The following is a 48,823-nucleotide window of genomic DNA, read 5'->3' as shown; positions in this document are numbered from 1 at the left end:
TGTACCCACCCCCTTTCGGCTTTGTGCTGTCTCCCCCACCCCCCCCCCCGTCCCCCCACACTCCCCCGCCGCGGGAGACCCCTCCCCCCCCCCCGCCCCGGAGCCGCCGTCCGTACCGGTGGCGCGGCCCACCGCGAGGTGCCGGGCGGCGCCCTGCGCCGCGGGGCGACGTTCCAGTCGGGCGTGCCGCAGCGCCCTGATGCTGGGCGTGTAGGAGGAGGCGACCCGGTCGAGCACGGAACGGCGCTCCCCCAGGTCCGCCTTGCGCTGGTAGCCGGCGGCGTGCAGCGGCAGATGCGCCAGCGGGCCGGAGGCGGACCACCACAGCCGAGGGACAGCGTGTCTCGGCGTCCCGTCCGGGATCGGCTCGGTGAGGCCGGCCGCCCGCAGCACCGGTTCCGCGACCTTGTCCCACAGCCACTCAAGGGTCCGGAAGATGGTCTCGGCCGCCGCGGCGCGCACGTCCTTCGGGCTGTCCAGATCCACGGCGACCGCGGCAAGGAAGTCCCGGGCCGTGTGGGCCAGCAGTCCTTCGGTCACGTCGAGTGTCACGGTCCTGATGCCCCGGGACGTGACCACCAGCGCGTCACATCGCAGCCGGTCGATGTTGATCAGCACGATGGGCCCCTGTACCGCCTCCGCCTGCATCTGCATCGCGGTCGGCGGCAGCAGGAAGCTGCCGAAGCCGGGGTGGGACCGGATGTCACCGAGGAGCAGCCGCCACTGCTCGGCCGCCCGGTGCTGCGCCCGTGCGCCCGAGGTCTCGTCCCGCGACGCGATGTCATCGGCCTCCCGCATCCGCCCGGCGAGGTCGGTGAAGCGCGCGGCGAGCCGCGGATGAGCCTCTGCGAGGTCGGACACGTCGCCGCGCGCCTCCAGGTCCTGGCTCATGAGGACGGCACGGCCCTGTTCCAGCAGCGCGGCCGCCTGTTCGGTCCGGCCGGCTGCGAGCGCCACCGCGCACCCGGTTCGGGTCAGGCTGGTGCCCGTCGAACTGTCCGGGGACGGCCCTTGGAGGGCAGTGTGCACGGCGCGCTGGCGATCGTCGCGGTGCAGCGCCCGCGAGGTGAGCAGCGGCAGCATCTCCAGCGCGACGGCCGCGGCGTCCGCGGCCCGTGCCCAGTCCCCGAGCTCCACCCGGCGGCCGAGCGCGACGCGCGCGTTCTCGAATCTCACCGCTGGGGGCAGCTTGGCCTCTGCCTCAGGCTGCCACCGCACCTCGGCTTCCTCGACCCCGATCAGGTCTCCGCGGAGGTCGTGGTCGGCCATCACCACCAGGTCGGTGATCGTACGCAGCGTCGGCCGCAGGCGTTCACGCTGCTCCGCCATGCTGCCCCAGTGGCCGGGGGCGTCCGGGAGCGCCTCCAACGTGCGGGCCACCTTCCGCACCAGCCCGACCGCCTCCTTCGACATGTCCGGGTCGCGGCGGAGCATCGAGACCCCGGCAAGGGCCTTGGCGTAGAACATCGCGCAGGCGACCCACTGCGGTGACTCGGGGCGGACGTGGTCCACGGCCCACCGCAGGCCGTCGCAGGCCCGGAGCATCGTCGCGGCGTCGCCGCGGAGCGAACCGTACGCCTGCCGGTGCTCCTCGACCGCGCACAGCAGTTCGATATAGCGGGAGCTGGTGGCCGGGAGGGTGGCGAGTACGTCGTCGCCGGCCCGCACAGCCCGCTCCAGGTCCGCGGCGTCCCTACTGATGAGGTACTTCGCGGCCCACACCTGGAGCAGGGCCGCGGCCGTCCATCCCCGGCGGCCGGCACTGAGTCCTGGTTCGGCCAGCCTGGCGAGCAACTGCTTCTCGGCGAGCGCCAGTCGGCGCGGGTCCGACGGAGACGTGTCGACCCCGACGAGACTGCGGAGGACCGCTTCCGCGTCTGGTGGCAGACCCGTCAGGTCGGACTCCAGAGCAGGGTCGCAGACGAGGCCGGGCGCGGGCGCCGGGCAGGGCGGCCAGTGCGGTGAGGTGGAGGACGCGGGTCCCCCGTCGCCGCCCGGTGCGCGTTCGCGGTCCGGCCCGCGAGGAGTTCGCGCCTCCGGGTCCGGAGCACCGCCGAAGGAGGCCATCTCCTCCGGTCCTGCGCCCGGTGACCGGTAACCGGGGCTGCGTGGCGGTTCGTACAACCGGATCGGCGGCAGCGGGGGAAAGGTCAGGAGTGGACCCATCCACGGCCGCACGAGGCGGAGAAGACCTCCCGACTTGAACGGGAGCATTCCCATCAGCCGCACCATCTCGGCGGTCGCGGCGCGCTTCTGGGCGATATGCGGAAGCAGCGGGTCGCCCGGCCGCAGGTCCCGCTGCAACATCGCCCACAGCTCGTCCGACCTGGCGACGTCCCGCCGGGATCCGCTGAGGACGGCGCGCGCGGCCAGCAAGGACGCCATGTTGACCGCGTAGACGCCGCCGTCGTCCGGTGGGCCGTCGGCCCGGAACGCCTCCATGTGCGCGATGGCCTCGTCGGCCGTCTTGAGGTCGAGTTCGTAGGTCAGTACGGACATCAGGGCTATCGCCAGCAAGAGGTGCACCGGGGCGGCCTCGTGGGGCCGATAGTCCGTGCCGTGGACCCGCGCGTGCTCCACGCCCGCCAGCGCCAGTCGGCCGGCGGTGACCGCGAAGGCGGCCGAGGCGCGGTCCTTCGGGTCCGCACGGAATCTGACGACGGCGGCGTGTGCGGCCGTGCGCCCGACCAGTTCCGCCTCCAGGTGGTCGGGCGTGACGGCGTCGTGGGCGGCTCGGGCGAGCCGCCACATCTCGGGGAGCGCCGACTCGTCGCCGGACTCGTACCGGAAGCACGCGGACTGGGCGAGCCGTACCAACAGGCAGCAGCGTGCGATGTCGTCCCGCGGGAGCGAGTCCGCCAGCCGGGCCGCCGCCGACTCGATGGGCAGGACCGGCTGGAAGTGCCGGGGCAGCGGCAGTTCGGGGTAGGTGGCGGCGACCCTTACCGGGTCGTCGGCCGTACGCCCCTGCTTCTGCGCGCCGAGATGGTGCTGAACGTCGCGCGACAACCGGTAGTCGCCGAAGCGGAACGACAGGGTGCGCTCGGCCAGCCACAGGTGCAACACCCACGCAGGCCGCCCGGGATCGTCCCGCGCGCCGGTGTCCAGCGCGAACTCCAGCAGCGCCGCGGCGGCCACCGCCGCGTCGCGGCCGCCGCTCGACCAGGAGGACAGCAGCAGTCCGTCGGCGGCGGACAGCCAGCTCCGCGGGTCGGCGCGGACCGCGCCGACCCGGCGTTCGATGTCGGACGACCAGGACGCTTCACAGCGTCGCATCACGCGGTCCACGACTGCTCTCATATCCGGCATGTCGAGTCCTCTCTGAAGGGTGGGACGGTCGGGACTTGCGGGTCGGCCGCGCGGCACGTGGCGATCGGCGGGCCGCGGGGTGGGGCGGTCGGCTGCCGACGAGCGCGCGCCCGGACGGGCGGTCATGTCCGAGCGCGCGCCCGGACGGTTCAGCAGACGAGGTCCAGGACGACGGAGCGGTTGCGTTCGGCGGGGCCGGGCAGCAACCGGCCTTCGCTGTCGAGGTCTTGGACGTGGCCCGGCCACCGCGTGCCGACTCCCCGCAGCGTGATGTCGTGGGCGGCCACACCGAGCGAGACGAGGACGTCGCGGACCGCTGTTGCGCGGTCGAGGGACAGTCGCCTACGGCCATCGGCCGTTCCCGCGGACGCCGTCGTACCGATGAGCCGGATCTTCGCGTGGTGGGCCACGGCCCAGTCGGCGAGTTCCCTCAGGGCGGCGGCGGCAGCAGGCCGGTCGCGCAGTACCGACGTGTCGGGCAGGAATCCGACACTGCCGCTGTTCCGCAGCACGTGGTTCCCGCAGGAGGGCGGATACGTTTCCAGGGGACGCACCTTGACGACGGACACGGCGGGGGTGTGCGGTACGGCGGCACCCGTCGCCGGCACGGGGTCGGCCGCGACGCACTCGGCCCCCGCCTCGACGGCGATCGCCTTCCATATGGCGACGAGGTTCTTGTGCTCCGGGAGCGGCAGTCTGGCCTGCGGCGGCGCCGTGTCGCCGACGCCGCTGAAGAGGACGGAGATACCGGTGAGCTGCGGGAGCGAGCCCTGCCGCTTCAGGAAGTCGGCGACATCGGTGGCCTGGGCGTCCAGCACGCCGTCACGGCGGAAGTCCAGTGGCGCGACAGTCTGAAGCCCGGAGTCGGCCACCACGACCGTGCCGCCCGGACCGACGTTCCCCGCGGCCTCGGCCAGCGCCGCGAGCAGGTCGGCCTCGGGACGGCCGGCTTTCATGCGGTGGATCGTGTTCGTCAGCGACTTCACGAATGTGTCGTGGTCTTTGGCGCTGCGGGAACCGTTCTTGCCCGTGTCCTCGAAGGCCCCGCGGAATTCCACGTCGGGTGCGCCGTCCACTCCGACCACGGAGATCAGCTGACCCCCGTCGATCGCGGTATCCACCAGTGAGAGCGCGGCGGGTGTCAGCCGGGGCGCGGGTGTGTTGGCTCGGGCGCCGAGGACGAGGGCGACGCGGCCTCGGCCGGTGGCGCACGCGGCGGCCTGCTCCTGCTGCTCCGACGCGCTGTTCTTGGCCGGGTGACCGCAGCCGGATGCCGCAAGCGCCACGGCACCCAGCAGGCAGAGAGCGGTGAGCCCGCGGAGAAGGGATCGTAATCTCGGTGATGCCATGGTGTGTGCTCCAGGAGTTCGAATCGATCGACGGCGCGGGGCCAGGTTCAATGAGCCCGGCCGCCCGGAGGCGTCCGGGCGACCGGATGACGAGCGGGAAGTGGCGGGACGCTGCGCGGACGTCAGGGGCTGGTCCAGTGCCGGCCGCACGACGGGCAGCGCAGGCCCAGACGGCAGTTCGAGCAGTCCGGACACGGCAGCAGACGACGAGCGCAGTGGGGGCAGAACTCGGGCCGGGGAGCGGGCGGCCGCATCGGGAACGGGCGCGGCTGCGGGCTCACGCCGCCGCCCCTTGGCCGTTCTCCGCATCGGGCTCGTCGGACTCCCCCGGTCCGTCGGGCCGATCGGCGGCGCGCAGGTCGGGGCCCTTCCAACCGCCGGGGACGAGCCGGTCCCCTGAGTCGGTGAGTCCGTCGGTGGCCGCCGGGTCAGCGATGTGCACGGCCATCAGGAACCGGGCGTAGTGCTTCAGGTCGTCGGCCCAGCCGAGGCATTGCCCGGTAGCCACCTCCCAGCGCCGGTGGTCGCGCTCGCGCTCGGCCAGCTCCTGCTGGTGGCGGTGGACGGCACGGACATGGCGTGGCGTCAGCCGCTGCACCTCCTGCCGGGCGGCCGCACGGTGTGCCAGGGCCATTCGGTACGCCGTGGCCAGCGGATTGTGGGCGAGGTACGCCGTGACCGCCGCCAGCAGGCCGCCGGCCAGGTAGAGGCCGAGGAACAGCAGGGCCGTGCCGAGATTGGCGCTGCCGGTCAAGTCGTCGGCGGGCGCCCCCGCGGTGCTCGGGAGACCGAGGGTCTCGAGCCCGCTGCCCCCCGACGTGGCGGGCGTGTTGGTGGCGCGGACGAAGAAGCACACGGCGCCCATGAACAGCCAGACCATCGTCAGCACCACCGCGAGAGCACCCACGGCCGGCGTGGACCGCTCCACGAACCTGCGGGCGAGTACACCCACCTGGTGGCTCACAGCCAGCGCCAGGCCGGTGAACCCGAGGACAAGCGGAATGATCATCCACCCGGCCTCGTTCACCAACAGGCCGACGACTTGGTAGAAGGCGATCCCGTCTGCCCCCACCGCCAGCACCAGCGCGAGGTAGGGGTAGTAGTGCCTGGTTCTGCCGACGACCAGATCAGGGTCGGCGAACGGCATGTGACCGGGCGGGACGGTTCTGCTCATGGGGTCGGTCCTCCTTGCGGGGGCGGGGTGGGTTCAGCGGGCGACGCGGCCTCGGCAGGCCCGGCTGGCGACACGCTCACAGTGGCGGGCGGGGAGAGACGGGCACGGAACGCGCTCAGGTCGCTCTCGGCCCGGCTGAGGTCGTCCTTGGCGTGGTCGAGTGCCGTCTGCGCGTCCGAGAGCTCCTCGGCGGCCACGCCGATCAGGTGGTCGCAGACCGCCTCGCGGAGCTTGTGCTCGGATTCGAGCCGGGTGACCCACTGGACCGTCCAGGCGTCGATGAGGTTGTCCAGCGCGGTGCCCGTACCGGCGTCGATGGCGTTGGGAGCGAGTTCGCCGACGAGTTGGCGCACGGTCTCCTCGGCGGTGCCGAGATCGGCCGGTGGCGCCATCCGGTAGAGCGCCGGAATGGTCCAGCTCGGGTCGCCGTCGACCACGGTCGAAAACGTCGGCTCGGGCTGTTCGGGCGGGCGCTTGGTCTTACGGCGGAGAAAGGGAAGGTCCACGGAGGGTCCTCTCGGGGCGGGTGTTCACGGGTCCGTCGGTGGTTGGGCCGTATAGGGAACGGCCGTTCACGAGTCCGGCGGGATTCAGCCGAGTCCGGGACGGTGGCCCGCAACCCAGGCGGGCAGCTCGGGACCGCCGTACTTGGCCTCACCGTTGATCCGGGCACCGTCCGCGTGTCGCCGGACCAACTGCCGGTCGTAGGCCATGACACGGCGCATGGCCTGCTCGTGCAGGTAGACCGCGCGTGCCGCGGCGGCTTCCTGCCGCACCGCGATACGGGCCTCGACCGTGTGCAGTTCGACGGTCAGTGCGGCAGCACGCCCGGCGGCCTGTTCGGCGGCGGAGCGCAGGTCGGCGAGCCGGCGCGACCATTCGCGCGCCCGGCGGGCGCGCACCACCGCCTCGGCGGTCTTGTGCTCGCCGCCGCGCCGCCGGTTCTGCTCTTCCTCGCTCAGGGGGCCGGCCGACTCGGCGACGGCTGCTTCGGCCTCGGCGGCGAGCCGTTCGGCCTCCTGTACGCGGGCCCGGAGGACCAGCGCCCGGCCCCGGTCCTCGGCGGTCTCCCTGAGGCAGAGGATCCATTCGGCCTGCTGACCAGCGGCGGCTCCGCGACCGAGGAACTCGGGCGTCGGGGTGCCGCCGACGCCGCTCTCGCCGAGCGCGGGCAGTCCGGCCTTCGCGTCGCGGTTGGCATGGTGCCGGTCCACCAGGCGCAGGTGGATCGCATAGCGCCGGGGCTTGGGCAGGGGTGCGGGCTTGGTGCGGTCATTGAGGCGAGGGGACATCTGGGGCCTCCCGTGGGCTTGGCAGGCACCGCGAAGCGGTGCGACGGACGGGAGGGACGCCCTGTGCACCCTCGCAAGTCCATCGACATGAAGCGTCTCTTCTTGTCTAACCAGAGTCAACTCTGTTTGTGAATATTCTCTACTTCAGGAGCAAAAGTTATCTGGGGTTTACAGATCGCTACAAGCCAGTACTCTCGTGACGTGCACTGACCTGCGATTAGAGGAGAGACGGCCAGTGATCCTCAAAGCCCAGATCCCCCCCATCCCGGAGAGCCGGGGCCGGCAGATGCCGGCCCGGCTCGCCCGCAAGGTGGGACCGCTCTTCGGAGTCGCCTGGGACGGCGCCCCGGGCGGCATGCATTCCTGGTGCTGCGACTACGCGCAGGTGACGCTCGCCGAGATCATGCGCGGCGCCCCGCGCCCCGCGAAGCCGTCCGAACTGGGGGACCACACCGACCGCGGACTGCCGGACAGCGAGGTGACCAAGGCGGGGCACACTCCGATCGCCAACGCCACGGCGTCGCGCTACGGCCCCGACACCAAGGCCGCGTTCGTCCTCATCGGCACCAATGTGCTGCTGGCGCCGGTCACCGAAGCCCTCGGTCGGGCGCTCGACGAGATTCCCGTCGAGGACCCGCACCTGCTCATCGGCGCCTTCGCGTACAGCCTGCTCGAAGTCTTCCGCTCGGAGCCGATCCTGCTTGTCGCCGCGCTCCAGGCGCAGGGCGTGCAGCACGCGTTGGGCGCCCTGGACGCCCCGGTCCGGAGCGAGGGCGTGCGGAGCCTCGCCTCCCACGAGTACGGTCCGATCCGGGCGCGGTACGACGCCGATCACGCGCCGCTCGGTCTGGACCTCGTGGAGAAGTTGGCGACGGTCCTGTGCGCGCGCCTGCGCCCCAGGGAGTCGAACGAGGTCGGCATGAACGAGCCGCTGCCGGGCGGGAGCGCCCGCGACCGCTTGCGCCGCACCGTCGTGGGCATGGCGCAGGCCACGCTCTTCGACCTCTCCGCGGTCACGGACGACGCCGCGGTGCGCATCGTGGACAACAAGAAGGGCCGGAGGGCTGAGCTCCATCTGCACACCGAGGTACGGGTGCGGCGCTTCGCGCAGGCGGTGCTCCCCCACGTCGAGCTGCCACCACAGGAGACCCCCGCCCGGATGGCGGACAAGCTCAGCTTGCTCCAGTCCGTGATCGAGGAGACCCCGTCCGGTCCCGATCTCGACGTCAAGGCCGCCCTGACCGTGCGACAGGGCCTGGTGACGGCGACGCTGGCGCTCTTCGAGGACCGGGACGAGTCGACCCGGCACGTACGGGCCCGCATGCTGGAACAATTCGCCGACCGGGTCCGCGAACTGTTCGGCGCGGACTCCCCCGAGTTCCTGTTGGAGCGGCTGCACGCGCTGGCCGATCTCGTGCAGTTCCCCGCCGCGCAGGACGAGGACCCGTCACACCCGCAGATCGTCACCCGGCGGGCGGGGTGGCTGCGCGAGGGCGTCGCTCTGGCGAAGACGCTGATGGGCCGGGTCAGCGGGGGCAGCGTGGACGGCGGATACCTCGCCACCCGCCTCGACGACCTGCTGGTCGGCGTGAACCAGTTGCGCAAGGCGCAGTATGAGGCTCACGTCACCGGGCTTCCCGACGCGGAGCAGATCACGAGAGAGCTCATCCCGCTCTGGGACGACTGCATCGAACTGCTCACCTGCTTCTTCGAGAACGGCAGCCCGCGCTACTACGTGCGGCTGCACAACTACTGCGCCTTCCTCGTCGGGGCGGGCTCGAACGTCGAGATGCGCGAAGAGGGCCTGGAGCTGTACGACAACGAGGTGATCCCGGTCCGCCGCCGGATGAACGAGTTGGGCACCGCGTTCACCTCCCTGCGCAACGTCCTCCAGGTAGCGATGCGCGGGCACGTCTCGCTGGCCCGGGACCTTGACGACCCGCAGCGCTCGCGCGAGCACCTGGCGGCCGCCCGGACGTACGCCGCGGAGATCCGGGCCAACACCGACGAGGTGGACCGACTGCTGGAGTACGCGGGCGAGCGGGCGACCGGGTTCGTCATGGCGCTGAGCCTGGCGAACTGCTTCCTGACCTCGGCGGAGTACGCGCTACCGGACGATAGGGCGGACCGCGCCAGGTGGGCCGAGCAGGCCGCGGAGCTGATGGCCGTCGCGGCACCGTACGTCTCCGGCGGCCAGAGGAACCGCGCAGACCGCAGAAGGGAGTTCGAGAACCTCGGCAGCCGACTGCGCGCCCTCGACAGCGCCGCCGCGTGAGACACGCGCCGGGCATGAACCGCGCCGGCGAGGAGTACGGGGACCGGTCGCAGCCGGCCCCGTGACAAAGAGCACCGCGCACACGTCGACGACCGTCGATACCCCCGCCGCACGGGTCTGGCCCCCGCGATACGGTGCGCGTTTCCCGCCGCGGCCCGCTGAGTCAGCGGCGGCGGAGGGAGGGGTCGAGGAGGGCGGGCGGGGTGTCGAACTTCTCCTGGGGGGCGAGGTCGGTGCCGGGCGGGACGATGGCGTCGAGGGCGTCCAGGACGTCGGCGGTGAGCACGGTGTCGGCGGCGGCGAGCTGCGAGTGCAGGTGGTCCAGGGTGCGGGGGCCGATGATCGCGCTGGTCACGGCGGGGTGCGCGGTGACGAAGCCGAGCGCGAGCTGGATCATCGTCAGACCGGCGTCGTCGGCGACGCGGGCGATCCGCTCGACGGCGTCGAGCCTGGCCCGGTTGGACGGGACGGTCAGGTCGAAGCGCTCCGGGAGGTGGGCGGAGCGGTTGGTGGTGATGTCGCGGCCCTCGCGGACCGCGCCCGACAGCCAGCCGGAGGCCAGCGGGCTCCAGGCGAGCACGCCGAGCCCGTACTCCTCGGTCACCGGCAGGACATGGGTCTCGATGCCGCGCTGGAGGATCGAGTAACTGGGCTGCTCGGTGACGTAGCGGGCCAGGTGCTGCTCGCGGGCGGCCCACTGCGCCTGCACGATGCGGTACGCGGGGAAGGTCGAGGAGCCGAAGTAGCGGATCTTTCCCGCGCGTTGGAGGTCGGTGAGGGCCGACAGCGTCTCCTCGTCGCTGGTGCGCGGGTCCCAGCGGTGCATCTGGTAGAGGTCCACGTGGTCGACGCCGAGGCGGCGCAGGCTGTTGTCCAGTTCGGTGACCAGCCAACGGCGCGAGCTGCCCCGGTGGTTGCGCTCGTCGTCCATCGGCATGGTCGCCTTGGTGGCCAGCACGATGTCGTCGCGGCGCCCGGCGATGGCCTTGCCGACCATCTCCTCCGAGTCGCCGTGCCCGTACATGTCGGCGGTGTCGATGACGTTGATTCCGGCTTCGAGGGCGGCGTCCACGATGGCGGTCGCCTCGTCCTGCGTGGTGCGGCCGATCGCGCCGAAGTTCATCGCGCCCAGCGCGAGGGTGCTGACCTGCACGCCGGTGCGGCCCAAAGTGCGGTACTGCATGAGTGGATTCCTCCGTGCTCTGGCATCATGAGATAAACGGAACATTGTTCCGCCACAAACGACGATACGGAACGACGTTCCGGATAGCAAGCGCGACTGCCGGGGTCACGGGACGGAGGACGGTGCGGTGAACGACGGAGAAGGCGGCGCGGGCGCGGGAAGCGGTGCGGGCGTGCGGGGCGGCGCGGACGCGGGGGGCGGCGCGGACGTGCGCGGCGATGCGGACGGCAGGAGCGGCGCGGCAGGCGGCGCGGGCGCGGCCCCCCGGCCCAAGCGGGCGGACGCCCGGCGCAACAAGGAGGCCCTGCTCGACGCGGCGGCGGCCGTCTTCGTGACGTCAGGCGTCGAGGCGCCGGTACGGGACATCGCCGCCGAGGCGGGCGTCGGCACCGGCACGATCTACCGGCACTTCCCGACCCGCGCCGACCTCATCATCGCCGTCTACCGGCACCAGGTCGACGCCTGCGCCGAGGCCGGTCCCGCGCTGCTGGCGGCCGACCCGTCCCCGTACGCCGCCCTCGGGCAGTGGATCGACCTCTTCGTGGACTTCCTGGTCACCAAGCACGGGCTGGCGGGCGTGCTGCACTCCGACGAGGCCGGGTTCGACGCGCTGCACGCGTACTTCCTCGACCGGCTCGTGCCCGTGTGCACCCGGCTGCTCGACGCCGCCGTCGCCGCCGGCGAGATCCGCTCGGACGTCGAGGCGCGAGTGCTCATGCGGGGCGTCGGGAATCTCTGCATCGGGGCGGACAGCGATCCGGGGTACGACGCGCGGCGCCTGGCCGGTGTCCTCGTCGCCGGACTGCGGCTGCTGCCGTAACGGTTCCCGCCGCCGCTCTCAGCGCCCCAGACCGCCCGAAGCGTCACGCACGCCCCCGCCCGGAAGCCTCACGCCCTCCTCACGCCTCCTCCCGCAGCCTCACGCCCCGCCCGAAGCCTCACGCCCCCTTACGCCCCCGCCGGAAGGCGGCTGTCCAGCGCCCGGATGAACCCGGCGACGGTCGCGGTCATGGCGCGCCGCCCCTCGCGGAGATAGACGCGGGGGTCGGTGATGTCGTCCACGGCGAGGCGGGCGCGGACGGCGCCGGTCATGGCGATGTCGAGCCCGGTTCCGACGGTGACCTTGCTGATCCCCTCGGCGGCGGCGAGGCCGAGTTCACCGGCGGTGGCGCCCGCCGTGTCGCGCAGGACGAGGGGGACGTCGAGGGCGGTACGCAGCCGGGCCAGCAGTCGGCGGTCCGGGCGCGCGCCGAGCGGGACGGTCAGGGCGTCGACTCCCGTCGCGGCGACGAAGGCGCGGGCCGCGGCCGGGCCGCCGCCCGGCTCGGGACCGGTCGCCGCGCCCGCGGGGACGGCCGCCGCGTCGGCCTCGATCCACAGATTCTGCTCGTGCGCCCACTGCGCGGCGTCGCGCGTCACCGCGACGTTCTCCGCGTACGGCAGGCGCGCCGCGTCGTACATGATCGAGCTGAAGCCGCAGTGCGCGGCCTGGGCGAGGAGCGCCGTCCTGCGCACCCGGTCCAGATGCAGCGCGACCGGGACGGCGGCGGCCCGCGCGGTCTCCGCGGCGGCGCGGGCGAGCGGCAGCAGGCGCCCGTCGTAGTACTGCACCACGCTCTCGCTGACCTGGATGATCACCGGGGAGCCGACCGACTCCGCGCCTTCGACGACGGCTTGTACGTGTTCGAGGGTGATCGCGTCGAAGGCCGCGATGGCGCGGTGCTCGACCGCTGCGGCGGTGATCAGCGCGCGGGCGGCTGCAAGAGGCATGGGTTCTCCCGACGGTGCTTGCGCGAGGATGCTTGTATTTGCACCTTACTCCGCACAATCGAACACTTTCAAGCATTCCTGGTGCGCGCAGTCCGCACGGCCGTGGGGTCCGCGCGCGTGTGCCACGCTGGTGCGCGCACGATCACGCCGAACCGGTCGAGCCGCGCCCGATCAGCCGCGCACGGTCAAGCCGAACCGGCCAAACCACGCACGATCAAGCCGAGGACGATCACGTCACGGAGGAGAACGCCTGTGTCCAGGGACGCCCGGTGGACCGCACTGCTGGATCTGCTGGCCGAGCACGGCCGCGTGGAGGTGGAGGAGGTCGCGACCACGCTCGACGTCTCCACCGCCACCATCCGCCGCGACCTGGACCAGCTCGCCGAGCAGCAGATGCTCACCCGCACCCGCGGCGGGGCCGTCGCGCACGGCGTCTCGTACGAGCTGCCGCTGCGCTACAAGACGGCCAGGCACGCCTCCCAGAAGCAGCGCATCGGCAGGACGGCCGCCTCCCTCGTCGCCCTCGGCGACGTCGTCGGCCTCACCGGCGGCACGACCACCACCGAGGTCGCCCGCGCGCTGGCCCTGCGCGGCGACGTCACCGCGGACGGCACCCGCCAGCCCGCCCTCACCGTCGTCACCAACGCCCTCAACATCGCCAACGAGCTCGTCATCCGGCCCCAGATCAAGATCGTCGTCACCGGCGGCGTCGCCCGCCCCCAGTCCTACGAACTCACCGGCCCCCTCGCCCGCGGCGTCCTCCAGGAGATCATCCTCGACATCGCCGTCCTCGGCATCGACGCCCTCGACCCCGCCCAGGGCGTCTACGCCCATCACGAGGACGAGGCCAGCATCAACCGCCTCCTCGCCGAACGCGCCCAACGCGTCGTCATCGCCGCCGACTCCTCCAAAATCGGCCGCCGCGCCTTCGCCCGCGTCTGCGGCCTCGAAACCATCGACACCCTCATCACCGACGAGGCCATCCCCCCGGAAACCGCCGCCGCCTTCGAAGAAGCCGGCATCACCGTCACCATCGCCTGACCCGGACCCCGCCAGGCGGTGTTCGAGCCGGTGGACCCTCACGAGGGCGGCCAGACCGTCGGCGGCACGGGTGGCGGCCACGCCACCCCTCGCGCACCATCCGACGCCCCTGTCCGCCCGACCGGGCACCGGTCCGCCCGGACCGCGACCGCGGTCCTGGCGGTAGCACTGGGCGGGGGGACTGATCGGCGGTACGGGAAAGCGTCGTCGGGAACTACGCAGATTTAACCTCTCGGCTCCTTCTACGGCGGGGTCTACGCGCGTATCTTGAGCCGGATCGCTCATTCCGGCTCATGGTGATGTGCCGTCATGAGACGTGGAAACACGACGTATTCATCGCGTTCAACGCACCGCACGAAGGAGACCCTCACCGGTGTCGCACATCTCTGGGGCAGAGCCCCGCCCTGACAGACCCGGTACTGCCGGGAACCGCAAGCGGCTGGTCACGATCGGGATAGCCGGCGCTGTGGTGCTGGCCGCGGTCGGCGTGCACACCGCCTTCGCGACGCCGTCCGCCGATGTGATGGTGTCCGAGGTGTACGGCGGCGGCGGCAACTCCGGTGCCACGTATACGAACGACTTCATCGAGCTGGCCAACTCGGGCAGCGCTCCGCTGGACCTGAGCGGGTACAGCGTGCAGTACCTGCCGGGCGCGCCGACGCCGACGTCCAAGTGGCAGGTGACGCCGCTGACCGGGTCGCTCGGCGCGGGCGCGCGGTATCTGGTGCAGGAGGCCGCGGGCACCGGCGGGACGACGGCGCTGCCGTCGCCGAACGTGGTCGGCGCCATCAACATGTCCGGTACGACGGGAACGGTCGCCCTTGTGCACGGCACCGACCCGCTGACCTGCGTGACGAAGGCGGACTGCGCCGCCGACGGCACCATCCGCGACCTGGTCGGCTACGGCACGGCCGCGGTGTTCGAGGGCAACGGCCCGGCGGCCGGGGCGAGCAACACCGACTCGGTGGCGCGCCCCGCCCTGACGGACACCGACGACAACGCGGCGGACTTCACCGCGGGCGCGCCCACTCCGGGCGCCGCGGGCGACGGCGGCGGCCCGACGACGCCCCCCACCACCCCGCCGACCACGCCGCCCACCTCGCCCCCGACCGGCGTCGAGGCGAAGATCCACGACATCCAGGGCGACACCCGGCTCTCCCCGCTCGCGGGCAAGGCGGTCACCGGCGTGACCGGCATCGTCATCGGCGTCCGCTCCTTCGGCTCCTCGCAGGGCTACTGGGTGCAGGACCCGACGCCGGACGCCAACCCCCGTACCAGCGAGGGCATCTACGTCTTCACCGGCTCGGTCACCCCGACCGTCGCGGTCGGCGACAGCGTCTCGCTCGCGGGCACCGTCTCCGACTACTACCCGGGCGGCACCTCCGCCGGCGGCCAGCCGGTGACCGAGCTGACCAAGGCCGCCGCCACGGTGGTCTCGCACGGCAACGCGCTCCCCGCGCCCGTCGTCCTGGACAAGAAGAGCGTCCCCGACGCGTTCGTCCCGGCCGTCGGCGGCGGCACGATCGAGAACCTGCCGCTGCGTCCCGACGAGTACGCGCTCGACCTCTTCGCCTCGCTCGAGGGCATGAACGTGCAGATCGGTGACAGCCGCGTCGTCGGCGCCACCGACCCGTACTCCGAGCTGTGGGTGACGGTCAAGGCGGACCAGAACAAGACCAAGCGCGGCGGCACCCTCTACACGGGCTACGACCAGCCCAACTCCGGCCGCCTGATGGTGCAGTCGCTCATCCCGACCGCCACGCAGGCGTTCCCGGTGGCGAACGTCGGCGACACGCTGCGCGGTACGACGGCGGGTCCGCTGGACTACAACCAGTACGCGGGCACCTTCGCCGTCCAGGCGCGCACGATCGGCACGGTCAAGAGCGGTGGCCTCAAGCCCGAGGTGACCGACAAGGCCAAGTCGGACCAGGCGACGATCGCCACGTACAACGTGGAGAACCTGGCGCCCGGCAACCCGCAGTCGAAGTTCGACGCGCTCGCCAAGGGCCTGGTCACCAACCTCCGTTCGCCCGACATCGTGGCGCTGGAGGAGATCCAGGACAACAACGGCGCCACCGACGACGGCACGGTCGCCGCGGACAAGACGCTGACCAAGCTGACCGACGCCATCAAGGCGGCGGGCGGCCCGAGTTATCAGTGGCGCTCGATCGACCCGGTCAACGACAAGGACGGCGGGGAGCCCGGCGGCAACATCCGCTCGGTGTTCCTGTTCAACCCCGACCGTGTCAGCTTCGTCGACCGTCCCGGCGGCGACTCCACCACCGCGGTGGGCATCACCGGCACCGGCTCCAAGACCGCGCTGACCGTCTCCCCCGGCCGCATCGCGCCCGCCGACCCGGCGTGGAACAGCAGCCGCAAGCCGCTGGTGGGCGAATTCACCTTCCGCGGCGAGAAGTTGTTCGTGATCGCGAACCACTTCAACAGCAAGGGCGGCGACCAGGGCATCGACAGCCGCTTCCAGCCGCCGGTCCGCAGCTCGGAGGTGCAGCGCAACCGCCAGGCGATCCTGGAGCACGACTTCGTGCAGCAGCTCGAGAAGGCCGACCGCAACGCCAACGTCGTGGTCCTCGGCGACCTGAACGACTACCAGTTCTCGCCCGCCGCCCAGGCCCTCACCGGCAACGGCACGGTCCTCACCGACCTGGTCAACACCCTGCCCAAGGACGAGCGTTACTCCTACGTGTACGAGGGCAACTCCCAGGTCCTGGACCACATCCTGGTCAGCCCCAGCCTGAAGCACGTCGACTACGACGTGGTGCACATCAACTCGGAGTTCGCCAACCAGACGAGCGACCACGACCCGCAGGTCGTCAAGATCAAGCCGTAGCAGGTCGTCATTCGTACGGCGGCACGTCGTCGCAGGTCGTCGTACGGCTGAGTGACGCGTGAGGCACATGTGAGGGGCGGGCCCGGCGGGGTCCGCCCCTTCGCGCTGCCCGGCTTTCCTGCCCCACGCCTTGACGCGCGCATGGCGGAGTTATAGACCATTACCTGTTCGAGAGAGCGCTCTCACGAGCGTGCCCCACCCTGTACACGGCCCCCCACCCGGTCAGGAGTCCTCATGCACGCCACGCCGGAAGGCAGCGCGATGCCACACGGCAGCCTCTCGCAGTCAGCGCTCCCGCACGCGCCCTGAGCCGCCGGAAACGGTTACGCCGTACCGCGCGGTCCCGCCGCACCCAGCGGTCACGCCGCGCTCAACGGCCCCGGCGTACACGGCGGTCACGCCGTACGCGGCGGTCACGCCGTACTCCGCACACGGGCGCACCCCCCACAACGCTTCGTCGGGACAGGAGATCTCGCATGTCCACCGGACACGCACCAGAGCAGGACCACGGGCACGACCCTCAGGACCGGGCCGGTACGGCCGGCGCCGCGTCGCACCGCGGGCGCCGCTCCCGCACCCGGATCGGCCTCGCGGCACTGGCCGTCGGCGCGCTGGCCCTGGCCGGCCTGACGGCGGTGGCGAGCCCGGGCGGCGCGGCCACCCCCGCGGCGGCCCCGGCCGTCGCACCCGCCGCCGTACCCGCCCCTCCGGCCGGTTTCACCACCACCTGGAGCGACGACTTCAACGGCGCCTCGGGCACCGGGGTCGACGGCGGCAACTGGAAGTACGACACCGGCCCCGGCAGCAGCTTCGGCACCGGTGAGATCGAGACGATGACCAACAGCACGTCCAATGTCTTCCAGGACGGCAACGGCCATCTCGTGCTGCGCGCCCTCCACTCGGGCAGCGACCCGCGCGCGGGCTGGACCTCGGGCCGGATCGAGACGCAGTCGTCGTCCTTCGGGGCGCCTCCCGGCGGCGTCGTGATGATGCAGTCGTCGATCCAGCAGCCGAATCTGACGACCGCCAACGGCGCCGGCTACTGGCCCGCGTTCTGGATGCTCGGCTCGACGCTGCGCACCGGCACCACGTGGCCGACCTCCGGCGAGGTCGACATCATGGAGGACATCAACTCCCGCAGTTCGGTGTTCGGCACGCTGCACTGCGGCGTCAACCCCGGCGGTCCGTGCAACGAGTCCACCGGCATCGGCAGCGGTGAACGCGCCTGCTCCGGCTGCCAGACCGGCTACCACACCTACGCCGTGCAGATCGACCGCTCGGTCTCGCCCGAGCAGATCCGCTGGTACCTGGACGGCGCCAACTACTTCACCGTCAACGCCAATCAGGTCGACGCCACGACCTGGGCCAACGCGGTGGACCACCCGTTCTTCATCATCTACGACCTCGCGATGGGCGGCGGCTTCCCCGACGCCTTCGGCGGCGGCCCCAACGCGGCGACCGTCAGCGGCGGCCAGATGAACATCGACTACGTGGCCGTCTACAACAAGGGCCCGGGCAGCACCACTCCGCCGTCCAACGGCACCAACCTGGCGCTGAACAAGCCCGCGACGGCCTCCTCCACGGAGAACGCGGGCACCCCCGCCTCGGCCGCCGTCGACAACAGCACCACCACCCGCTGGTCCAGCGCCTTCAGCGACCCGCAGTGGCTGCGCGTCGACCTCGGCGCCTCGCACGCCGTCAACCAGGTCAAGCTCAACTGGGAGGCCGCCTACGCCAAGGCGTTCCAGATCCAGGTCTCCAACGACGGCACCAACTGGACCAGTTGCTACAGCACCACGGCGGGCACCGGCGGCCTCCAGACCCTCAACGTCAACTGCACCGGCCGCTACATCCGCGTGTACGGCACCCAACGCGCCACGGCCTACGGCTACTCCCTCTGGGACTTCCAGGTCTTCGGAAGCTGACACCGCCCGAAGCCCGCACCTCCAGGAGAGTTGAACGCCTCCCCCGCGTACCAGGGCGGGCGGACCCCCTGCCGGGCCCGCCCGCCCTCGCCGCGTACCGCCGCGTGTCCTACGCCGTCGCGAAGCGGAAGGTGCTCGTCACCGCGTCGAAGATGTCGTGGAACGCTTCGGCGAGGTCGAGGACGGGGCTGGCGCCGGAGACGAGGACGATCTCGGCGGGGCGGCCGGGAACGGGGATGTAGGTCTGGGTGAGCGCCATCCGGACCGTGCGGGTGTCGCCCTGCTCGACGGGGACGTCCTCGACGCCCACCGTGCGGGCGCACAGGCCGACTTCGGGGATCTCGACGGTGGTGACCCGCCGCCAGGCGTCGCCTTCGCGGCGGGGCGTGATCGTCCTGAGCGTGTCGGCGATGACGCGCGGGTCGGTGCTCAGCGTGGAGCCCTGGGAGCCGGTGGCGCTCACGACGGTGACGGTGACCATCGCGGTCAGCGGGACGCCCTCGAAGTTCTCGGCCATGCAGCCGCAGTAGAGCGCCCCCGCGTCATGGGCGTCACGGGCCATCCGGCGCAGCAGCGCGACCAGGTCCTTGCGGTACGGGGCCAGTTCGGGGACGGCCCGGACGCGCGCGTCGATCAGCGCGCGGACGGTCTCCTCGCGGCCCTCGGGCCGTACGTCGAACTCCCACCACGACTCGGGTACGGACAGGGAGACGCCGACCGGCGGGGCGGCGGGGGCTTCCGGCGTGCTCTCGTTCATGACCGGCTATTCCTTCGTGCCGTGCGGGGCGGGCCCCTGCTGCGGGCCGGGGGCGCTCTCGGTGGAGTCGGCGAGCTGCTTGGCCAGGTCGGTGTCCACCTTGCGGATCTCGCTGACCACGGTGGTCGCCATCTTCTCCAGGCCGGTGAGCTGCTTGTGGATGTCGCCCCTGCCGTCCTTCCAGTTGGACTGGAAGTGGTCGAGCGCGCCGGCGACGCTGCCGTCGCCCATGTCGTCCTCGAAGGCCCGCAGGGTCGCCTTCGTGTCGTCGAGCCGCTTGGTGATCGACCCGAGCATCGTGGCGAAGTCCTCCAGCAGGTCGAGCGGTATCGCCAGCCGGTCCTCGCTCATGCGTCGCCGTCCTCCCAGTCCAGGCTGCGGGCGCGGTACGTGTAGGTGGCGCAGAATGCGGCCAGTTCGGCGGGGAGCGGCTGGACGCAGTCCACCGAGTAGTCGAGGAAGTATTTCGGCGCGATGGCGTTGTACTCCCAGAAGGTGTATTCGGGTTCGAGCCCGTCGAGCACTTCCTGGTAGAGGTCGCGGACTTCGAGGAAGTCGAGCAGTTCCGGCAGCGTCCATTCGGCGACGGATTCGCCGGGGTCGCTCGGCAGCCGTGTCGTACCGGCTTCCGAGGACTTCCGCAGCGGACTCCCTGCGGCGAGCGTCCGCACGTCGTCGGCGGAGAGGAAATGCCAGGGGCCGTCCTTCTCGACGAACACCCAGCTGTCGACGTTGGCATGGCGGAACAGCTCGCCGGACGCACCGAAGAACACCTGCTCGGTGAAGGCCATTCCGGGGCGGCGCTGCTGCCGGGTCCGCCCCTCGAACTCGACCTCCACGTCGTGGTCGCCCTGGGTGAGCTGCCGCAGCGCGTCCGCGCGGAACTCCCGCCGGTACGGGGAGGTGCGCAGGCACGAGTGGTGGAAGGAGCCTTCCAGGAACACCTCTTGGGGGTCCCAGGGCGCCAGCAGCATTCGGTAGCTCTTCACGAACGTGGTCCAGCCCGGCACCTGGAGGACATAACGTCCGCAGAACTGGCAGGCGTTGGGTCCGTTCATCGCGCCCGAATCCTCCGTACTCACACTCAATGCCGTCGCTGAAGGTGATTCACGCCGACTATACATGAGGCACTCTCACCACGTACCCGCGGTCATTCATGGGACCGCCCGGCGGATATTGCCCCTGTGGCACGTCGATAATTCCGTTGTGGTCGAAGAACGTGACATTGCCGTCGCGGCTGACCACGGCTTCCACGTGCCTGCTCGCCTTGTTGTCGAGGTCGAACTGCATACTGTTCCGCATTCCCCGGGCCCGTTCGATATCGGTCGGCGGCCCCGGTATGCGGTCCTCGGGGTGAGTGTGGACGGTGAACTTGTAGCCCCGGCCGCGCAGGTCCTTCGGAATGGAACTGCCGATCTCCGTGCCCCGGAAAAGCCGCAGTTCACCGCCGGGGCCCTGGACGATGGCGTGTTCCACACCCGCGAATTTCTGGAGTTCCGCGAGGTGGGTGACATTCACCTCGGCGGGGCGGATCTGGATGTGGCCGTCCTCCAGCGCCTTCACCAACTGCTTGGCCTTCGGTGACAGATCGCGGAAGGGAATGGTGCCGCCGGGCAGCCGGTCGCCGCCCTTGAAGGCGACCGTGATCGCCCGGAGACCCTCGCCGCCGTCCCGGATCAGCGATGCCATGTTCTTGAGCGCGCCCTTGGCCGAACCCAGCGCGTGGGCACCGATCTTGAGCAGGCCGCCCGCCTTGTAGAGCTCGGCGAGCTTGCCGAGGGAGGTCAGGCCCTTGGTCATGGGGACGCAGTCCAGGACGGCGAAGAGCACGTCCCACAAAGTGGCCTTGCCCTGGATGTATTTGGTGACGGTGTCGGAAAGGACGAGCAGCGCCGCGGCGACGACGAGCCAGGCGAGCGGGCCGCCGATGATCATCACGACGATGCCGAGGACCGCCACGATCCACTTGCAGACCGTGATGATCTCGTCCCAGTGGTCGGCGACCCAGTGGACCGCCTTCTCCCACCAGTGCCGGTTCCTGATCCCCGCGTCCGACGCCTCGTGCAGCCTGGCCACCGTGCGGCGCGCCGCGTCCTCCCGCATACCCCGCGCCTGCTCCGCCAGCCGCTTCGCCGCGTCGAGCGCCGACTGCGCGGAGGAGACGGCCTGCTGGGCGTCGGCCCGACGGGCCTTGGCGGCGGCCAGGTCACGGGTGGCCTGGCGGACCTGGTCCGAATCGGGCGGCGGGACGGTCGCGCCGTGGTTCTTCGCCGGATCGTACGAGTCGGCGGTCGACGTGGCCGTGTGCACCCAGTCCTGCGCACCGTTCAGACCGCTCTGCGCGGAGACCAGCCGGGCATGCGCCGTGCGCCCGTCGGCCAGGGCGCGGTCCGCCTGGTACTGCGCGTGCTCCAGATCCGGCCAGTACGACTCCAGCGCCTCCGCCGCGATCCGGTACGACGTATGCAGCTTGTCGAGGTTCTTCGGCGTCGACCCGAACTCCTCCCGGAACGCGTCCGCCGACAGCCCCGCCCACGCCAGGATCGCGTCCTCCGACTGCATCCCCTTCACCAGCCGCAGCGCGCCGCCCACATCGTCCGCGAACTCGTGCAACTGCCGCGACAACGTCTTCACCCGCGACGCGTCACCCGGAACCGGATCGCGATCCATGCCGAGTATGTGCCAGTCGCTCGGACGACCCATGCGTCAATTCCCCCGTCGGCGCGTGGTGTTCAGCGGGTGGTGTTCACGGGTGGTGAACCGGTGATCAACAGCTGATCATCAGTAGAGACGTTTCACGCTACGTGAAGGGTTCCCGGTCGCGGTATCGGCTTTCTTTTGGTCAACCAGTGGTCAAGTCGCGTGTGAGGAAGACGAACTGAGCGGGTTTGTCCGGGAGTTCGACGCGGGGGCCGAGGGTGAAGCCGGTGCTGAGGAGACGGTCGATCGCGCGGGTGTTGCGGGCGTCGGGTTCCGCGACGATACGGCGGCAGGCGGGGTCGGCGAAGACGTGGGCGAGGAGGGCGGTCAACAGGTGCCGCGTGTAGTCGGGTTCGCGTTCGGCGCCGGGGTCGATGGGGCCGACGAAGACGTGGACGCCGACGTCACCGGGCAGCCGCTCGTAGAAGTCGCCGATGGGGTCGGCCTCCGGCTGGTAGGTCTGGAAGAGGGCCACGGGGCGGTCGTCGCGGCGGACCAGATAGGCGTGGTGGGTGTCGAGCGAGTCCAGGAAGGCGTAGATCTCGCGCACCTGGTCGCGGGTCGCGTCGCCCATGCCCCAGAACCGGCCCCGCTCCTGGGTGACCCACGCGTGGATGAGGCCGATGTCCCGGTCGGGGTCGACGGGCACGAAGCGGACGGTCCCGAAGCCGGCGGGCGGCCCGTGAAAGGCGGCGGCTCCAGCGGAGCCAGCGGCAGGCGCTTCGGGTGCTTTCGGAGCTTCGGGCGCTTCGGAGGCTTCGGGCACAGAGGTCTCCCTGGTGAGTCGGGTCCAGTCGGTGACCACGGGGACGAGGTCGCCGCGCAGCCAGTACGGAAGCTGGTCGCGGTGGTGCGGGCCGCCGGGCACTCCGCTCGCTCCGAAGGGCACGACCCACCGGCTGTTCTCACGGTCGGCCAGATCCCATACGTAGCGGGCGGCGGGCCCGCGCAGGCTGTGGTGGGTGATGCCGGGGACGCTGGACGTGGACAGCACGCAGTCGTGGTCCCCCGCCAGCCCCGGCCACACCTCGGGTGCGTGCCCGTACGCGTCGGGCGGCAGCGCCTGCCAGGGCGCGAGCCGGTGCAGTTCCCCCCAGGTCCGCTCCCCCGCGCCCGCCTCCCCCGCACCGGCCCCCGCCGTCTCCTCCAGCGCGGCCCGTACGATCTCGGCCCGGTCCCGCGCGGGTATGAGCCCGCCGCCCAGCAGCGTCTCCAGCGCGAACGCCACCCGGGGCACCAGTGCCAGCCACGGCGTGAACGTCGCGGGATACGACGGCGGATGGACGAGTTCGGTCAGCGGGGCGAGCGCGGGGTGCGCGGCGAGACCGCGGACGACCGCCGCCCGCAGTACGGCGTATGACGCGGCGTCAGTGCTCTCGGCCGCCATCCGCCGGTCCCAGCGCAGGAGTCGTGCGCCGAGAGCGGAGGCCGCGGGACTCAGCGGCGGCGTGTCAGGGCCCTGGAGGTCGGCGACGTGGTCCAACAGGGCGCGGGCGGAGCCGAGATGGACGTCGGTGTGGATCGCCCCCATGCCGTCCGCCGTCCAGTCGTCGGCGGATGCCAGGAGGCGGCGGATGCGGCGCGCGCGGTGCGGCGCGGCGAATTCGGTGCCGAGCGGGGCGGCCAGTTCGCGCGCGTTGGCCATCACCGCGAGGCCGTCGCGGACGTCGGCGCGCGGCAGGGGCGCGTAGGCGCCGGTCCACGCGTGCTCCTTCCGCCACGCGGGCACGGCGTACAGGGAGTTGTCCGGATGCCGTACGGGCACCCGGCCCGCCGTCCGGTGCAGGAGGCCGCCCTCGGTGTCGGCGGCCTGCACGACGTTGACCGGCTCGACCCAGCCGTCCAGCGCCCGGTCGACGTCGCCGACGGTGGTGGCGCGCAGCAGCGACGGCAGTGCGGAGAAGCCGAGTTCGGCTCCGGCGCGGGCGGGACAGCGCAGGCTGACGGCGTTCCAGATGGTGTCCGCGCGGCCGTCCGACGCGCCGCCGTCCGACGCGCCGCCGTCCGACGCGGCGGGGGTCTCGGGCGCGTCGGGGCTCTCGGGCGCGTCGGGGTTCTCCGGCGCGTCGGGGCCGCCGATGATCACCGGGCCGCGTGCGGTCTCGACGATCTCGACGCGGACGGGGTCGGCGTCCGCGACGGCGACGGACTCGGTACGGGAAGCGGCGGGCTCCCAGCCGTCGGGGCCGAGGGCCCGGACGGAGCCGTCGGGGGCGCGGCGCAGGTGTTCGCGGTAGAGGTCCTGGTAGTCGGCCATGGCGTTGGTGATGGCCCAGGCGACCCGGCCGGTGTGGCCGAAGTGGGCGAGGCCCGGGACGCCGGGGACGGCGAGGCCGACGACGTCGAACTCCGGGCAGGCCAGGCGGATCTGCTGGTAGACGCCCGGTGCCTCGATGAAGCGGTGCGGGTCGCCCGCGAGGAGCGCCGCGCCCGTGGCGGTGCGGTCCCCGGTGATCAGCCAGCCGTTGCTGCCCGCGGTGCCGGGCCCGTCGGTGGCGAAGGCCGCGACGGCGTCCGGGCCGAGCCGCCGGGCCGCCTCGTACCGCCAGAGTTTGGCGGGGAAGCCCGCGAAGAGGATGTGGGTGGAGAGCCAGACGGCCAGCGGCGTCCAGGGCTGCCAGCGGCCGGGTGCGAGGCCGGTGGCGGCGAACTCCGGTGCCTGCGCCGCGCCTTGGGGCAGCCCGGCGTTGACGCCGTCCACGTAGGCGGCGACCCACCGCGCGGTGTCCCGGTCGAGCCGGGCGTGGCAGCGGCGGGCGGTGTCGGCCAGCAGCGCGCGGCGGGCGAAGCGGTCCCACTCGACGGCGTCGGCGCCGAGGAACGCGGCGGTGCCGCCCTCCGCGCGGTGCCGTTCGGTCTCCAGCTGCCAAGCCCGGTCGACGGCGGCGTTCCGGCCTTGAGCGAAGGCGAGTTCGCGGGCGCTGTCCGCGCGGAGGTGGGGGATGCCCCAGGCGTCCCTGAAGACCTCGCTGCTCACCCTGACTCCCTCTGATCATTAAGGTTAGGGTGCCCTAACTTAACAGGAATCGGGGACCTCACAAGGGCCGGGGACCTCACAAGGGCCGGGGACCTCACAGGGGCCGGGGACCCCACGAGGGCCGGGGACCTCACAGGGATCGCGGGCCACACGGCGGCGGGCGGCACGGCTGCGGGCGGCACGGAGCCCGCCCGTACCGCCCGCCGTCACGCCGCGTCCCCGGGTCCGGGGGTTCAGACGCCCTCGGACACCTTGAGCACGATCTTGCCGGTCAGGTGCCCGGCCTCGCTCGCGCGCTGCGCGTCGGCCGCCGCCTCCAGCGGGAACACCTCGTGGACGGCGATGGTCAGCTTGTCCGCGGCGAACAGCGCCAGCGCCTCCGCGAAGGCGGGCTCGCCGTAGTACCCCTCGGCGCCCGAGGTGAAGCGGACGCCGAGCTTGCCCGCGCCCGGCGCGTCCGCGATGGACAGCACCCGCTCGGTGCCGCCGGTCAGCTCGACCGACGCCTGGAGCGCGTCGCCCCGCCCGGCCGCGTCGAGCGCCGCGTCGATCCCCTCGGGCGCGGCGGCCCGCACCCGTTCCACCAGCCCGTCCCCGTAGGCGACCGGGACCGCGCCGAGCGCCCGCAGGTGCTCGTGGTTGGCCTCGCTCGCCGTGCCGACGACCTTGACGCCGCGCGCGACCGCGAACTGTACGGCGACGGTGCCGACGCCGCCCGCCGCGCCGTGGATCAGCAGCGTCTCGCCGGGCCGCACCTTGAGCATGTCCAGCGCGCGGTACGCGGTCTCCGCCGCGACCGGCAGCGCCGCCGCCTGCTCCCAGCTCAGCGTGCCGGGCTTGAGGGCGACCTTCGCGACCTCGGCAAGCGCCCGCTCGGCGTAGGCGCCGGTGGCGGTCTGGCCGAAGACGTCGTCGCCGACCGCCAGGCCCTCGACGCCCTCGCCCAGCGCCTCGACGACACCCGCCGCCTCAAGGCCCGGCACATGCGGGAAGTCCACGGGGAAGACCTGCTCCATGTAACCGGCGCGGATCTTGCTGTCGAGCGGGTTCACGCCCGCCGTGCGCACCGTGATCCGCACCTGGCCGGGGCCCGGCTCCGGCACGTCGGTGTCCACGGCCCGCAGCACGTCCGCGGAGCCGTATTCGGTGAAGGCGATGGACTTCGTCATGGGTTCACAATCCTTCGGAGGGCTCGGAAATATTCGAGAACATTCGGAAACCTGAAGCAATTGCCTTGGCGGGCGCCCGAGGAGACGCGGCGCCCCGGTGCGAAGGCGGCATTCCCCGGGCGTTCCGCCGGCACCTCCTAGGCGTTCCCCGGGCGTCCCCGGGCATTCCCCGGGTGTCCCGGGGAACTCCCCGGGTGTCCCCGGCACTCCCCGGGGTCCTTCAGGGCACTTTCCAGCATCGCCGCGGGCCGCCGCCGACCCGGCCCGCCGTTCGGACGGTTCCGCCCGGCCGAAAGGACAGTCCGCGCCCATCATCGCCGCCGTACGCTCGGGAGGCATGCCGAGCCATGACGGAATCCGCCCGCAGGACGCCCTCGCGCGGGCCCTGGTCGTCACCCGCGCACCGCTGCCCGACACCATGCGGCGGCTGTCGGAGGTGCTGACCGACCTGGTGCCGCACCGGGCGGTCGCCCGGCGGAGCGCCGTCTGCACGTTCACTCCGACGGCGGCCTTCGGGGACGAGGAGCTGACCGGCCGGATCACCGGCGCCGAACTGACGCGCCTGGCCGGGCGGGTGACGGCGGGCGCGCCCTGGCAGGGCGAGGCGGTGCTGGCCGGGACGCCGCACCCGGTGCTCGCCGTCGCTTCCACGCGTGAGTTCGCCGAGCCCGCCGAGACCACCGAGACCGCAGACACGGGCGCGGGCGCGGGCCCGCTGCTGGTCGTCGTACGCTCCTCGGCCGAGCCGCTGGACGCCGACGTCACTGCGGTGGCGCAGGGCCTGTGGGACCTGGTCACCGTCAACCAGGAGCGCCGGATGGCGGAGGCAGGACCGACGCAGGCGGCCAGTTCGCGGGCCGCCGCCGCGGCCAGGGCGCGGGCCATCGCGGAGCTGACCGACGCGCACTCCTCCGTACTGTCGGCGATCCTCGGTACGCTGCGCGCCGCGTCGCTGGACGACACCGCCGCGCGGCGCGGCGCCGTCGACCTGGCCGTCGCGGCCCTGATCGACCTGCGCGCGGGCGCCGACCTGGACCGGGAGCTGAGCGAGGAGCCCGCGGACGCCGCCTTCGGCCGCCTCACCGCCGAGCTGCGCCCGCTGCTGCGCTACAGCCCCGTCGAGCTGGACCTGCGCCCTCCCGCCTCCCGCCGTACGCTGGCCGCCGACGTGGCCCACGGCGCGCGGGCGGCGGTACGCGGGGCCGTCCTGGCCATGCTGGAGCAGGGCGACCTGGGGCGGCTCCATGTGAGCTGGCAGCTCGACGAGGACACGCTCCGCGTGCTGGTACGCGACGACGGGCCCGGCCTGCTCGCCCCGGAGGCGCTCGCCGTCCACCGCTTCACCGACCGGCTCACGGCGCTCGGCGGGCGGCTCGTCCTCGACGCCCTGCCCGGCTGGGGCTCCACCCTCACCGTCACCCTGCCGCTGTCCCCCGACCTCCCGGCCGCCCCCGCTGCGGCCGGGCCGCTGGACGCCCTCCATCCGAGGGAACGGCAGGTCCTCGAAGAGCTCGCCCTCGGGCGCCGCAACCGCGAGATCGCCCTCGCTCTCCACATCAGCGAGTCCACCGTGAAATTCCACGTCGCCAACATCCTCGCCAAGCTCGGCGTCGCCTCCCGCGGCGAGGCCGCCGCCCTCGCCCGTACGGCGGCGGACACCGCGTAGACCGCGGGCAGCCGTCACCGGTCGGGCGTCAGGCCGCGACGGCGACCGCCGCGCGGCCGAGCCGGACACCGCGGCGGGCCGGCCGGAAGACGACGAGCCGCAGGAGCAGGAAGCGGCCGAGGCCGGCGAGGGCGGAGGCCGCGATGTAGACGCCCTGCCGGGTGAGGGCGTCGCCGGACGGATACACGGAGGCGTAGGCGAGCAGCGCCCCGGTGGTGAAGAGGTACGACAGCAGGACGGTGAGCGCGCAGGCGCAGTGGTCGGACCAGGTGGCGCCGCCCCGGCCGAAGGTGAAGCGGCCGTGGAGTTCGGTGGCCAGGACCGTGGAGCCGATGGTGACGACGGCGTTGGACAGGGCGAGGGGGACGCTGTCGCCGATCAGCAGGAGGACGCCGCTGGCGAGGATGGTGACTCCGCCGCCGCACAGCACGAACCGCACGAAGGAGGCGAGGGCCGCGGTGCGCGAGGACGGGGACGCGATGGCCGCCCGGCCGGTGATCGCCGTGCTGGCGGCCATGGTCAACTCCTGTGTCGTTGACGGCCGCTGAGGGCGCCCGTCGTCGTGTCACCGACTCTTCCGCACGGCCGCGCGCGGGCCCATCAGGTGTGTCCCCCATTGCGTGTGGGGGCTACCCCCACCCCTCCTCAGGGGCGCGCCCCCCACATACCCGAGGGTCCCGATCATTAGAAGAAGATGAACGTACTTATCCATGGTTTACAAGGCGGGTGGCGCACATCACCCTTGCTTTGCGCGGCGCAATGCCTCTTTTGTCCAGATGTGAGCCATATGCGCGTTTGACCATGCCTGGCACTGCGTGCCAGAGTCTTCTCAACGGCCCGCACCGACCCGCGCTCGGCCGTTCCACAGACGCCGCGAACCACACCCCCCTTGCTTCGCGGCGGTTCGAAGAGGCCCTTGCGCAGTCGTTACCACGACGCGAAGGGCCTCTTCACAATATCCGGGCCTGTCACGGCGGTACGGCCCCGATGCCCCCGCACGACGGCCCCGGCTCAGGCGCCGGGCGCGAACTACCGCTCCGGGACCCGCAGTTCGAACCATGTCGTCTTGCCGCGCGGCTGGAGGTCGACGCCCCAGCGGTCGGAGAGCTTGTCCACCAGGAACAGGCCCCGGCCGCTGGCGTCCAGGCCGCGGACCGGCAGCAGGCAGGGCAGCGCCCGCGAGGGGTCCCGCACCTCGACCCTGACCCAGCCCCGGCGCCAGTGCATCCGCAGCCCGAACGTCCGCGCCCCGGTGTGCCGTACGGCGTTGCCCACGAGTTCGGAGACGAGCAGTTCCACGGTGTCGGCGAACTGCGGGAGGCCCCAGACCCGTACCACGGAGAGCGCCAGGCGCCGGGCGGTGGAGGCGGATTCGGGACGGGAGGTCAGATGGACCTCCTGGACGGACGGGTCGCCGTACAGATCGAGGGCCTTGGCCGCCGTGTCGTCGGTGAGAACGGGAACCGCACCCGCGGCGGTGTCCACCCGCTGCGGCTGCTCAGATGCTCCCCGGCCCGCCATGACTTCATGATGGCTGCAATTGCAGCGCTCCGAGGGGTAACCGGGGGAATTCGTCCGACGGAGTACGCCGCCCCACACCTGTGACTAGGCATATGCCCTGGGCACAGAACACCCCTCAACGGCCCTGCTGATCAGTGGAGTTGACGTATGCAACCATCACAGCGGATGGTGGCGGCCTCCCATTCCTTAAGGCTGGCATAAGGTTGCCTTAAGGTGAGCCGCGCACCCTGCGTCACCTCTGACGCGCTGTCAGCCGAGCACCCGTTCGACGCTCAGCCGCATGTGCGTCGGATCGCCGTCCCCGGCTGACCACGCGTCAGCATCCGCGGGCTCAGCGGAAGGTGGCCTTCCCCGGTCCGTCCTCGACGAAGCTGCGCATCCCCGTCTCGCGGTCCGCCGTGGCGAACAGCCCCGCGAACAAGGTGCGTTCGATCGTCAGCCCGGTCTCCAGATCCGTTTCGAGACCCGCGTCGACGGCCTCCTTCGCGGCCCGCAGCGCGTACGCGGGACCGCGCGCCAGCCGCTCCGCCCAGGCCCGCGCCCGCGCGTACACCTCGTCGGCCGGGACGACCTCGTCCACCAGCCCCAGCGACAGCGCCTCCCGCGCCGTCACCATCCGGCCGGTGAAGATCAGGTCCTTGGCGCGCGAGGGACCGACCAGCCGGGACAGCCGCTGGGTGCCGCCCGCGCCCGGGATCAGACCGAGCAGGATCTCCGGCTGTCCGAGCTTCGCGTTCTCGCCCGCGATCCGGTAGTCGGCACACAGTGCCAGCTCGCAGCCGCCGCCGAGCGCGTAACCGGTCACGGCCGCCACCACCGGCTTCGGGATCCGCGCCACCGCCGTGAAGGACTCCTGGAGCGCCCGCGAGCGGTCGACCATGTCCTCGTACGACATGGCCTGCATCTCCTTGATGTCCGCGCCCGCCGCGAACACCTTCTCCCCGCCCCACACCACCACGGCCCGTACCTCGGGACGCCGCGCCGCCTCCTCGGCGACCTCCTTGAGCCGGTCCTGCGTGCCGGAGTCCAGGGCGTTCATGGGCGGCCGGTCGAGCCGGACGGTGCCGACGCCTTCGTCGACTTCAAAGGTCACAGTCATACGGGCGAGCGTACGACGGACGGCCCGCCCCAGGTCAGGGGCGGGCCGTCGCGGCTCACGTGCGGTGCCTCACACGGGCGGAAACCCGATGCGGAACCCGATGCGGAACCCGGTCAGGACGTCCACTCGCTCCAGGGGAGGTTCCAGCCGTTGAGGCCGTTGTACCACTGGACCGTCTTGTCCTTGGAGTTCTGCACCTGCACCACGTCACCGATGATCGACTGGTTGTAGAACCATGCCGCGGGGGTGCTCGCGTCACCCGCGCCGCGCACGTCGTGCAGACCCACGCAGCCGTGGCTGGTGTTGCTGTTGCCGAAGACCGAGGTCGCGGCCCAGTAGTTGCCGTGGATGAAGGTGCCCGAGGTGGTCAGCCGCATGGCGTGCGGCACGTCCTTGATGTCGTACTCACCGCCGAAGCCGACCGTGTCGCCGTTCATCCGGGTGGTCACGTACTTCTCGGAGATGACCATCTTGCCGTTGTACGTGGTGTGGTCCGGCGCGCCCGAGGAGATCGGGATGGTGCGCAGCACCTTGTTGTCGCGGTAGACGGTCATGGTGTGCTTGGCCGCGTCCACGATGCTCACCTGGCGGCGGCCGACGGTGAAGTGGACGTCCTTGTGCTGCTTGCCGTAGACGCCGGGGGCGCCCTCGACACCGTTGAGGTTGAGGCTCAGCGTGACCTTCGTACCGGCCGCCCAGTACTCCTGCGGGCGGATGTAGAGCTGCTGGTCGCCGTACCAGTGCGCGGCGACCGGGACCGACGGGCTCGCGGTGACCTTGACGCCTTCCTCGACGGCCTTCTTGTTCGTGATCGGCCGGTTGAAGTTGAGGAAGACCTCCATGCCGACGCCGACGGTCGAACCGTCCTCCGGCGTGTAGTAACCGACGAAGGTGTTCTTCGGGGTGACCGTGGTGAAGCTGGAGTGCTTGTCGGACTCACGTCCCGCGTCGTCCTTGGCGACCGCGTCCACCGAGTACTGCGTGGACGTGTCCAGGTGCCCGGCCGGCACCCATCCGGCGCCGTCGGCGGAGATCGCGCCCTCCACCTCCGTGCCCTTGTCGTCCTTCACGACGACCGACGAGAGCTTGCCGCCCTGCGCCGTGACCTTCAGCGTCCCCGTGGTCGACACCTCGGTCGAGCCGTCCTTCGGCAGGATCGTCACGACGGCGGTCGAGGCGACCGTGTCCGACGCGTTCGCCTTGCCGTTCGAGGCCGACGTGGAGCCGTTCCCACTGCCGGACTTGCCGCCGCCACCGCCGCCACCGCACGCGGTGACCATCAGCAGCAACGCTCCGAGCGCCAGCACCAGAACGTTTCTCCTGATACCCGGCGCAGCCAATATCGGCTTCAACTCTTGCTCTCCCCTACCGCCCGGAACACCTGAACTCCCCTGGTCAGCGCAAGACAATCACACGGAACAAGCGCGAGTGCTCACGAGATTGTCACCGTTCCGTCCCAGATGGCTGTGGACCGGGGCCGGTCGGGGGTGTAGTGGGGGTGCGGCGGACGGGGAGCCCGCGTGCGCGGACGGGGCGGCGGACTGGGGAGCCCGCGCATGCGGGACGGGCGGGGCCGCCGCTACAGCGCGGAACCCGCCTGCCACTGGGCCCAGCTGAGATTCCAGCCGCCCATCCCGTTGTCGGCGGCGACCGTGCGGTCATGGGAGTTGGTCACGCGGATCGGGTCGCCGACCAGGGAGTGGTCGAAGAACCAGCCCGCCGGGCTGGTGGCGCTGCCGCCCTTGACGTCGCGCAGCCCGATGCAGCCGTGGCTGACGTTGGTGGTGCCGAAGACCCCGGCGGGCGACCAGTAGTTGCCGTGCACGAAGGTGCCGGAGTTGGTCAGCCGCATCGCGTGCGGGACGTCCGGGATGTCGTATTCGCCGCCGAAGCCGACCGTCTGGCCGTTCATGCGCGTGACGGCGTGCTTCTCGGCGATGACCATCACGCCGTCGTACGTGGTGTGCTGGGGCGCGCCGGTCGAGGCGGGGAGGGTGCGCACGACCGCGCCGCCGCGCCGGACGACCAGGGTGTGCGCCACCGCGTCCACGGTGCTGCGCTGGTCGCGGCCGATGGTGAACCGCACGTCCTTGGACTGGGTGCCGTAGACGCCGGGCGCGCCCTGGACGTCGCGCAGCCGCAGGTGGAGGGTGACGCGGGTGCCGGCCTTCCAGTAGTCGGCGGGGCGCAGGTCGAGCCGCTGGCCGCCGAACCAGTGGCCGGTGACGGTGACGGCGGGTACGGACGTGACCGTGATGGCGCGTTCGACGGCGGCGCGGTCGGTGACCGGGCGGTTGAACCTCAGCGAGACGATCATGCCGACGCCGACGGTCGAGCCGTTCTCCGGGGTGAAGAAGCCGATGAAGGTGTGCTGCGGCACGAGGGTGGTGAAGTCGGCGTGCTTGGCTGCCGGGCGGCCCTGCTCGTCGACCGCGTAGGCGTCGACGGTGTAGCGGGTGGCCAGCGCGAGGCGTCCGGTGGGCTGCCAGCCGCTGCCGTCGGCGGCGAGGGTGCCGGGCACGGCGGTGCCGTCCGCGCTCTTGGCGGTGACCCCGGTGAGCTTGCCCTGGCCGACGGTGACGCGCAGCGTCCCGCTGGCGGGTACGTCCTTCGCGCCGTCGCCGGGCGATACGGTGATGGCCGCCTGCGAGACGTCCGGTACGGCGGTCGAGGTGTCGGTCGACGTGGCGCTCGGCGCCCGGTCGTCACCCCCGCCCGTCCCGCCGGACCCGCCCGGTCCCCCGCAGCCCGCGATCAGCGTCGCACCCAGTACCACTCCCGCACCCGCGCGCAGCACGCGCCTCACCGCTGTCTTCACGCACCGTCAACGAGACGACCGCCGCCGGGGAAACGCGCTGTCCGCCGGCACGTGCACCGATCAACCGTGTGACTCCGTACCCCCCGGTGGGAATGAATGGAGCAGCGGGTGCGGGGAAACGGCCGTCGACGCGGGGAGGGACACCCGGCGTACGGTACGGACCCGGCCCGCCCTGCCGGCACAGCGCACCTGGTCACAGCTCGGTCCTTCGGAGCCGCGGGAGGCATACACGTGTCAGAGACACGCGAACACGGCGTCGTGGGACGCCCGGAGGGTCTTCCGCTGCCCGCAGGCGATCCGGGGGTGGCGACCGTACCGCCGCCGTCGCCGGTGCCGGGCCCGGCCGTACCGCGGGACCCGTCTGTCGCACTCGCCCCGGCCGTACCGCGGAATCCGCCGGTGGCTTCCGTATCGCTGCCGTCCGGTGCGTCGGACCGGCGGGTGACGCCGCGGCTCGCGACCGTGTGGCCCGGCTCGGCGCAGCCGCTCGGCGCGCGTTTCCACGCCGGTCCCGGCGGGCGCGCGGGCACCAACTTCGCGCTGTGGGCGGGTGGGGCGGAGTCCGTCGAGGTGTGCCTGTTCGACGCGGACGGCACCGAGACGCGGGCGCCGCTGACCGAGCTGACCCATGAGATATGGCACGGCTTCGTACCGGACGCGCTGCCGGGCCAGCGGTACGGCTACCGGGTCGGCGGTCGCTGGGATCCGTGGACCGGCGCCCGCTGGAATCCGGCGAAGCTGCTGCTCGACCCGTACGCGCGGGCGGTGGACGGCGACTTCACGCTGGTCCCCGAAGTGTACGGGCACGTGCGCGACTGGCCCGAGCGGCAGGTCGCCGACACCGTGAGGGACAACCGCGACTCGGCGCCGTACGTCCCCAAGGGCGTCGTGGTCGACGATGACGACGACTGGGAGGACGACCACCGGCCGAAGACGCCCTGGTCGGACTCGGTGATCTACGAGTTGCACGTGCGCGGTTTCACCCGGGCGCACCCGGACATTCCGCCGGAGCTGCGCGGTACGTACGCCGGTCTCGCGCACCCGGCGGCCATCGCCCATCTGACCCGGCTCGGGGTGACCGCCGTCGAGCTGCTGCCGGTGCACCACTTCGCGCACGAGGAGCACCTGGAGCGCAAGGGGCTGCGCAACTACTGGGGTTACAACTCGATCGGCTACTTCGCGCCGCACGCCGCGTACAGCGCGAGCGGCACGCGCGGCGAACAGGTCGGCGAGTTCAAGCGGATGGTGCGGGCGCTGCACGCGGCGGGCATCGAGGTGATCCTCGACGTGGTCTACAACCACACCGCCGAGGGCGGCGAGGGCGGCCCCACGCTGTCGCTGCGCGGTATCGACAACCGCGGTTACTACCGGCTCCAGCAGGACGCGCGGCGCTACGCCGACTACACCGGCTGCGGCAACACCCTCAGCGTCGTCCAGCCGCACGTGCTGCGGCTGATCACCGACAGCCTGCGCTACTGGGTGACCGAAATGGGCGTGGACGGCTTCCGGTTCGACCTGGCGGCGGCGCTGGCCCGCTCGACGCACGACGTGGACATGCTCTCCCCCTTCCTCACGGTGATCGCCCAGGACCCGGTGCTGCGCCGGGTCAAACTGATCGCCGAGCCGTGGGACGTGGGCTCCGGCGGCTACCAGGTGGGCGCCTTCCCGCCGCTGTGGACGGAGTGGAACGACCGGTTCCGCGACACCGTACGGGACTTCTGGCGGGGCGCGGCCGGGGACGTACGCGATCTGGCGTACCGGCTGTCCGGGTCGAGCGACCTGTACGACTGGGGCGGGCGGCGGCCGTACGCCTCGGTCAACTTCGTCACCGCGCACGACGGTTTCACCCTGCGCGACCTGGTGAGCTACGAGCGCAAGCACAACGAGGCCAACGGCGAGGACGGGCGGGACGGCACCGACGGCAACCGGTCGTGGAACTGCGGCGCCGAGGGGCCGACCGACGACCCCGGCATCAGCGCGCTGCGCCGCCGCCAGATCCGCAACCTGCTCTCCACACTGCTGCTGTCCACCGGGGTGCCGATGCTGGTCGCGGGCGACGAGATGGGGCGGACGCAGGGCGGCAACAACAACGCGTACTGCCAGGACAACGAGGTGAGCTGGATCGACTGGTCGCTGGCGGACGATCCGGCCTGGCGGTCGCTGTCCGATCTCGCGGCGCGGCTGATCGCCCTGCGCAGGGCCCATCCGGTGCTGCGGCGCGGCGGCTTCTTCTCCGGGCTCGCGCAGGCGCCGGAGGGGCTGCGCGATCTGGCCTGGTTCGGGCCGCGCGGCGAGGAGATGACGGACGAGGACTGGTTCGCGCCGGGCTCGACGCTGGGGATGTTCCTGTCGGGGCAGGAGATTCCGCAGCGGAACGCGCGGGGGGAGGCGGTCGTGGACGACAGCTTCCTGCTGATCGCGCACGCGGGGTCGCGGCCCGCCGCTTTCACGCTGCCGGGGTCGCCGTGGGCGGCGGCGTACGAACTGCTCGTCGACACCGCTCTGGAGGAGCAGACGGCGGCGCCGGAGGGGGCGCGTGCGGCGGCTGGTTCGGAGGTGGCGGTGGCGGAGAGGTCCGTACGGCTGTACCGGGCGTGCGGCGGCGGGGAGGGGCGGGAAGAGCTGCTCAGCGGGTGAGTTCGGTCACCGGAGCGGGCGGGCGGCGGGGGGTGCCGCGGGGTTGCGGGGGCCGGGGTGGGGGGTGGCGGGGGCCGGTGCGTTGACCGGTGCGTGGACCGGCGCGGGGGATGGCGTGGACCGGTGTGGACCGGTGTGGACGACACCGAATGGTCCAGTCCACTATGTCCTGGTGACCTCTTCCGCGCCCAGCCCCGACCGCGCCGGGGCCGATGCCGCCGAGCCGCTTTCGCAGCCGAATCTCATGCCGTTGTCCGACGCCGCGGTGGACCTCCCGCGCACGTCCCCGCTTCCTGGCAAGGAGCGGCTGTGGTCGGCGAATTTCCGGTTCTACTTCACCGCCCGCTCCGTCGCCATGCTCGGCGACACGATGCTGCCGGTCGCGCTGTCCGCGGGCCTGATCCAGTACGGCTACTCGGCCGGTGACATCGGCCTGGTGATGGCCGCGTCCACCGCGTGCTTCGCCGGATTCGTGATCTTCGGCGGGGTCTTCGCGGACCGCTTCAACGCGCGGCGGCTGATGATCGGCGCCGATCTCGTACGCGTCGGCACGCAGTCCACCGCGGCGGTGCTCTTCCTCACCCACCACATCACGCTGTGGGAGATGGCGCTGATCGCCGTCGTCAACGGCACGGCGGCGGCCATGTTCCAGCCGGGCGTGGCCAGTACGGTCGTGCGGGTCGCCACCGATGTGCAGGGCGCCAACGGTGTGACCCGTACCGCCGAGTCCGTCGCGGGGCTGGCCGGGCCCGCGGTCGCCGGTGTCCTGATCGGCTTCACCTCACCGGGCGTCGTCTTCGCCGTCCACGCGTCCACGTATCTGGTCAGCGCGCTGTGCCTGATCGCGCTGCGGCTGCGACCGCTTCCAGCGAAGACGGGTGCCGGGACGGGGTCGGGGTCGGGCACCGGCTCGGGCACTGGCACTGGCACTGGCACGTTCAAGGCCGATCTCGCGGAGGGCTGGCGGGAGTTCCGCGCGCGCACCTGGATGTGGGGGGTGATCGTGATCTGGATGGGCTACATGATCTTTGTCTTCGGCCCCTACATACCGCTCGCCGCCGGTCAGATCATCCCCGAGCACGGCGCGGGCGCCTACGGCCTCGTCAACTCCGCCCTCGGCGGCGGCACCGCGGTCGGCGCGCTGATCGCCATGCGCGTACGCGCGGACCGCCCCTTGCGCGCGGGCTCCATCGCCCTCTTCGGCACCGCCCTGATGCCCGCCTCGGTCGGCTTCGACCTACCGGTCCCCGCGATCGCCGCCTGCGTCTTCGGATCCGGCATCTGCTGGGCCTACTGGGGCGTCAACTGGGCCACCAGCGTCCAGACCCAGGTCCCCGGCGAGATCCTCAACCGCATCCACGCCTACGAGGTCGCCGGCTCCATCGCCATGATGCCGGTCGGCCAGTCCCTCGCCGGCCCCGCCTCCGCCGCCTTCGGCGCCCGCCACGTCCTCCAGACCGGCGCCGTGGTCACCCTCATCGTCTGCACCCTCCTCCTCTCCGTCCCCGCCATCCGCAACCTCCGCCGAGTCCCCACGACGTAGGGCCTGTCCGGCGGATCACGACCGACCCCTCACCACCCGCCCCGGCGAGGCCATTCCGTTGCCCCGGACCACCGGTACAACCAGGCTCACTCTGGCCACAACGAGGTCGGTCAGCGCGGCGAGGAACCGCCGCCCTGCTGGGGCGAGTTCGACGACCATTGCGCCACCGACCACGGGAAGCGTCCCCTCGCACCGTCTCCACGTCATCGGTGGGCACGGCCAGGTCGTACGACCCGCTTCCGGTCGTCAACTCGAACCGCCGAAACTTGAACGCCCCCGGCACGCGTTCCCTCAACTAAGGACTGTCCCGCAGAGAGTTTGTAGGGCTTGGGTGACGGCGATGCCGGTGTGGCGGATACGGTGGAGCGGTTCATCGGTAGGGGGCTGGGGGGAACAGTGGGGCGCAGTGAGCTTCCCGTGGAGAACGCTGGCGAAAGGGATCTCTGTCTGTTCATCGAGCCGTACGGCGAGGACTTCTACCTCAAGCCTGGGGAGGTCTTCACGGTCGCACCTGAAGCCGAAGGGCTCGATGTCTGGTTCTCCACCCTTGTCTGGGAGGGAGGCATCACCGTGTGGCCCTACGAGAACGGCGATCCGACCAGGATTGTCCTTGAGTACACAGTGACCGACGCCAACGGGACTCGGCTGGAATGCGGTCACCAAAGGCCGCCGAGGCCGACCGGTTCTGACATGCCTGCACTGGATTGACCCCCTCAGTCACCGGGTCGGAGCAAGATTGTGAAGCCGGGCGACGCCGAGCACAGCTCGGTACACGCCATCGCCTTTGAGGCGGCAGTCGCGGAGGATCTTCCAGCTCTTCATCCGGGCGAAGGTGTGCTCAACGCGGGCGCGGACCTGTTTGTGGGAGCGGTTGTGCTTCTCCTTCCGGGGCGAAGTTCTTCGCCCTTACGGCGGCGGTGCGGGATGACCAGACCGGTGTCCTGGTAGCCGCCGTGACGATAGTCATAGCGGTGCCGACGGCAGCCTTGGCCCCGGACTCCCCCCAGCCACGGGAGGGTGGGCACCAGGGTCCCGCCGACGATGAGGCACAGTGTCCTTGCGATCGTTTCACTCGGCAGAGAAACAACCACCGCCCCATACCCTCCCGGCCTGAGTCGGTCCAAAATGCCGCCATGGATGACGAAGAGCACAACGAGGCAGCTGCACGCACATTCCTGTCATGTGCCACCGAGGTGGCGCGGCTGATGGATCTCGGGAACGCGGCCGACGTGCCGGAAACCCGCCGGGCACGGCACCTGGCCCATGCGGTGCGCAAGCCACTGCTCCAACGCGCCTACCTACCCGAAGAGTTCTTCGCCGCGTTGATGGCCGCAGCGGTCTACGACCCGGACCCTAGCTTCTGCCGCTGGTTCGCCGAACCAGCCGTCTACGCCTTCGGACGACGCCGTGTCATGAGCGCACTACTCGACTATCTACGGACAGGCACGGACGCCGAGCAGGCGGGTGCCGAGCGGGCCTGGTATTGCGCCCACGTGCCGCTCCGCGCAGACCGGTCCCCGGCCTATGCGCCAGGCGGGAGGCGCGATCCCGCGCTGGATGAGTCCAGCGATGTGAAGGACGAGTGGCGGGAAGCGCTTCGACGATCGGCCAGGTGACCGGGCCGCCTCGAAACCTGAGCCAGCCCCGGTGCCATAGACCTGCTGCTCACTCTGACCATTGAGCGGGACAGCCCTTAATCCTGGTTATCTGTCCTTCGTTCTAGCAGCCAAATGCCCGATTGAGCCGCGGCAATGTACTCCTCACCCAGATCAGGACGTCCAACTGCAACTTCACTCGAATGTGATTCTCCAGAAACCAACCGGAGCAGAGTAACCATAAGATGACTCCACACGAATGGCTTTACCCCATCCCCCAAGCCGGCCAAATTTACGGAAACCGCTGGGACCGCGGCCTCGAAAAGCATTGACTGGACTTCCAGATGGCCATCCAAGCCGTGATCAAAGATGTCACCGGGCACAGCAGCGTCGAACAGCCGCGATAAGGTCTCCGGAATGCGCCTCGCCGTCTCCCCGCACCGGTACGCATCCCAGTCGTGCCGGTGCAATTGGCATCTCATGCCACACCTTGCCCGCACCAGCGTTCCGCACAGCTTCCGCCACACGAGCAGGGTACTGCCATGTCCCCCGTGGGTACCCGTATACCCGCGGTACAAGTTCGACACTTCGCTTTCTCCGTGGCCGCACTTCCGGCTCGACCGCGATACTCATTTGCCGCCGGAATACGACTCTCATTCAGCGTGACGGGAAACCGGAGGGCCGCCAACTGCGGATTCTGCGCGGCCGCGCGCGACTTGACGACCACGTTCTCGGCGAATCCGTCCGCGACCGCGGAAACCACGAGGTCCACGTCGGGCAGCACGGAGGCGTAAGTGGCCGTGGCCCCGGTCGGGGTCGGGGTCGGGGTCGGGGTCGGCGCCGGGAGCGTCCACGGAGCGGTGATGCCGTACGACTTGCCGTCCCCCGTGACGGTCGCCAGCGGGCCGGTGCCGCCGCCGAGCCCCGACGGCCTCACCGGCCCCCGGCGCGGGGACCACGCGGAGGGCGGCCTCGCCGTCCGGTCCGGGGGGCCTCGGGTCATGGGGAGGTAATGAATTCTTCAAGGATTCGCATGGTGCGCGACAGGTGATCGCGGGGGCGGCCCCGTGCCTGTGGCGGGAAGAGATCGGAGGGGCGTGGGCGCGGCGGAAAACAGGGTGAGCGGTGTCGGTGGTCGCGCCTAATGTCGGGAGGGATGTCTGCCACGACCACTGACCCCGCGCCCGCCGTCCGTTCGAGATCAGCGATTCGGTCGCTGCTGCGCCTTTGGCCTTATGTGCGGGCGGTGCGGGTGCGGTTGGGGGTGTCCGCGGTGGTGGGCGCGGGCGCGTCGTGCGTGGCGCTGCTGATTCCACTGGTGCTGAAGTGGATGGTGGACGGGCCGGTCTCGGACCACGATCCGGCCGGGGTGTGGCTCGGCGGCGGGCTGATCCTGCTGCTCGGGCTGCTGGAGGCGCTGCTGTTCGGGATCAGGCGGTGGCTGGTGGCCCGGCCGCTGGCCGGGGTCGAGGCGGCGATGCGGGCGGATCTGTACCGGCATCTCCAGCGGCTGCCGGTGGAGTTCCACGACCGCTGGGCGTCGGGGCAGTTGCTCTCGCGGGCGACGATGGACCTCCAGATCCTGCGGATGTTCCTCGCCTTCCCGCTGGTCTTCCTGGTGGTCAACACCGTCACCGTGCTGATCGGCTTCGCGATCCTGTTCGCGCAGTCCTGGCTGCTCGGCCTGGTGCTGCTGGCGCCCGCCGTGCCGCTGATGATCATGTGTTCCGTCTTCGAGACGCGGTACGCGCTGGCCGCCCGCCGCGCGCAGGACCAGGCGGGCGATCTGGCCACGCTGGTCGAGGAGTCGGTGCTGGGCATCCGGATCATCAAGGCGTTCGGCCGGCACCGCAGCCAGGCGCGGGCCTTCCGCGCGCAGACCCGGGGGCTGTGGCGTACTGAGATGCGCAAGGCGCGGCTGCTCTCGGACATCTGGGCCGTGATCATGACGCTGCCCGAGGTGGCGATCGGCGCCGCGCTGGTGTGCGGTGTGCTCCAGGTCGCGGACGGCAAGCTGTCGGCGGGCACCCTGGTGGCGTTCCTGTCGACCGCGCTCGCGCTGCGCTGGCCGGTCGAGTCGATCGGCTTCCTGCTCGCGATGAGCAACGAGGCGGCCACCGCCGCCGACCGGTACTTCGAGGCGATGGACACCCCCGAACCCGACAGCAGCGGCAGGACCGGCAGCACCGGCAGCACCAGCGGGAGCGAGAACGACGGAAGCGCCGCGAAGACCACGGACGACACCGGAGCCGGACGGCCGAGCGACGGCCTGCGCATGCACGCCGTCCGCTTCCGTTACCCCGACGCCCCCGACGCGGGCCCCGACCTCCTCAAGGGCGTCGACCTGCACATCGGCCCCGGCGAGACGATGGCGCTGGTCGGCGCCACCGGCAGCGGCAAGACGACGCTGACCGCGCTGCTCCCCCGGCTGCACCAGGCGACCGGCGGCCGGATCACCCTGGACGGCGCGGACATCGCCGACCTGCCGGTCAAGCGGTTGCGCGAACTGCTCGCCGTCGCTTTCGAGGAGCCGACGCTGTTCTCCGCGACCGTACGGGAGAACGTGGCGATGGGCGCGGGCCCTGAGGGCGCCGACGAGGCGGACATCGTACGAGCCCTGGCCGTCGCGCAGTGCGGCTTCGTGGAGCGGCTGCCGCAGGGCCTGGACACGCAGGTCGGCGAGCAGGGCCTGAGCCTTTCCGGCGGGCAGCGGCAACGGCTCGCGCTGGCCCGCGCGGTGGTCGGCCGCCCGCAGTTCCTGGTCCTGGACGACCCGCTGTCGGCGCTCGACGTGCACACCGAGGCGCTGGTCGAGGCCGCGCTGCGCGAGGTGCTGGCCGACACGACCGCGCTGGTCGTCGCGCACCGCCCGTCCACGGTGATGCTCGCGGACCGGGTGGCGCTGCTGGAGGACGGCCGGATCACGGCCGTCGGCACGCACGCCGAACTGCTGCGGGACAGCGCGGTCTACCGCCACCTGATGTCGGGCGCCGACGAAGAGCCGGGCGCCGACGAAGAGTCAGGCGCCGACGAAGAGCCGGACGCCGAGGGGCACCCGGACCTGCCGGAGCAGCACGGCGCCGAAGAACGAACCGGGGAGGCCGACGAGGCTTCCGCCGCGCGGGAGAGGAGCGACGCCCGATGACCTCCGCGACAGAACAGGGCGCGACAGAACAGGGCTCGACGAAAGAGGGGGCGGCGAAAGAGGACGCGACAGAAGCCGGCGCCATCGAGGAGTACGACTTCGACGAGCCCACCGCCGCGCCGCTCCCGCCCGACGACCCCTTCGCCAAAGACGTCCTGCCCGCCCCGAAGAACGCCCAGTTCACCCTCCTGCGCTCGCTCCTCGGCCCGCACCGCGCCCGCGTCTGGCTGGCCGCGATCCTGCTGCTGGTCCAGCAGGCGGCCGTGCAGGCGGGCCCGCTCCTGGTGGCGTACGCCATCGACCACGCCATCCCGGCGGTGCGCGACGGCCGGCACGGCGCGCTGATCGCGGTCGCCTGCGGCTACATGGGCTGCGGCATCGCCTCCGGCACGCTCCAGCGCTTCTTCATCCGGGTCGCCGCCCGCGTCAGCCAGGACGTGCTGGTCGACCTGCGCGGCCGGATCTTCCGGCACGCCCAGACCCTCAGCCTGGACTTCCACGAGCGCTACACCTCGGGCCGGCTGATCTCCCGCTCCACCTCGGACGTCGAGTCGATCCGCGAACTGCTCAACGACGGCCTGGACGAGCTGATCGAGGTCGTGCTGTCGGCGGTCTACATCACCGCGCTGCTGATCTTCCTCGACTGGGAGCTGGGACTGGCGGCCCTGGTGTCGTACGCCCCGCTGTACGTGGCGATCCGCGTGTACCAGCGGCGCTCGATGGTCGCCTACCGCAAGCGGTCCACGGCCATCGCGGCCGTCATCGTGAAGTTCACCGAGACGATGAACGGCATCCGCCCGGTGAAGGCGTTCCGCCGCGAGGAGCCGAACGACGAGGCGTTCCTCGAACTGAACCACCGCCATGAGCGGGCCAACGGCGACGCGATCCTGGAGATGGCGCGTTACGTCGTCGGCTCCCGCGTGATCGCCAACGTCACGATCGCCGCGATCGTGATGTGGGGCGCGTACCGGGTGGCGGACGGCGGGATGGCGCTCGGTGTGCTCGCCGCCTTCGTGCTGTATCTGCGGCGGCTCTACGACCCGATCGACCGGCTCGGCATGTTCCTCAACTCCTATCAGTCCGCGGCGGCTTCACTGGAGAAGATCGCCGGGCTGCTGGCCCAGCGGCCGACCGTGCCGGAGCCCGCGCCCGAGCGCGCGGTGCCGCTGCCGGAGCGGGCGGGCGAACTGCCGGGCCGCGAGGTCGTCTTCGACGAGGTGCGCTTCGCGTACCGCACGGGCGGCGAGGTGCTGCCGCGGTTCTCGCTGCGGCTGCCCGCGGGGCAGACCGTCGCCGTGGTGGGCGCGACCGGCGCGGGCAAGTCGACGCTCGCCAAACTGCTGGCCAGGTTCTACGACCCCACCAGCGGCCGAGTGCTGCTGGACGGCGTGGAGTTGAGCGATCTCACGCAGACCGATCTGCGGCGCGGGGTCGTGATGGTGACGCAGGAGGCGTTCCTGTTCTCCGGGACGGTCGCGGAGAACATCGCGATCGGCCGGCCGGACGCCTCCCGCGAGGATGTGGAGGCCGCCGCGAAGGCCATCGGCGCCCATGACTTCATCGCGGCGCTGCCGGACGGCTACGACACGGACGTACGCAAGCGCGGCGGCCGTATCTCCGCGGGCCAGCGCCAACTGGTCGCCTTCGCGCGGGCGTTGCTCGCCGACCCCGGCGTGCTGATCCTGGACGAGGCGACGTCCTCGCTGGACGTGCCGGGCGAGAAGGCCGTCCAGCACGCAATGCACACCGTGCTCAACGGACGTACGGCGGTGATCATCGCGCACCGGCTGTCGACCGTGGAGATCGCCGACCGGGTCCTGGTCATGCGCGACGGCCGGATCGTCGAGGACGGCACCCCGGACGAACTCATCGCGGACGACGGCCACTTCGCCGGACTCCACCAGGCGTGGCGGGACAGCCTGGTCTGACCGTCAGCGCCCCTACGACGAGGCCGTCCACGCCGACGCGGCACCCGCCCGCGTCGGCGCACCACCCCGCCCGCGTCGCCGCGCCGCCCGGCCCGCGCCAACGAACCGCCCTTCGCGCCACGCGCGAAGGGCGGTTCGTATTGCCGGGACACCAACTGCGCCTGATCCAGAGGGCCGGATTGGCCCCCTCTTGACCCCATTCGCCCGCAGAAAAACTTCTTCTCCGCGCAACACCGCGATGACAAATGACCGCTATGCGAACACCGCTCACCGAACAACGGACTGTTTTCGGCCAAGTTTGCCCCACGCCACTGACATGTACCGGTAAAGGATGCCACTCTGTGCCCCGTTCCACAGCAACGCCACAGCACTACAGCAGTGCCACAGCTCTACCCGGACAGATCACCAACCCCACCTGTCCGGACTGTCACCGACCGCCCATCCGCGGTCGCCGCAGAAGGAGTGACGAGTGCGCAGATCCCCCCGCAAGGCAACAGCAGCAGGAGTGCTGATTGCCGGTGCAGCGATGCTGGCGGTCGCACTGCCCGCGGGTACGGCCTCAGCAGGCGTACCCGGGCAGGCAACGGCCCAGGCCAGTACACATGTTCAGCCGCGAGCGGGTGCGCTGCCCGCATCGCTCTCCCCGGCCCAGCAGGCCACCCTCGTCTCGCAGGCGCAGACCAGGAGCGCGGCCACCGCGTCCTCGCTGCACCTGAGCTCGGGTGAGAAGCTGGTCGTCAAGTCCGTCACCAAGGACACCGACGGCACCGTCCACACCCGCTACGAGCGTACGTACCAGGGCCTGCCGGTCCTCGGCGGCGACTTGATCGTGCACCAGGACGCCGCAGGGGCGACCACCGGTGTCGACAAGGCGACCAACGCCTCGGTGGCGGTGGCCAGCACGACCGCGGTCAAGAGCGCGGACTCGGCGAAGACCACGGCGCTCGCCCGCGCGAAGGCGGACGGCGCGGCCTCCCCGGCCGCGGTCGGCGCGCCGCACAAGGTCATCTGGGCCGCGTCCGGTACGCCCGTACTGGCCTGGGAGTCCGTCATCGGCGGCTTCCAGGAGGACGGCACGCCGAACCAGCTCCACGTCATCACCGACGCGAGCACCGGCAACCGCCTGTACGAGTACCAGGGCATCGAGACCGGCATCGGCAACAGTGAGTACAGCGGCCAGGTCACCATCGGCACCACGCAGTCCGGGTCGACGTACACGCTGACCGACGGCGGGCGCGGCGGCCACAAGACGTACAACCTGAACCACGGCACCTCCGGCACCGGCACGCTGTTCTCGCAGTCCAGCGACACGTGGGGCGACGGCAACCCGTCGACCGCCACGACCGCCGGTGTGGACGCGGCCTACGGCGCCCAGGAGACCTGGGACTTCTACAAGAACACCTTCGGCCGCAGCGGCATACGCGGCGACGGTGTGGCCGCGTACTCCCGCGCCCACTACGGCAACAGCTACGTCAACGCCTTCTGGGACGACTCCTGCTTCTGCATGACGTACGGCGACGGCAGCGGCAACACGCACCCGCTGACCGCGCTCGACGTCGCGGGCCACGAGATGAGCCACGGCGTCACCTCCAACACCGCGGGGCTGAACTACTCGGGTGAGTCCGGCGGTCTGAACGAGGCCACCTCGGACATCTTCGGCACCGGCGTGGAGTTCTACGCCAACAACACCTCCGACCCGGGTGACTACCTCATCGGCGAGAAGATCAACATCAACGGCAACGGCACGCCGTTGCGGTACATGGACCAGCCGAGCAAGGACGGCGGCTCGAAGGACTACTGGTCCTCCAGCCTGGGCGGCCTCGACGTGCACTACTCGTCGGGCCCGGCCAACCACTTCTTCTACCTGCTCTCCGAGGGCAGCGGCGCCAAGGTCATCGGCGGTGTGAGCTACAACAGCCCGACCTCCGACGGTCTGTCGGTGCCCGGCATCGGCCGGGACAACGCCCTCAAGCTCTGGTACAAGGCGCTCACCGAGCGCTTCACCTCGACCACCAACTACGCGTCGGCCCGCACCCAGTCGCTGCTCGCGGCGGCCGACCTGTGGGGCGCCAACAGCGCCACGTACAACACGGTCGCCAACACCTGGGCGGCGATCAACGTCGGCAGCCGGGTCACCACGCCCAGCGGCGTCACCGTCACCAACCCGGGCGCCAAGTCCACCGTGGTGAACACGGCGGCCAGCCTCCAGATCCAGGCGAGCACCACCAACGGCGGCGCGCTGACCTACACCGCGACGGGCCTGCCGGCCGGTCTGTCGATCAACGCCTCCAGCGGCCTGATCTCGGGCACCCCGACCGCGACCGGCAGCTCCAGCGTGACGGTCACGGCGAAGGACTCCACCAACGCCACCGGTACGGCCACCTTCACCTGGACGGTCACCAGCGCGGGCGGCGGCGGCTGCACCGCGGCGCAGCTCCTGACCAACCCGGGCTTCGAGAGCGGCAACACCGGCTGGACGACGACGTCGGGCGTGATCGACAACAGCACCGGCGCCGCGTCCCACGGCGGCTCGTACAAGGCGTGGCTGAACGGCTACGGGACCACGCACACCGACACGCTCGCCCAGTCGGTCACGATCCCCGCCTCGTGCACCAGCGCCACCTTCACCTACTGGCTCTACATCAGCAGCCAGGAGACCTCCACGACCACGGCGTACGACAAGCTCACCCTCACGGCGGGCAGCACGACCCTGGTCACCTACTCCAACGTCAACAAGGGCACCGGCTACGTCCAGCGCTCGGTCGACCTGTCCTCCTACAAGGGCCAGACCGTCAGCCTGAAGTTCACCGGCACCGAGGACGCCTCCCTCGCGACGTCGTTCCTGATCGACGACGCGGCGGTCAACGTCAGCTAGCCCGTACGGCTCGTGTCTGAGTCCTGCGGCGGGTCCCCGCCCGCCGCAGGACCCGGGCGGAGGAACTCGCCGGGACAAGATCGACCGGAGGCCGCAGGACTCTGGTAGGCTGGTCGCGTTGCAGTTGTGGTACCCAGAACTTTTTGTGCGCCTGGATGATTGCGATTCCGGGCGCACTTTTGTTTTGCCGGATTTCTCCGGTGTGGGGTGATCATCTACAGCGACCCATATCCGTACAGTGCGGGTTTGGAAACTGCCCCACCATAGGGAGATTGTTATGGCTACCGGAACCGTGAAGTGGTTCAACTCGGAAAAGGGCTTCGGCTTCATCGAGCAGGAGGGTGGCGGCCCGGACGTGTTCGCCCACTACTCGAACATTCAGTCCCAGGGCTTCCGTGAGCTGCTTGAGGGCCAGAAGGTCGAGTTCGACGTCACGCAGGGCCAGAAGGGCCCGCAGGCGGAGAACATCCGTCCGCTCTAATTCAGAGTAACCGGGCTGCGACGCTCGGTAACGGGAGGCCCGCACCGCACGGTGCGGGCCTCTCGCGTGCAGCCGCCGCAATGGCTCCCGCCGTGGCGGCCCGAGGAAGGAATCCCGCTTTTGTCACCCGTGTCCCCCGTAAAGCTGTTCTCCGAGCTTCCGCTCGACCCGGCGCTGGTCGCCGCCCTGGACGCCGACGGGGTGACAGAACCGTTCCCGATCCAGGCCGCGACGCTGCCGGACTCGCTCGCCGGCCGTGACGTGCTCGGCCGCGGCCGTACCGGCTCCGGCAAGACGCTGGCCTTCGGCCTGCCGATGCTGACCCGCGTCAAGGCGCTCGGCCGCCGCGCCGACGCCAAGCGTCCGCTGGCGCTGGTGCTGGTGCCCACCCGCGAGCTGGCCACCCAGGTGACCGACGCGCTCGCGCCGTACGCGAAGGTGCTCGGGCTGCGGACCACCGCGGTGGTCGGCGGCGCCTCCATCACCAAGCAGATCGCCGCGCTGCGCGGCGGGGCCGAGATCCTGGTCGCGACCCCCGGACGGCTCTTCGACCTGATCGAGCGGCACGCCTGCTCGCTGGACCAGGTCGGCGTGACGGTACTGGACGAGGCCGACCAGATGGCCGACATGGGGTTCCTGCCGCAGGTCACGCGGCTGCTGGAGCAGGTCAAGCCGGGCGGGCAGCGGATGCTGTTCTCGGCGACGCTGGACCGCAATGTCGACAAGCTGGTCAAGCGGTTCCTGAAGAATCCGGTCACGCACTCGGTGGACCCGTCGTCCGCGACGGTGACGACGATGGAGCACCACGTGCTGCACGTCGACGAGGCGACCAAGCGGGCGGTGACCGCGGAGATCGCCGCCCGGCAGGGCGGCGTGATCATGTTCGTCGGCACCAAGCGCGGCGCCGACCGGCTCACCAAGCACCTGCTGGGCCTCGGGGTGCGGGCGGTGGCGCTGCACGGCGGCAAGTCGCAGCCGCAGCGGAACCGGGCGCTCGACCAGTTCCGTACGGGGACGGCCGACGCGCTGGTGGCCACGAATGTCGCGGCGCGCGGGATTCACATCGAGGGTCTCGACCTGGTCGTGAACGTCGATCCGCCGACCGAGGCCAAGGACTATCTGCACCGCGGCGGGCGTACGGCGCGGGCCGGTGAGTCCGGCACGGTCGTCACGCTGGTGCTGCCCGAGCAGCGGCGCGAGAACGCCCGGCTCATGACGCAGGCCGGTATCCGGCCGCACACCGCCCGGGTCCGTCCGGGCGACGCGGATCTGGTCAGGATCACCGGTGCCCGGCAGCCGTCCGGCACCCCGGTCACGCTGCCCGCCGCCGAGGTCCCGGCGCCCAAGGCCAAGGCTCCCGGCGCGGCCCCGTCCCGCCGCCGTCGTGGCGGCAGTGGGCGCGGCGGCGCCGCCACCGCCGGTGAGCGTCAGCAGCCCGCCAAGAAGGCTGCATCCCGCCGTACCGGGGCCACCGCCAACGAGGGCGCCGCCGGCCGCGGCCGCCGCACCGGCCCCGGCGCCGCCGCCGGCCGCGGCGGCGCGGTGGGCCGCCGCGCCCGCGGCGGCGACACCGGCAGCTCAGGCCGCGCGGCCTGACCCCACCCCGCACACCGAAGCGGGCCCCCCGACCCCCCCCGCGGGGGGGGCGTTCCCCCCCCCCCCCCCCCCCCCCGCCAGCGGGACGGGCCGCCAAAACCCCCAACCACCGACCAACACCACCAACCCAAAACCCCCCCCCCCCTCCCC

At 71.4% G+C, this 48,823-nt stretch carries 32 protein-coding genes and 2 pseudogenes; 15 read left to right on the top strand and 19 right to left on the bottom strand.

Annotated elements, in window-relative coordinates; genetic code table 11:
- The 5 genes and pseudogenes from ACZ4EF_RS11220 to ACZ4EF_RS11200 form a co-directional block, all read right to left on the bottom strand.
- Positions 1–3,276: pseudogene (locus ACZ4EF_RS11220) on the bottom strand (hypothetical protein); the annotation flags it as partial.
- Positions 3,277–3,458: 182 nt separating this feature from the next.
- A complete protein-coding gene (locus tag ACZ4EF_RS11215; protein WP_467504011.1) occupies positions 3,459–4,595 on the bottom strand; it encodes an OmpA family protein in 1,137 nt (378 codons plus the stop codon).
- Between the two features lie 340 nt (positions 4,596–4,935).
- The gene (locus ACZ4EF_RS11210; RefSeq protein ID WP_355349340.1) at positions 4,936–5,832 is read right to left on the bottom strand and encodes a hypothetical protein; all 897 of its coding nucleotides are present in this window, start codon (positions 5,830–5,832) and stop codon (positions 4,936–4,938) included.
- Positions 5,829–6,338 (bottom strand): hypothetical protein, encoded by a 510-nt coding sequence (locus ACZ4EF_RS11205; protein WP_391044707.1) that lies wholly within the window; start codon positions 6,336–6,338, stop codon positions 5,829–5,831. The genes ACZ4EF_RS11210 and ACZ4EF_RS11205 overlap by 4 nt, the downstream gene beginning before the upstream one ends.
- Before the next feature lie 84 nt (positions 6,339–6,422).
- Positions 6,423–7,124, bottom strand: a complete 702-nt coding sequence (locus ACZ4EF_RS11200) for a hypothetical protein (RefSeq protein WP_467504009.1) — start codon at positions 7,122–7,124, stop codon at positions 6,423–6,425.
- Positions 7,125–7,359: 235 nt separating this feature from the next.
- On the opposite strand from ACZ4EF_RS11200, the gene ACZ4EF_RS11195 reads away from it, so the two are divergent.
- On the top strand, positions 7,360–9,399 hold the full coding sequence (locus ACZ4EF_RS11195; protein WP_391044703.1) for a hypothetical protein: 2,040 nt from the start codon (positions 7,360–7,362) through the stop codon (positions 9,397–9,399).
- Between the two features lie 163 nt (positions 9,400–9,562).
- Here ACZ4EF_RS11195 and ACZ4EF_RS11190 read toward each other — a convergent pair whose 3' ends face one another.
- A complete protein-coding gene (locus tag ACZ4EF_RS11190; RefSeq protein ID WP_391161504.1) occupies positions 9,563–10,582 on the bottom strand; it encodes an aldo/keto reductase in 1,020 nt (339 codons plus the stop codon).
- Between the two features lie 208 nt (positions 10,583–10,790).
- On the opposite strand from ACZ4EF_RS11190, the gene ACZ4EF_RS11185 reads away from it, so the two are divergent.
- Entirely contained in the window at positions 10,791–11,402 is a 612-nt protein-coding gene (locus ACZ4EF_RS11185) for a TetR/AcrR family transcriptional regulator (RefSeq protein WP_467504169.1), read from the top strand.
- A 128-nt stretch (positions 11,403–11,530) separates the two neighbouring features.
- Here ACZ4EF_RS11185 and ACZ4EF_RS11180 read toward each other — a convergent pair whose 3' ends face one another.
- Entirely contained in the window at positions 11,531–12,352 is an 822-nt protein-coding gene (locus ACZ4EF_RS11180) for a class II fructose-bisphosphate aldolase (protein ID WP_401722801.1), read from the bottom strand.
- A 252-nt stretch (positions 12,353–12,604) separates the two neighbouring features.
- Between ACZ4EF_RS11180 and ACZ4EF_RS11175 the strand changes: the two genes are divergently transcribed.
- The 3 genes from ACZ4EF_RS11175 (at position 12,605) to ACZ4EF_RS11165 (ending at position 18,166) form a co-directional block, all read left to right on the top strand.
- On the top strand, positions 12,605–13,393 hold the full coding sequence (locus tag ACZ4EF_RS11175) for a DeoR/GlpR family DNA-binding transcription regulator (protein WP_188283080.1): 789 nt from the start codon (positions 12,605–12,607) through the stop codon (positions 13,391–13,393).
- Positions 13,394–13,832: 439 nt separating this feature from the next.
- Complete coding sequence (locus ACZ4EF_RS11170; RefSeq protein WP_467504167.1) at positions 13,833–16,241, top strand: endonuclease/exonuclease/phosphatase family protein; 2,409 nt, start codon at positions 13,833–13,835, stop codon at positions 16,239–16,241.
- A 476-nt stretch (positions 16,242–16,717) separates the two neighbouring features.
- A complete protein-coding gene (locus ACZ4EF_RS11165; RefSeq protein WP_355349321.1) occupies positions 16,718–18,166 on the top strand; it encodes a discoidin domain-containing protein in 1,449 nt (482 codons plus the stop codon).
- A 109-nt stretch (positions 18,167–18,275) separates the two neighbouring features.
- Here ACZ4EF_RS11165 and ACZ4EF_RS11160 read toward each other — a convergent pair whose 3' ends face one another.
- From ACZ4EF_RS11160 to ACZ4EF_RS11135, 6 genes are all read right to left on the bottom strand, one after another.
- On the bottom strand, positions 18,276–18,923 hold the full coding sequence (locus ACZ4EF_RS11160) for a hypothetical protein (RefSeq protein WP_355349317.1): 648 nt from the start codon (positions 18,921–18,923) through the stop codon (positions 18,276–18,278).
- Between the two features lie 6 nt (positions 18,924–18,929).
- Positions 18,930–19,274 (bottom strand): hypothetical protein, encoded by a 345-nt coding sequence (locus ACZ4EF_RS11155; protein ID WP_391122829.1) that lies wholly within the window; start codon positions 19,272–19,274, stop codon positions 18,930–18,932.
- Entirely contained in the window at positions 19,271–19,981 is a 711-nt protein-coding gene (locus ACZ4EF_RS11150) for a hypothetical protein (RefSeq protein ID WP_467504005.1), read from the bottom strand. The genes ACZ4EF_RS11155 and ACZ4EF_RS11150 overlap by 4 nt, the downstream gene beginning before the upstream one ends.
- Positions 19,982–20,039: 58 nt before the next feature.
- The gene (locus ACZ4EF_RS11145) at positions 20,040–21,626 is read right to left on the bottom strand and encodes a putative T7SS-secreted protein (protein ID WP_467504003.1); all 1,587 of its coding nucleotides are present in this window, start codon (positions 21,624–21,626) and stop codon (positions 20,040–20,042) included.
- A gap of 139 nt (positions 21,627–21,765) precedes the next feature.
- Positions 21,766–24,600, bottom strand: a complete 2,835-nt coding sequence (locus ACZ4EF_RS11140; protein ID WP_467504001.1) for a GNAT family N-acetyltransferase — start codon at positions 24,598–24,600, stop codon at positions 21,766–21,768.
- 233 nt (positions 24,601–24,833) lie between these two features.
- Positions 24,834–25,769 (bottom strand): NADP-dependent oxidoreductase, encoded by a 936-nt coding sequence (locus ACZ4EF_RS11135; protein ID WP_391044678.1) that lies wholly within the window; start codon positions 25,767–25,769, stop codon positions 24,834–24,836.
- A gap of 337 nt (positions 25,770–26,106) precedes the next feature.
- On the opposite strand from ACZ4EF_RS11135, the gene ACZ4EF_RS11130 reads away from it, so the two are divergent.
- On the top strand, positions 26,107–27,435 hold the full coding sequence (locus ACZ4EF_RS11130) for a helix-turn-helix transcriptional regulator (RefSeq protein ID WP_467503999.1): 1,329 nt from the start codon (positions 26,107–26,109) through the stop codon (positions 27,433–27,435).
- A 28-nt stretch (positions 27,436–27,463) separates the two neighbouring features.
- Here the strand turns inward: ACZ4EF_RS11130 and ACZ4EF_RS11125 are convergent, their stop codons facing one another.
- The 5 genes from ACZ4EF_RS11125 to ACZ4EF_RS11105 all read right to left on the bottom strand — a co-directional run bounded on the left by ACZ4EF_RS11125 (position 27,464) and on the right by ACZ4EF_RS11105 (position 32,873).
- The gene (locus ACZ4EF_RS11125) at positions 27,464–27,952 is read right to left on the bottom strand and encodes a hypothetical protein (RefSeq protein ID WP_467503997.1); all 489 of its coding nucleotides are present in this window, start codon (positions 27,950–27,952) and stop codon (positions 27,464–27,466) included.
- 512 nt (positions 27,953–28,464) lie between these two features.
- The gene (locus ACZ4EF_RS11120) at positions 28,465–28,956 is read right to left on the bottom strand and encodes an ATP-binding protein (RefSeq protein WP_355349293.1); all 492 of its coding nucleotides are present in this window, start codon (positions 28,954–28,956) and stop codon (positions 28,465–28,467) included.
- A gap of 331 nt (positions 28,957–29,287) precedes the next feature.
- Entirely contained in the window at positions 29,288–30,055 is a 768-nt protein-coding gene (locus ACZ4EF_RS11115) for an enoyl-CoA hydratase/isomerase family protein (RefSeq protein WP_391044672.1), read from the bottom strand.
- A gap of 113 nt (positions 30,056–30,168) precedes the next feature.
- Positions 30,169–31,335 carry a L,D-transpeptidase gene (locus ACZ4EF_RS11110; RefSeq protein WP_355349352.1) on the bottom strand — a complete coding sequence of 389 codons (1,167 nt, stop codon included), beginning with the start codon at positions 31,333–31,335 and terminating at the stop codon, positions 30,169–30,171.
- Positions 31,336–31,634: 299 nt separating this feature from the next.
- The gene (locus ACZ4EF_RS11105; protein ID WP_467503994.1) at positions 31,635–32,873 is read right to left on the bottom strand and encodes a L,D-transpeptidase; all 1,239 of its coding nucleotides are present in this window, start codon (positions 32,871–32,873) and stop codon (positions 31,635–31,637) included.
- A 399-nt stretch (positions 32,874–33,272) separates the two neighbouring features.
- Between ACZ4EF_RS11105 and glgX the strand changes: the two genes are divergently transcribed.
- The 3 genes from glgX to ACZ4EF_RS11090 all read left to right on the top strand — a co-directional run bounded on the left by glgX (position 33,273) and on the right by ACZ4EF_RS11090 (position 37,761).
- Entirely contained in the window at positions 33,273–35,510 is a 2,238-nt protein-coding gene (gene glgX / locus ACZ4EF_RS11100; RefSeq protein WP_467503992.1) for a glycogen debranching protein GlgX, read from the top strand.
- A 355-nt stretch (positions 35,511–35,865) separates the two neighbouring features.
- Entirely contained in the window at positions 35,866–37,053 is a 1,188-nt protein-coding gene (locus ACZ4EF_RS11095) for an MFS transporter (protein ID WP_467504166.1), read from the top strand.
- 327 nt (positions 37,054–37,380) lie between these two features.
- Positions 37,381–37,761, top strand: a complete 381-nt coding sequence (locus ACZ4EF_RS11090; protein WP_391044665.1) for a hypothetical protein — start codon at positions 37,381–37,383, stop codon at positions 37,759–37,761.
- A gap of 9 nt (positions 37,762–37,770) precedes the next feature.
- On the opposite strand, the pseudogene ACZ4EF_RS11085 reads toward ACZ4EF_RS11090, so the two are convergent.
- A pseudogene (locus ACZ4EF_RS11085) lies at positions 37,771–38,065 on the bottom strand (transposase family protein); the annotation flags it as partial.
- A gap of 121 nt (positions 38,066–38,186) precedes the next feature.
- Between ACZ4EF_RS11085 and ACZ4EF_RS11080 the strand changes: the two are divergent.
- The 6 genes from ACZ4EF_RS11080 to ACZ4EF_RS11055 all read left to right on the top strand — a co-directional run bounded on the left by ACZ4EF_RS11080 (position 38,187) and on the right by ACZ4EF_RS11055 (position 48,673).
- On the top strand, positions 38,187–38,669 hold the full coding sequence (locus tag ACZ4EF_RS11080; RefSeq protein ID WP_467503990.1) for a hypothetical protein: 483 nt from the start codon (positions 38,187–38,189) through the stop codon (positions 38,667–38,669).
- A 1,135-nt stretch (positions 38,670–39,804) separates the two neighbouring features.
- Entirely contained in the window at positions 39,805–41,793 is a 1,989-nt protein-coding gene (locus tag ACZ4EF_RS11075; protein WP_467503988.1) for an ABC transporter ATP-binding protein, read from the top strand.
- Positions 41,790–43,721 carry an ABC transporter ATP-binding protein gene (locus ACZ4EF_RS11070; protein WP_467503986.1) on the top strand — a complete coding sequence of 644 codons (1,932 nt, stop codon included), beginning with the start codon at positions 41,790–41,792 and terminating at the stop codon, positions 43,719–43,721. Before ACZ4EF_RS11075 ends, ACZ4EF_RS11070 begins: the two co-directional genes overlap by 4 nt.
- A 469-nt stretch (positions 43,722–44,190) precedes the next feature.
- Complete coding sequence (locus ACZ4EF_RS11065) at positions 44,191–46,596, top strand: M4 family metallopeptidase (RefSeq protein WP_467503984.1); 2,406 nt, start codon at positions 44,191–44,193, stop codon at positions 46,594–46,596.
- 277 nt (positions 46,597–46,873) lie between these two features.
- Complete coding sequence (locus ACZ4EF_RS11060) at positions 46,874–47,077, top strand: cold-shock protein (RefSeq protein ID WP_188279682.1); 204 nt, start codon at positions 46,874–46,876, stop codon at positions 47,075–47,077.
- 51 nt (positions 47,078–47,128) lie between these two features.
- The gene (locus ACZ4EF_RS11055; protein ID WP_391161522.1) at positions 47,129–48,673 is read left to right on the top strand and encodes a DEAD/DEAH box helicase; all 1,545 of its coding nucleotides are present in this window, start codon (positions 47,129–47,131) and stop codon (positions 48,671–48,673) included.
- Positions 48,674–48,823 lie beyond the last annotated feature (150 nt).

Source organism: Streptomyces sp. NPDC025721, from assembly GCF_055558595.1.
This window is presented reverse-complemented; position numbering and strand designations above follow the sequence as displayed.

Excerpts from the sequence above, each read along its gene's own strand:
- ACZ4EF_RS11190 (WP_391161504.1), bottom strand. The coding sequence starts at position 10,582 with ATGCAGTACCGCACTTTGGGCCGCACCGGCGTGCAGGTCAGCACCCTC.
- ACZ4EF_RS11115 (WP_391044672.1), bottom strand. The coding sequence starts at position 30,055 with ATGACTGTGACCTTTGAAGTCGACGAAGGCGTCGGCACCGTCCGGCTC.
- ACZ4EF_RS11095 (WP_467504166.1), top strand. The coding sequence starts at position 35,866 with ATGCTCGGCGACACGATGCTGCCGGTCGCGCTGTCCGCGGGCCTGATC.
- ACZ4EF_RS11125 (WP_467503997.1), bottom strand. The coding sequence starts at position 27,952 with ATGGCCGCCAGCACGGCGATCACCGGCCGGGCGGCCATCGCGTCCCCG.
- ACZ4EF_RS11180 (WP_401722801.1), bottom strand. The coding sequence starts at position 12,352 with ATGCCTCTTGCAGCCGCCCGCGCGCTGATCACCGCCGCAGCGGTCGAG.
- ACZ4EF_RS11070 (WP_467503986.1), top strand. The coding sequence starts at position 41,790 with ATGACCTCCGCGACAGAACAGGGCGCGACAGAACAGGGCTCGACGAAA.
- ACZ4EF_RS11150 (WP_467504005.1), bottom strand. The coding sequence starts at position 19,981 with ATGAACGGACCCAACGCCTGCCAGTTCTGCGGACGTTATGTCCTCCAG.
- ACZ4EF_RS11130 (WP_467503999.1), top strand. The coding sequence starts at position 26,107 with ATGCCGAGCCATGACGGAATCCGCCCGCAGGACGCCCTCGCGCGGGCC.
- ACZ4EF_RS11155 (WP_391122829.1), bottom strand. The coding sequence starts at position 19,274 with ATGAGCGAGGACCGGCTGGCGATACCGCTCGACCTGCTGGAGGACTTC.
- ACZ4EF_RS11160 (WP_355349317.1), bottom strand. The coding sequence starts at position 18,923 with ATGAACGAGAGCACGCCGGAAGCCCCCGCCGCCCCGCCGGTCGGCGTC.
- ACZ4EF_RS11200 (WP_467504009.1), bottom strand. The coding sequence starts at position 7,124 with ATGTCCCCTCGCCTCAATGACCGCACCAAGCCCGCACCCCTGCCCAAG.
- ACZ4EF_RS11145 (WP_467504003.1), bottom strand. The coding sequence starts at position 21,626 with ATGGGTCGTCCGAGCGACTGGCACATACTCGGCATGGATCGCGATCCG.
- ACZ4EF_RS11120 (WP_355349293.1), bottom strand. The coding sequence starts at position 28,956 with ATGGCGGGCCGGGGAGCATCTGAGCAGCCGCAGCGGGTGGACACCGCC.
- ACZ4EF_RS11060 (WP_188279682.1), top strand. The coding sequence starts at position 46,874 with ATGGCTACCGGAACCGTGAAGTGGTTCAACTCGGAAAAGGGCTTCGGC.
- ACZ4EF_RS11075 (WP_467503988.1), top strand. The coding sequence starts at position 39,805 with ATGTCTGCCACGACCACTGACCCCGCGCCCGCCGTCCGTTCGAGATCA.
- ACZ4EF_RS11080 (WP_467503990.1), top strand. The coding sequence starts at position 38,187 with ATGGATGACGAAGAGCACAACGAGGCAGCTGCACGCACATTCCTGTCA.
- ACZ4EF_RS11210 (WP_355349340.1), bottom strand. The coding sequence starts at position 5,832 with ATGAGCAGAACCGTCCCGCCCGGTCACATGCCGTTCGCCGACCCTGAT.
- ACZ4EF_RS11135 (WP_391044678.1), bottom strand. The coding sequence starts at position 25,769 with ATGACGAAGTCCATCGCCTTCACCGAATACGGCTCCGCGGACGTGCTG.
- ACZ4EF_RS11110 (WP_355349352.1), bottom strand. The coding sequence starts at position 31,335 with ATGGTCACCGCGTGCGGTGGCGGCGGTGGCGGCGGCAAGTCCGGCAGT.
- ACZ4EF_RS11165 (WP_355349321.1), top strand. The coding sequence starts at position 16,718 with ATGTCCACCGGACACGCACCAGAGCAGGACCACGGGCACGACCCTCAG.